Annotated in this window: 52 protein-coding genes, 1 other RNA gene and 1 pseudogene (2 of these 54 running past the window's edge); 29 read left to right on the forward strand and 25 right to left on the reverse strand. The window is 73.2% G+C overall.

The features are described 5' to 3' along the window. From AF335_RS01455 to AF335_RS01465, 3 genes are all read left to right on the forward strand, one after another. Positions 1–1404 carry the 3' portion of a multicopper oxidase family protein gene (locus tag AF335_RS01455; RefSeq protein ID WP_102916414.1) on the forward strand. Its footprint begins 192 nt before the window's first position, so the window shows 1404 of its 1596 coding nt (coding positions 193–1596); the start codon falls outside the window, past its left edge; it ends in the stop codon at positions 1402–1404. A 169-nt stretch (positions 1405–1573) separates the two neighbouring features. Continuing rightward, positions 1574–3325: an NAD+ synthase gene (locus tag AF335_RS01460; RefSeq protein WP_184743220.1), complete on the forward strand. Its 1752-nt coding sequence runs from the start codon at positions 1574–1576 to the stop codon at positions 3323–3325. 90 nt (positions 3326–3415) lie between these two features. Beyond that, complete coding sequence (locus tag AF335_RS01465) at positions 3416–4120, forward strand: DsbA family oxidoreductase (protein WP_102916415.1); 705 nt, start codon at positions 3416–3418, stop codon at positions 4118–4120. Between the two features lie 13 nt (positions 4121–4133). On the opposite strand, the gene AF335_RS01470 is transcribed toward AF335_RS01465, so the two are convergent. From AF335_RS01470 to AF335_RS01490, 5 genes are all read right to left on the reverse strand, one after another. Next, on the reverse strand, positions 4134–4352 hold the full coding sequence (locus AF335_RS01470; RefSeq protein ID WP_102916416.1) for a DUF2277 domain-containing protein: 219 nt from the start codon (positions 4350–4352) through the stop codon (positions 4134–4136). Positions 4353–4554: 202 nt separating this feature from the next. Next, a complete protein-coding gene (locus tag AF335_RS01475) occupies positions 4555–5760 on the reverse strand; it encodes an MFS transporter (protein WP_102916417.1) in 1206 nt (401 codons plus the stop codon). Between the two features lie 186 nt (positions 5761–5946). Next, the gene (locus AF335_RS01480) at positions 5947–6888 is read right to left on the reverse strand and encodes an endonuclease/exonuclease/phosphatase family protein (protein ID WP_376697845.1); all 942 of its coding nucleotides are present in this window, start codon (positions 6886–6888) and stop codon (positions 5947–5949) included. Positions 6889–7204: 316 nt separating this feature from the next. Further along, positions 7205–7849 carry a TetR/AcrR family transcriptional regulator gene (locus AF335_RS01485; protein ID WP_102916982.1) on the reverse strand — a complete coding sequence of 215 codons (645 nt, stop codon included), beginning with the start codon at positions 7847–7849 and terminating at the stop codon, positions 7205–7207. A gap of 29 nt (positions 7850–7878) precedes the next feature. Continuing rightward, positions 7879–9546, reverse strand: coding sequence for an MFS transporter (locus tag AF335_RS01490; protein ID WP_102916419.1), 1668 nt, complete (start codon positions 9544–9546; stop codon positions 7879–7881). Positions 9547–9708: 162 nt separating this feature from the next. Here AF335_RS01490 and panB point away from each other — a divergent pair, with 162 nt between their 5' ends. From panB to AF335_RS01505, 3 genes are all read left to right on the forward strand, one after another. Next, positions 9709–10587, forward strand: a complete 879-nt coding sequence (gene panB / locus AF335_RS01495) for a 3-methyl-2-oxobutanoate hydroxymethyltransferase (RefSeq protein ID WP_102916420.1) — start codon at positions 9709–9711, stop codon at positions 10585–10587. Positions 10588–10694: 107 nt separating this feature from the next. Then, on the forward strand, positions 10695–11729 hold the full coding sequence (locus tag AF335_RS01500) for an ATP-binding cassette domain-containing protein (RefSeq protein ID WP_102916421.1): 1035 nt from the start codon (positions 10695–10697) through the stop codon (positions 11727–11729). Beyond that, positions 11726–12550, forward strand: a complete 825-nt coding sequence (locus AF335_RS01505; protein WP_102916422.1) for an ABC transporter permease — start codon at positions 11726–11728, stop codon at positions 12548–12550. The genes AF335_RS01500 and AF335_RS01505 overlap by 4 nt, the downstream gene beginning before the upstream one ends. A gap of 17 nt (positions 12551–12567) precedes the next feature. On the opposite strand, the gene AF335_RS36525 is transcribed toward AF335_RS01505, so the two are convergent. Then, entirely contained in the window at positions 12568–15096 is a 2529-nt protein-coding gene (locus AF335_RS36525) for an ATP-binding protein (protein WP_425329103.1), read from the reverse strand. Positions 15097–15740: 644 nt separating this feature from the next. Continuing rightward, positions 15741–16565 (reverse strand): annotated as a pseudogene (locus AF335_RS36530) (AfsR/SARP family transcriptional regulator); the annotation flags it as partial. A gap of 117 nt (positions 16566–16682) precedes the next feature. On the opposite strand from AF335_RS36530, the gene AF335_RS01520 reads away from it, so the two are divergent. Further along, on the forward strand, positions 16683–17489 hold the full coding sequence (locus tag AF335_RS01520; protein ID WP_102916425.1) for a site-2 protease family protein: 807 nt from the start codon (positions 16683–16685) through the stop codon (positions 17487–17489). A 104-nt stretch (positions 17490–17593) separates the two neighbouring features. Here the strand turns inward: AF335_RS01520 and AF335_RS01525 are convergent, their stop codons facing one another. Both AF335_RS01525 and npdG read right to left on the reverse strand, forming a co-directional pair. Next, positions 17594–17773: a hypothetical protein gene (locus AF335_RS01525; RefSeq protein ID WP_102916426.1), complete on the reverse strand. Its 180-nt coding sequence runs from the start codon at positions 17771–17773 to the stop codon at positions 17594–17596. 140 nt (positions 17774–17913) lie between these two features. Beyond that, positions 17914–18618, reverse strand: coding sequence for an NADPH-dependent F420 reductase (npdG, locus tag AF335_RS01530; protein WP_102916427.1), 705 nt, complete (start codon positions 18616–18618; stop codon positions 17914–17916). Between the two features lie 135 nt (positions 18619–18753). On the opposite strand from npdG, the gene AF335_RS01535 reads away from it, so the two are divergent. Both AF335_RS01535 and AF335_RS01540 read left to right on the forward strand, forming a co-directional pair. Next, positions 18754–19407: a hypothetical protein gene (locus tag AF335_RS01535; RefSeq protein WP_102916428.1), complete on the forward strand. Its 654-nt coding sequence runs from the start codon at positions 18754–18756 to the stop codon at positions 19405–19407. A gap of 204 nt (positions 19408–19611) precedes the next feature. Next, positions 19612–20910 (forward strand): MFS transporter, encoded by a 1299-nt coding sequence (locus tag AF335_RS01540; protein WP_102916983.1) that lies wholly within the window; start codon positions 19612–19614, stop codon positions 20908–20910. Positions 20911–21111: 201 nt separating this feature from the next. Here AF335_RS01540 and AF335_RS01545 read toward each other — a convergent pair whose 3' ends face one another. Then, entirely contained in the window at positions 21112–21348 is a 237-nt protein-coding gene (locus tag AF335_RS01545; RefSeq protein WP_102916429.1) for a hypothetical protein, read from the reverse strand. A gap of 104 nt (positions 21349–21452) precedes the next feature. Here AF335_RS01545 and map point away from each other — a divergent pair, with 104 nt between their 5' ends. Together map and AF335_RS01555 are read left to right on the forward strand one after the other, a co-directional pair. Further along, the gene (gene map / locus AF335_RS01550; RefSeq protein ID WP_102916430.1) at positions 21453–22310 is read left to right on the forward strand and encodes a type I methionyl aminopeptidase; all 858 of its coding nucleotides are present in this window, start codon (positions 21453–21455) and stop codon (positions 22308–22310) included. Between the two features lie 175 nt (positions 22311–22485). Further along, entirely contained in the window at positions 22486–23154 is a 669-nt protein-coding gene (locus tag AF335_RS01555; protein WP_102916431.1) for a biliverdin-producing heme oxygenase, read from the forward strand. 102 nt (positions 23155–23256) lie between these two features. Here AF335_RS01555 and AF335_RS01560 read toward each other — a convergent pair whose 3' ends face one another. Both AF335_RS01560 and AF335_RS01565 read right to left on the reverse strand, forming a co-directional pair. After that, complete coding sequence (locus AF335_RS01560) at positions 23257–24126, reverse strand: HtaA domain-containing protein (RefSeq protein WP_102916432.1); 870 nt, start codon at positions 24124–24126, stop codon at positions 23257–23259. Positions 24127–24255: 129 nt separating this feature from the next. Beyond that, positions 24256–25650: an HtaA domain-containing protein gene (locus AF335_RS01565; protein WP_102916433.1), complete on the reverse strand. Its 1395-nt coding sequence runs from the start codon at positions 25648–25650 to the stop codon at positions 24256–24258. A 154-nt stretch (positions 25651–25804) separates the two neighbouring features. On the opposite strand from AF335_RS01565, the gene AF335_RS01570 reads away from it, so the two are divergent. From AF335_RS01570 to AF335_RS01600, 7 genes are all read left to right on the forward strand, one after another. Next, complete coding sequence (locus tag AF335_RS01570; RefSeq protein ID WP_102916434.1) at positions 25805–26836, forward strand: heme/hemin ABC transporter substrate-binding protein; 1032 nt, start codon at positions 25805–25807, stop codon at positions 26834–26836. After that, entirely contained in the window at positions 26833–27936 is a 1104-nt protein-coding gene (locus tag AF335_RS01575; protein ID WP_102916435.1) for a FecCD family ABC transporter permease, read from the forward strand. Before AF335_RS01570 ends, AF335_RS01575 begins: the two co-directional genes overlap by 4 nt. Beyond that, complete coding sequence (locus AF335_RS01580; RefSeq protein ID WP_102916436.1) at positions 27936–28784, forward strand: heme ABC transporter ATP-binding protein; 849 nt, start codon at positions 27936–27938, stop codon at positions 28782–28784. Before AF335_RS01575 ends, AF335_RS01580 begins: the two co-directional genes overlap by 1 nt. A gap of 149 nt (positions 28785–28933) precedes the next feature. After that, positions 28934–30064 carry an iron uptake system protein EfeO gene (gene efeO, locus AF335_RS01585; protein ID WP_102916437.1) on the forward strand — a complete coding sequence of 377 codons (1131 nt, stop codon included), beginning with the start codon at positions 28934–28936 and terminating at the stop codon, positions 30062–30064. A gap of 55 nt (positions 30065–30119) precedes the next feature. After that, positions 30120–31403 carry an iron uptake transporter deferrochelatase/peroxidase subunit gene (gene efeB / locus AF335_RS01590; RefSeq protein WP_102916438.1) on the forward strand — a complete coding sequence of 428 codons (1284 nt, stop codon included), beginning with the start codon at positions 30120–30122 and terminating at the stop codon, positions 31401–31403. Between the two features lie 31 nt (positions 31404–31434). After that, positions 31435–32391 (forward strand): iron uptake transporter permease EfeU, encoded by a 957-nt coding sequence (efeU, locus tag AF335_RS01595; RefSeq protein ID WP_102916439.1) that lies wholly within the window; start codon positions 31435–31437, stop codon positions 32389–32391. Next, entirely contained in the window at positions 32327–33316 is a 990-nt protein-coding gene (locus AF335_RS01600; RefSeq protein WP_483409769.1) for an SCO2278 family lipoprotein, read from the forward strand. Before efeU ends, AF335_RS01600 begins: the two co-directional genes overlap by 65 nt. A 281-nt stretch (positions 33317–33597) precedes the next feature. Here AF335_RS01600 and AF335_RS01605 read toward each other — a convergent pair whose 3' ends face one another. After that, a complete protein-coding gene (locus AF335_RS01605) occupies positions 33598–34332 on the reverse strand; it encodes a bifunctional DNA primase/polymerase (RefSeq protein WP_087928351.1) in 735 nt (244 codons plus the stop codon). Between the two features lie 144 nt (positions 34333–34476). Then, positions 34477–35085 (reverse strand): TetR/AcrR family transcriptional regulator, encoded by a 609-nt coding sequence (locus AF335_RS01610; RefSeq protein ID WP_102916441.1) that lies wholly within the window; start codon positions 35083–35085, stop codon positions 34477–34479. Positions 35086–35201: 116 nt separating this feature from the next. On the opposite strand from AF335_RS01610, the gene AF335_RS01615 reads away from it, so the two are divergent. Continuing rightward, on the forward strand, positions 35202–35384 hold the full coding sequence (locus AF335_RS01615; protein ID WP_102916442.1) for a DUF6243 family protein: 183 nt from the start codon (positions 35202–35204) through the stop codon (positions 35382–35384). A 114-nt stretch (positions 35385–35498) separates the two neighbouring features. After that, positions 35499–36353, forward strand: a complete 855-nt coding sequence (gene ddaH / locus AF335_RS01620; RefSeq protein ID WP_376697843.1) for a dimethylargininase — start codon at positions 35499–35501, stop codon at positions 36351–36353. A gap of 102 nt (positions 36354–36455) precedes the next feature. On the opposite strand, the gene AF335_RS01625 is transcribed toward ddaH, so the two are convergent. From AF335_RS01625 to AF335_RS01635, 3 genes are all read right to left on the reverse strand, one after another. Then, entirely contained in the window at positions 36456–37463 is a 1008-nt protein-coding gene (locus tag AF335_RS01625; protein ID WP_102916444.1) for a small ribosomal subunit Rsm22 family protein, read from the reverse strand. Positions 37464–37626: 163 nt separating this feature from the next. Then, positions 37627–38949: a multidrug effflux MFS transporter gene (locus AF335_RS01630; protein WP_425329104.1), complete on the reverse strand. Its 1323-nt coding sequence runs from the start codon at positions 38947–38949 to the stop codon at positions 37627–37629. A gap of 191 nt (positions 38950–39140) precedes the next feature. Beyond that, positions 39141–40628 carry an alkaline phosphatase D family protein gene (locus AF335_RS01635; protein WP_228773322.1) on the reverse strand — a complete coding sequence of 496 codons (1488 nt, stop codon included), beginning with the start codon at positions 40626–40628 and terminating at the stop codon, positions 39141–39143. Between the two features lie 622 nt (positions 40629–41250). On the opposite strand from AF335_RS01635, the gene AF335_RS01640 reads away from it, so the two are divergent. Together AF335_RS01640 and AF335_RS01645 are read left to right on the forward strand one after the other, a co-directional pair. Next, positions 41251–41703, forward strand: coding sequence for an Ig-like domain-containing protein (locus AF335_RS01640; protein ID WP_102916446.1), 453 nt, complete (start codon positions 41251–41253; stop codon positions 41701–41703). A 158-nt stretch (positions 41704–41861) separates the two neighbouring features. After that, positions 41862–42227, forward strand: a complete 366-nt coding sequence (locus tag AF335_RS01645; protein WP_102916447.1) for a hypothetical protein — start codon at positions 41862–41864, stop codon at positions 42225–42227. 111 nt (positions 42228–42338) lie between these two features. Here the strand turns inward: AF335_RS01645 and AF335_RS01650 are convergent, their stop codons facing one another. Both AF335_RS01650 and AF335_RS01655 read right to left on the reverse strand, forming a co-directional pair. Next, positions 42339–43154, reverse strand: a complete 816-nt coding sequence (locus AF335_RS01650) for an STM4013/SEN3800 family hydrolase (RefSeq protein WP_102916448.1) — start codon at positions 43152–43154, stop codon at positions 42339–42341. A gap of 39 nt (positions 43155–43193) precedes the next feature. Continuing rightward, entirely contained in the window at positions 43194–43943 is a 750-nt protein-coding gene (locus AF335_RS01655; RefSeq protein ID WP_102916449.1) for a nucleotidyltransferase family protein, read from the reverse strand. A gap of 363 nt (positions 43944–44306) precedes the next feature. Between AF335_RS01655 and AF335_RS01660 the strand changes: the two genes are divergently transcribed. After that, positions 44307–45041: a transcriptional regulator gene (locus AF335_RS01660; protein WP_102916450.1), complete on the forward strand. Its 735-nt coding sequence runs from the start codon at positions 44307–44309 to the stop codon at positions 45039–45041. Between the two features lie 168 nt (positions 45042–45209). Here AF335_RS01660 and rnpB read toward each other — a convergent pair. Beyond that, positions 45210–45609, reverse strand: an RNA gene (rnpB, locus tag AF335_RS01665) — RNase P RNA component class A. Between the two features lie 90 nt (positions 45610–45699). Here rnpB and AF335_RS01670 point away from each other — a divergent pair. Next, positions 45700–46494, forward strand: a complete 795-nt coding sequence (locus AF335_RS01670) for a MerR family transcriptional regulator (RefSeq protein ID WP_102916985.1) — start codon at positions 45700–45702, stop codon at positions 46492–46494. Next, positions 46491–47099: a hypothetical protein gene (locus AF335_RS01675; RefSeq protein ID WP_102916451.1), complete on the forward strand. Its 609-nt coding sequence runs from the start codon at positions 46491–46493 to the stop codon at positions 47097–47099. The genes AF335_RS01670 and AF335_RS01675 overlap by 4 nt, the downstream gene beginning before the upstream one ends. Before the next feature lie 19 nt (positions 47100–47118). Here AF335_RS01675 and AF335_RS01680 read toward each other — a convergent pair whose 3' ends face one another. Next, the gene (locus tag AF335_RS01680; RefSeq protein WP_102916452.1) at positions 47119–48591 is read right to left on the reverse strand and encodes an RNB domain-containing ribonuclease; all 1473 of its coding nucleotides are present in this window, start codon (positions 48589–48591) and stop codon (positions 47119–47121) included. A 156-nt stretch (positions 48592–48747) separates the two neighbouring features. Here AF335_RS01680 and yaaA point away from each other — a divergent pair, with 156 nt between their 5' ends. From yaaA to AF335_RS35315, 3 genes are all read left to right on the forward strand, one after another. Then, on the forward strand, positions 48748–49545 hold the full coding sequence (yaaA, locus tag AF335_RS01685; protein WP_102916453.1) for a peroxide stress protein YaaA: 798 nt from the start codon (positions 48748–48750) through the stop codon (positions 49543–49545). Positions 49546–49824: 279 nt separating this feature from the next. Beyond that, positions 49825–50442, forward strand: coding sequence for a bifunctional 4-hydroxy-2-oxoglutarate aldolase/2-dehydro-3-deoxy-phosphogluconate aldolase (gene eda / locus AF335_RS01690; RefSeq protein ID WP_102916454.1), 618 nt, complete (start codon positions 49825–49827; stop codon positions 50440–50442). A 246-nt stretch (positions 50443–50688) separates the two neighbouring features. Beyond that, positions 50689–51129: a hypothetical protein gene (locus AF335_RS35315; RefSeq protein ID WP_228773323.1), complete on the forward strand. Its 441-nt coding sequence runs from the start codon at positions 50689–50691 to the stop codon at positions 51127–51129. A gap of 44 nt (positions 51130–51173) precedes the next feature. Here AF335_RS35315 and AF335_RS01700 read toward each other — a convergent pair whose 3' ends face one another. The 4 genes from AF335_RS01700 to AF335_RS01715 form a co-directional block, all read right to left on the reverse strand. Continuing rightward, complete coding sequence (locus AF335_RS01700) at positions 51174–52403, reverse strand: bifunctional RNase H/acid phosphatase (RefSeq protein WP_102916455.1); 1230 nt, start codon at positions 52401–52403, stop codon at positions 51174–51176. A gap of 5 nt (positions 52404–52408) precedes the next feature. Beyond that, a complete protein-coding gene (locus AF335_RS01705; protein WP_184743718.1) occupies positions 52409–53152 on the reverse strand; it encodes a zinc ribbon domain-containing protein in 744 nt (247 codons plus the stop codon). Beyond that, a complete protein-coding gene (locus tag AF335_RS01710; RefSeq protein ID WP_102916456.1) occupies positions 53149–54003 on the reverse strand; it encodes a Nif3-like dinuclear metal center hexameric protein in 855 nt (284 codons plus the stop codon). Before AF335_RS01710 ends, AF335_RS01705 begins: the two co-directional genes overlap by 4 nt. An 88-nt stretch (positions 54004–54091) precedes the next feature. Further along, the gene (locus AF335_RS01715) at positions 54092–55132 is read right to left on the reverse strand and encodes an ABC transporter substrate-binding protein (protein ID WP_102916457.1); all 1041 of its coding nucleotides are present in this window, start codon (positions 55130–55132) and stop codon (positions 54092–54094) included. A gap of 281 nt (positions 55133–55413) precedes the next feature. On the opposite strand from AF335_RS01715, the gene AF335_RS36535 reads away from it, so the two are divergent. Next, positions 55414–55486, forward strand: partial view of a hypothetical protein gene (locus AF335_RS36535; RefSeq protein ID WP_425329105.1) — the beginning only. Its footprint extends 1844 nt past the window's final position; only the first 73 of its 1917 coding nucleotides appear in the window; it begins with the start codon at positions 55414–55416; its stop codon lies off the right edge, out of view.

The raw sequence follows: 55486 nt of genomic DNA on the forward strand, positions 1-55486 counted from the left end.
CGGAACGTCCGGCTGACGGCCACCCGCACCCGCGTCGACCTGGGCGGCGGCCGCTCCGTCGACACCTGGGCCTACGGCGACCGGCTGCCCGGCCAGGAGGTCCGGGTCACCGCGGGCGACACCCTGGCGCTCACCCTCGCCAACCACCTGCCCGAGCCCACCTCCCTGCACTGGCACGGGCTGGCACTGCGCAACGACATGGACGGCGTGCCCGGCCTCACCCAGCAGGCGGTCAGGCCGGGGGCCTCGTTCGACTACCGCTTCACACTCGCGCACCCGGGCACGTACTGGTTCCACCCGCACTCGGGGGTCCAGCAGGACCGGGGGCTGTACGCGCCGCTGATCGTGGAGGACCCGAGGGAGCCGCTGAAGTACGACAAGGAGTGGGTCGTCGTCCTGGACGACTGGGTGGACGGCGTGGACGGCAGCACGCCGGACGCGGTGCTCGCGGAGCTGGGCCGGGGCATGGGCGGGATGGACCACGGGGGCATGGACCACGGGGGCGGCGGGGGCATGGACCACGGCGGCGGCCACGACATGGGCATGTCGAAGCCCTCGCCCTCGGGCCCGTCCGGCCCGTCCCGCATGCTCATGGGGGCGACGAGCCCCCTCCTCGGCGGTGACGCGGGCGACGTCGCGTACCCCCACTACCTGGTCAACGGGCGGACGGCGGCCGATCCCGAGACGTTCCGGGCGAAGCCCGGCGACCGGATCCGGATCCGCTTCGTCAACGCCGGCGGCGACACGGCCTTCCGCGTGGCGCTCGGCGACCACCGTATGACGGTCACTCACACGGACGGCTTCCCCGTCGCGCACGCGGAGACCGACGCGCTGCTGCTGGGCATGGGCGAGCGCTACGACGTACTGGTCGAGGCGAAGGACGGCGTCTTCCCGCTGACCGCGCTGGCCGAGGGCAAGAAGGAGTCGGCGCTGGCGCTGCTGCGCACCGCCGACGGCACGGCGCCCGACGCGTCCGTACGCCCCCGGGAGCTGGACGGCCGGCTCCTGACCGCGGACCGGCTGAAGGCGGACGCGAGCATACGCCTGAAGGACCGCAGCCCGGACCGCACGCTGACCTTCGCGCTCACGGGCTCGATGGCGAAGTACGACTGGGCGATCAACGGCCGGAAGTACACGCCGGCGCAGCGCTACCCGGTGGCGGCGGGGGAACGGGTACGGATGGCGTTCGTGAACCGCACGACGATGTGGCACCCGATGCACCTGCACGGGCACACGTTCGCGCTGCCGGGGGGCGGGGCGCGGAAGGACACGGCGGTGGTACTGCCGGGGAAGCGGCTGGAGGTGGACTTCGACGCGGACAACCCCGGGCTGTGGATGCTCCACTGCCACAACGTGTACCACGCGGAGTCGGGAATGATGACGGTGCTGGGGTACCGGAAGTAGAGCCGTCCGGCGTTTGAGGACCGGGGTCCGGGGCGGAGCCCCGTTCGGGAAGGGGCGGGTAGGGGAAAGGCCCCGCGCAGCGGTACCCGCACCCCACCCGCACCACACCCCGCCCCGGATCCCGCGCCGCACCCCCCATAACGTCAGTCAGACGATTAAACTGGCGCCCGTGGCACAACTTCGTCTCGCCCTGAACCAGATCGACTCCTGCGTCGGCGATCTCGCCGGGAACGCCGAGGCGATCGTCCACTGGACCCGGCACTCGGCCGAGCGCGGCGCCCACCTGGTCGCCTTCCCCGAGATGGCCCTGACCGGCTATCCCGTCGAGGACCTCGCGCTGCGCCCGTCGTTCGTCGAGGCCGGCCGCGCCGCGCTGGGCGAGCTCGCCCGGCGGCTCGCGGCCGAGGGGTTCGGCGAGCTGCCCGTGCTCGTCGGCTACCTCGACCGCAGCGAGGGCGGCGCCCGCCCCGGCCGGCCGGCCGGGGCGCCGCGCAACGCCGCGGCCGTGCTGCACCGGGGCGCGGTGGCGCTGAGCTTCGCCAAGCACCACCTGCCGAACTACGGCGTGTTCGACGAGTTCCGGTACTTCGTGCCCGGCGACACGCTGCCCGTGCTGCGGGTGCACGGCGTCGACGTCGCGCTCGCCATCTGCGAGGACCTGTGGCAGGAGGGCGGCCGGGTGCCCGCCGCCCGCACCGCCGGGGCCGGGTTGCTGCTGTCGGTCAACGCCTCGCCGTACGAGCGCGAGAAGGACGACACCCGGCTGGAGCTGGTCCGCCGGCGCGCCCGGGAGGCGGGCTGCACGACCGCGTACCTCGCGATGACCGGCGGCCAGGACGAGCTGGTCTTCGACGGCGACACGATCGTCGTCGACCGGGACGGCGAGGTCCTGGCGCGCGCCGCGCAGTTCGAGGAGACGTGCGTGGTGATCGACCTCGACCTGCCGGACGCGCCCGCCGAGGCGCCGTCCGGGGTCGTCGACGACGGTCTGCGCGTCGACCACGTGACCCTCTCGGCCGATCCGCTCCCGGCGTACGGACCGGAGCCGCACCCGGGCCCGGCGGCCCACCTCAGCGACGACGAGGAGGTCTACAGGGCCCTGGTCACGGGCCTGCGGGCGTACGTCGTCAAGAACGGCTTCCGCAGCGTGCTGATCGGGCTGTCCGGGGGCATCGACTCCGCGCTCGTCGCCGCGCTCGCGTGCGACGCGGTCGGCGCGGAGAACGTGTACGGCGTGGCCATGCCGTCGCGCTACTCCTCGGACCACTCCCTCGGGGACGCCGAGGAGCTCGCCCGGCGCACCGGCCTGCACTTCCGCACCGTCCCCATCGCGCCGATGTTCGACGCGTACATGGGCGCGCTGGGCCTGACCGGCCTCGCCGAGGAGAACCTCCAGTCGCGGCTGCGCGGCACGATGCTGATGGCGATCTCCAACCAGGAGGGCCACATCGTGCTCGCGCCGGGCAACAAGTCCGAGCTGGCGTGCGGCTATTCGACGCTCTACGGCGACTCGGTGGGCGCGTACGGCCCGATCAAGGACGTCTACAAGACGCTGGTCTTCCGCCTCGCGAGATGGCGCAACGCGGACGCGGCCCGGCACGGCGGGACCCCGCCGATCCCGGAGAACTCGATCTCCAAGCCCCCGAGCGCGGAGCTCCGCCCGGGCCAGGTGGACACGGACTCGCTGCCGGACTACGAGGTCCTGGACGCGCTCCTGGAGCTGTACGTCGACCGCGACCGCGGCCACGCGGAGATCGTGGCGGCGGGCTTCGACCCGGAGCTGGTCACGCACGTCCTGCGGCTGGTGGACACGGCGGAGTACAAGCGCCGCCAGTACCCGCCGGGCACGAAGATCTCCGCGAAGGGCTTCGGCAAGGACCGCCGGCTGCCGATCACGAACCGCTGGCGCGAGAAGGGCTGAGCGCGCCGGGCCCCGCGGCCGGGAATGTCCCCGGGGCCGCCGTCGTTGGCACTGCTTGACAGTTCAAGCAATATGAGGAGTGACGGCGCAGTGAAGGTCGAGATCTACAGCGATATCGCCTGCCCGTGGTGCCACGTCGGCAAGAGCCGCTTCGAGCGGGCCCTGGCCGCGTTCCCGGGTGCCGACGGTGTCGAGGTGGTCTACCGGCCGTTCCAGCTCGACCCCGGGGCGCCGGAGAAGCCGCTGCCGCACCGTGCGGTGCTGGCGGAGAAGTACGGGCCCCAGTCCGTCGCCATGGACGACCGGATCACCGCGATCGGCGAGGCCGAGGGGCTCGCCTTCGACTTCGACACGGTCGTCGAGAACAACTCGCTGCTCGCCCACCGCCTGCTGCGCTTCGTCCTCGACACCTACGGCCCGGCGGCCCAGGCGCGGCTCAAGGGACGGCTGCTGGAGGCCCACTTCGGTGAGGGGCTCGACATCGGCGACGCCGCGCGGCTCGCCGACGCGGCCGTGGCCGTCGGCCTGGACCGTGCGCCGGTCGCCGCCTTCCTCGACGGCGACGAGCTGCGCGACGAGGTCCTCGCCGAGATCGAGGAGGGCCGGCGGCGCGGGGTGACCGCGGTGCCGACCTTCGTCTTCGAGGGACAGTGGGCGGTCCAGGGCGGCCAGGACCCGGAGACGTTCCTGCGCGTCCTGGAGCAGGTCGCCGAGGCGACCGGCGCGCCCGCCCCGGAGGCCGGCGAGTCCTGCGCGGACGGCGCCTGCGAGGTCCCGGCCACCGGCCGGGGCTGACCCGCGCCGGGCCTCACGCCTTCGCGGCGCCCCGCACCTCCAGGCCCGCGAGGAGCTCCCGCGTGGCCCGCGCGACCGCGTCGACGGCCTCCTCGAACACGGCCTGGTTGTGCGCGGCCGGGTGGTGGAAGCCGGACACCTTCCGTACGTACTGCAAGGCGGCCGCCGTGATGTCCGCGTCCTCGACGTCGGGCGTCATGGGCGGCCGCAGCGTCTTGATGCTGCGGCACATGCCTCCAGTGTGCCGCGGCCCACGCCGGTCCGAAGCGTGCCCGGCGGGTCTCCTCCGCTGCCGTCCCGGGTGGGCCGGGACGGGCCGGGCCGGGCCGGGACGGGACGGGACGGCCGTACGAGCCGTACGAGCCGTACGAGCCGTACGAGCCACGGTCCGGGGCGAGAGGCCGGGAAGGACCGGCCGGGCGCCCCCCTGGGCGTCAGCCCACGCTCTGCCGCTCCTGCGCGGCCTCGCCCCTCGCGACCACCGTCGACGGGGCGCCCGGCGCCCGGTCCAGCAGGCCCGCCGCCACGGCGACGGCCAGGCCCGTCACCGCCAGCGCGGCGCCGACCAGCGTCGGGGACGTCCAGCCCCAGCCCGCCGAGATCGCCACGCCGCCCAGCCACGCGCCGCCCGCGTTCGCCAGGTTGAAGGCCGAGTGGTTGGAGGCGGCGGCCAGCGTCGGGGCCTGGCGGGCCTTGTTCATCACCAGCATCTGGAGCGGGGTGCTGGTCATCGAGCCCGCCGCGCCGAGCAGGACCACCGTGACGAGCGCCGCCCACTTCACATGGACCGTGAGGTCGAAGAGGACCAGGACCGCCGCGAGGCCCGCCAGCGAGCCGTAGAGCGTGGGGCGCAGCGCCCGGTCGGTCAGCGGCCCGGCGACGAGGATGCCGAGGGTCATGCCGATGCCGAAGAGGGCGAGCACCAGGGTGACGGAGGTCTCGGAGAAGCCCGTGACCTCCGTGGCCATGGAGGCCAGGTAGCTGTAGACGGCGAAGACGCCCGCGAAGCCGAAGACGGCCGCGAGCAGGCCGAGCAGGACCTGGCGGCTGCCGAGGGCGCGCAGTTCACGGCCGAGGCCGCCGCCCTCCTCGCGCGGGAGCTGCGGGATCAGCGCGGCGAGCGCGGCCATGGCCACGAGGCCGATGACGGTCACCACGAGGAAGGTCGCGCGCCAGCCGAGGTGCTGGCCGAGGAGCGTGGCCGTGGGGACGCCGACGATGTTGGCGACGGTGAGGCCGAGGAACATCATCGCGACCGCGCGGGCCTGCCGGCCCTCGGCCACCAGCCGGGTGGCGACCACCGAGCCGACGCCGAAGAACGCGCCGTGCGGCAGCCCGGCCAGCACCCGGCCCGCGATGAGCGTGCCGAAGGACGGGGCCAGGGCGGAGGCGAGGTTCCCGATCACGAAGACGCCCATGAGCAGGATGAGCATGCGCTTGCGCGGGATGCGGGAGCCCAGCGCGGTGAGCAGCGGGGCGCCGGCGACGACCCCGAGGGCGTAGGCGGAGACCAGATAGCCGGCGGTGGGGACGGAGGTGCCCAGGTCGTCGGCGACATTGGGCAGCAGGCCCATCATCACGAACTCGGTCGTTCCGATGCCGAAGGCGGAGACGGCGAGCGCGAGCAGCGCCAGGGGCATGGGAGGACCTTCCGGAAGGATGCGGGGGAGCCTTCCAGGCTACGGGGTGGGGGGCGGGGCCCGTCCGGGGGCGGGGGGGGGCCGCTACGCGGGGCCTTGTCCCCTACCCGCCCCTTCCCGAACCGGGGCTCCGCCCCGGACCCCGGTCCTCAAACGCCGGACGGGCTGAATTTTCAGCCCACCCCGTCAGATCTTGACCCGCGCCGCCACCGGCAAGTGGTCGCTCCCCGTGTCCGGCAGGGTCCACGCCGAGACCGGCTCCATGCCGCGCACCATGATCTGGTCGATCCGGGCCATCGGGAAGCTCGCCGGCCAGCTGAAGCCGAAGCCGTCGCCGGCCGCGCCCTGGGCGGAGCGCAGCTGCGAAGTGATCGGGGCGAGCGAGCGGTCGTTCATGGTGCCGTTGAGGTCTCCGAGGAGGATGACCTTCTTCTCCGGCTCCTGGGCGATGGCCCGGCCGAGGGCCTCGGCGCTGCTGTCGCGCTGCCCGGCCGTGAAGCCCGCGTTGAACTTCACCCGGACCGAGGGCAGGTGCGCGACGTAGACGGCGACCGGGCCCTGCGGGGTCTTGACGGTGGCGCGGAGCGCGCGGGTCCAGCCCATGCGGATGTCGACGGGCTGGGCCAGCTGGAGCGGGTACTTGCTCCATATGCCGACCGTGCCCTGCACGGAGTGGTGCTTGTACGTGCTCGCGAGCGCCCGCTCGTACGTCGGCACGGCGGAGGGCTTGAGCTCCTCCAGGGCCACCACGTCGGCGCCGGAGGCCGCGACGTCCTTGGCCGTGCGCTCGGGGTCCGGGTTCTCGGCGTTCACGTTGTGGCTGGCCACGGTGAAGTTGCCGCCCTTGCCGGACTTGTCCCCGAGCAGGCCGCCGAAGAGGTTGGTCCAGACGACGATCGGCAGCAGCAGCGCGACCAGCGCGGTGGCGGAGCGGCGCAGCACGGCGAGGACCAGCAGGACCGGGATGCCGAGGCCGAGCCAGGGCAGGAAGGTTTCCGTGAGGCTGCCGAGGTTGCCGACCTTGTTGGGCAGGTGGGTGTGGAGCAGCATCAGCAGCCCGAGCAGCGCCGCCAGCGCGGCGAGGACCACGCCCCGCCGCCAGACGTCGCGGTCCCGCCACTGGTCCATGAGGCGCCGGGCCCGGGAGCCGGCCCGCTCCGGACCCGTCCCGTCTCGGCCCGTCTCCTGCATGTACGCCTGCGCCATCGCTGTCCTCACTGCCTCGTCCGCTGCGGCCCCGCGCACCGACGATAGGTGATCATCGGTGGCCGGGGCGTTCCGGCCGCCCCGGGTGGGGCGTCGGTCTGGAGGACGACCGTCCGGGCGGCCGGGGTTCCGGAGGACACGGCCGGGGGGCGGGCTGTGACACAACGGGCATATTAGGGAGCGACGGCCCGGCGGCGGCGCCCGGAAGGCGGTCTCCGGGCGCCGCGCGCGGCGCGGGTCAGCCCGCCGGGCGGGGGCGTACGCCTTCCAGGACCGCGTCGACGATCTGCTCGGCGAGGCCCTCGGAGAGCTCCTTCCACTCGTGGAGCATGGCGCGCGAGAGCATCGGGGCGACGAAGAGGTCGGCGAGGAGCTCGACGTCCAGGTCGGCGCGGATCTCGCCGTCGGCCATGCCGCGCCGCAGCACCGCGTAGACGGCCTCGCGGCGGGCCGTGACGACCGTCTCGTGGTACTCCTTCCAGAGTTTGGGGTGGGACTGGACCTGGGTGACGACGGTGCGCAGCACGGCCGAGGAGCGCTTGGCCAGGCCGCGTCTGCGGAGGAACTCCAGCATGGTGACGAGGTCGTCGCGGGCGGAGCGGCCGGCGGGCTCGGGGCCCGTGTCGTCGAGGGAGCGCAGCACGTCGAGCATCAGCTCCTCCTTGCCGGCCCAGCGCCGGTAGAGGGTGGCCTTGCCGACGCCCGCCTCGCGGGCGAGGCGCTCCATCGACAGGTCGCTGATGGTGACGCCCTCCTCCAGGAGGCGGAGGACGGTCTCGATCACGGTGGTGTCCACGGCGGCGTTGCGCGGGCGGCCGCGGCCGGCGGCCGGGCCCCGCCCGGCGGCTTCCGCGGCCGCTTCCGGGGTCGCCTCGGGGCACATGCCGGCCGCCGCGGGCCGGGCCTGGCCGGTCACGTGCCCGCCTCCGCCTGTTCCCGCTCGGCTTCCGGGCGGGGTGCCGCGCCCGTGGGCGCGCTGCCGCGGCCGGGCAGGAAGAGGGCCACGACGGCGGCGCCGAGCAGCGCGACGCCCGTGGCGCCTATGACGGTGACGTGCATGGCGTGGATGAAGGCGTCGTTGGCCGGGGCGACGAGGGCCTTGCCGGCCGGGCCGAGCTTCTCGGCGAGGCCCAGGGTCGCCTCGATGGACTCGCCGGCGGCGTGCCGCGCGGAGCCGGACAGGCCGGGGACGGCGGCCAGTTCGTCGCCGATGCCGTTCCGGTAGGTGGTGGAGAGCACCGAGCCGAGGACGGCGACCCCGAGCGCGCCGCCGACCTGGCGGAAGGTGTTGTTCACGGCGGAGCCGGAACCGGCCTTCTCCCGTGGCAGCGACTGCATGATCGAGACGGTGGCGGGCGGCATGATGTGGGCCATCGCGGTGCCCTGGACGAAGAAGAGCACCTCCAGGACCCAGATCGGGGTGTCCGCGTCGAGGAGCAGGAAGCCCGCGGTGCTGGCGGCGACCAGGACCATGCCGACGGCGCAGACGGCGCGGGCGCCGAACCGGTCCACCACGAGGCGGGCCCTCGGCGCGAAGATCATCTGGGCGGCGGCGAGCGGCAGGAGCAGCAGTCCGCTCTGCAGCGGGGTGTAGCCGCGCACGCTCTGGGTGTAGAAGACGATGAAGAACGTGGTGCCCATCAGCGCGAAGAAGACCAGCGCGATGGAGGAGACGGCCGCCGAGAAGGCGGGGTTCCGGAAGTACCGCACATCGATGGCGGGGTGGGTGCTGCGCCGCTCGTGGAGCACGAAGAGCACCAGGATCAGCAGGCCGCCGCCGGCGGTGCCGAAGACCTCGGGGTCGGTGAAGTCGGCGAGCTGGCCGCCCTTGATGATGCCGTAGACGAGCAGGACGAGACCGGCCACGGAGAGCAGCACGCCGAGGGGGTCGAGGCGGCCGGGGTCGGGGTCCTTGGAGTCGGGGACGAGCAGCACCATCGCGATCAGGCCGATGAGCACGATGGGGACGTTGACCAGGAAGACCGAGCCCCACCAGAAGTGGTCGAGCAGGATGCCGCCGGTGATCGGCCCGATGGCGATGGCGAGGCCGACGGCGCCGGCCCAGATGCCGATGGCCTTGGGCTGCTCCTCGCGCTCGAAGACGTTCATGATGATGGCGAGGGTGGCGGGCATCACGAAGGCGCCGCCGAAGCCCATCACGGCCCGGAAGGCGATCAGTTCGCCGGACGAGCCGGCGACGGCGGACAGCACGGAGCCGATGCCGAACACCACCATGCCGAAGAGCAGCACCTTCTTCCGGCCGAGCCGGTCGCCGAGCAGGCCCGCGGTGAAGAGGATCCCGGCGAAGACGAGCGTGTAGGAGTTGATCGCCCACTCCAGCTCGCTCTGGGTGGCGCCGAGGCCGGTGGGGGCGGGCGAGGCGATCGTCTTCATCGCCACGTTGAGGATCGAGTTGTCCAGGACCACGATCAGCAGGCTGAACAGCAGCACGGCGAGGATGGCCCAGCGTCTGCGGTGGACCGACTCGGGAACCCGGCGGTCGGCCGGGACGACTATCTCCGAGGGGTCCGGGGGACCCGCGGTCGGACCCGACCCGGGCCCGGGGGGAACGGTTGACATGCTCACCAGAGTAGCCCTTTCCGATACGGAACCGTCTCGTATTTGAAAGTCTTTGCGAAAGACGGAAGACCGCCCTGGTCCGGCCGCGCACGGCGTGTCAGCATGGAAGGGATCCGGGGACGCCGTCAGGGCGCCTCGAGACGAAACACAGGAGCCACCGCCATGACGCATGCCTTGAACAAGCCCGACAGCAGCCCCGCCGCGAGCGACGCGAGCAAGGCGCTGTACGGGGGCACGAGTTCCCGGCGCATCACCGTCCGCGACATCTCCGCCGCCAAGGCGCGCGGCGAGAAGTGGCCCATGCTCACCGCCTACGACGCGATGACCGCCTCCGTATTCGACCAGGCCGGCATCCCCGTACTCCTCGTGGGCGACTCCATGGGCAACTGTCACCTCGGCTACGAGTCCACCGTGCCCGTCACCATGGACGAGATCGCCGTCCTGTCCGCCGCGGTCGTCCGCGGCACCAAGCGCGCCCTGATCGTCGCCGACCTGCCCTTCGGCTCGTACCAGGAGGGCGCCGTCCAGGCGCTGCGCAACGCCACCCGGCTGATCAAGGAGACCGGCGCCGGCGCGGTCAAGCTGGAGGGCGGCGAGCGCTCCGCCGACCAGATCCGGCTGCTGGTGGAGGCCGGCATCCCGGTCATGGCCCATATCGGCCTCACCCCGCAGTCGGTCAACGCCTTCGGCGGCTACCCCGTGCAGGGCCGCGGCGAGGAGGCCGCGCAGCAGCTGCTGCGCGACGCCAAGGCCGTGCAGGACGCGGGCGCCTTCGCCGTCGTCCTGGAGGTCGTGCCGGCCGAGCTGGCCGCCGAGGTGACCCGCACCCTGCACATCCCGACCGTGGGCATCGGCGCGGGCGCCGGGTGCGACGCCCAGGTGCTGGTGTGGACCGACATGGCCGGCATGACGCCGGGCCGCCTGCCGCGCTTCGTCAAGCAGTACGCGCAGGTGCGCGAGGTCCTCGGCGACGCCGCCAAGGCGTTCGCCGAGGAGGTCGTGGGCGGCGCCTACCCGGCGGAGGAGCACTCCTTCCACTAAGGGCCCACCGGCCCCGACAGCCGGCCGGCGTCCCCGCACCGGGGCCGTCGGCCGGCTGTCGGCATTCTGTAGGCGCGTTGTCAGTGGCCCCTGGCACTGTGGTGGTCATGACGCGAAACGACACCTCACGGGGGGCGGGCAGCGGCGGTAACGCCGTCGAAGTCCGTGGCCTCGTCAAGCACTTCGGTGACACCAAGGCGCTCGACGGCGTGGACCTCGACGTGCGCGAGGGCACCGTCCTCGGTGTGCTCGGGCCCAACGGCGCCGGCAAGACCACCCTGGTCCGCTGTCTGTCCACGCTGCTCCGGCCGGACGCGGGCACCGCTCGCGTCGCGGGGTACGACGTGGTGGCCCAGCCCCGGCAGCTGCGCCGCGTGATCGGCCTGACCGGCCAGTACGCCTCGGTGGACGAGAAGCTGTCCGGCTTCGAGAACCTGTACATGATCGGCCGGCTGCTGGACCTCTCCCGCAAGGACGCCCGCCGCCGCGGCGAGGAGATGCTGGAGCGCTTCTCCCTCACCGAGGCCGCCAAGCGCCCCGCCGGGCAGTACTCCGGCGGCATGCGCCGCCGGCTGGACCTCGCCGCCTCCATGATCGGCCGCCCGGCCGTGCTCTATCTGGACGAGCCCACCACCGGCCTCGACCCCCGCACCCGCAACGAGGTGTGGGAGGAGGTCCAGCGGATGGTCGCCGAAGGCTCCACCGTCCTGCTCACCACGCAGTACATGGAGGAGGCCGAGCAGCTGGCCCAGGAGCTGACGGTCATCGACCGCGGCCGGGTCATCGCCGGCGGCCGGGTCGACGAGCTCAAGGCCAAGGTCGGCGGGCGCACCCTGCAGATCCGCCCGGCCGACCGGGGCGAGCTGGCCCGGATGGTCGGCGCGGTGGCCCAGGCCGGGCTGGACGGCATCGCCGGCGCCACGGCCGACGAGGCCGAGGGCGTCGTCAACATCCCCATCGTCAGCGACGAGCAGCTGACCGCCGTGGTCTCCCTGCTGGGCGCGCGCGGCTTCGCCATCTCCGATATCTCCACCCACCTGCCGAGCCTCGACGAGGTCTTCCTCGCCGTCACCGGCCAGAAGGCGTCCGCCCCGCGCGAGGACGCCGCCGACACCGACGCACTCCAGGAGGTCGCCGCATGAGCACGGCCACGATCGGCGCGCCCGCGGCGGCGCCCGCCCGCGAGGGCCGCATCGGCCTGCGGGCCAACCTGCGGCACATAGGCGCCCTCGCGCGCCGCAACATGCTCCAGATCAAGCAGGACCCGGAGTCGATGTTCGACGCCGTGATCATGCCGATCATCTTCATCCTGCTCTTCACCTACGTCTTCGGTGGCTCGATGGCCGGCAAGGGCCATGAGCAGGAGTACCTCAACTACCTGGTGCCCGGCCTGATGGCCATGCAGGGCATGAACATCGCCATGGCCGTCGGCACCGGCGTCAACGACGACTTCAAGAAGGGGGTGATGGACCGCTTCCGCACCATGCCGATATCCCGGTCCTCCGTCCTCATCGCGAAGATCGTGGTCGAGGTCGGCCGGATGCTCATCGCCACGACCATCCTGCTCGTCATGGGCTTCGCCCTCGGCCTGTCCATCACCACCACCCCGCTGCACCTGCTGGCCGCGGTCGCCCTGTCCATGGTCTTCGGCGCCTCGCTGATGTGGGTCTTCATCCTGCTCGGCCTGTCCCTGAAGACCCCGCAGGCCGTCCAGGGCATGGCGATGATCATCCTGATGCCGCTCCAGTTCGGCAGTTCGATCTTCGCGCCGACGGCCAAGATGCCCGGCTGGCTGGAGGGCTTCACGAAGTACAACCCGCTGTCCAACCTCGCCGACGCCTCCCGCCACCTGATGCGCGGCGGACCGGTCGCCCACTCCGTGTGGATGACACTGGCCTGGGCCGTGGCGATCACGGTGGTGACGGCACCGCTCGCGGTCTCGAAGTTCCGCAGCAAGACCTGAGCCGGCCCGTGTCCGCGTCATACGAGGGCGGTGGCCTCCTCCAGGGTGAGGCCGCCGCCCTCGGCGTACGCGCGCTCGTACGCACCGTCGCCGAGCACCTCCCGCGCCGCGGCCGCCGTGCGGTCGGACACCTCGCGCTCCACCGAGTGCGGCGGGAGGTCGGCCGGGCGCAGGGCCTCGGCGGCGCCGAGCAGCCGGGCGGCGCGCAGCGCGTGCCCCTCCCGGTCCGCCGGCTCCGCGTGCTCCCCGCCGGCCGGGGCGGCGTGGGCGAAGGCGGAGAACAGCAGGTGCGTCATCGGCAGCTGGGGCACCGCCAGCGTCGACAGCGGGTCGCCGGTCAGCGACAGTGCCTCGCGCAGCCTCGGCAGGGCGTCCGCCGGGCGGCCGTCCAGGGTGTCCAGCCAGGCCATCTGACCGCACATCAGGCTCTGGAACATCACCACCGAGCGGATGCCGAAGTCCGCCACCAGCTCCTCGAAGATCTCCCGGGCCTCGGCCGTGCGCCCGGTGCGCGCGATCCGCACGCCGAGCTGGAGCCGGCCGAAGATCGCGGCATCCGTATTGCCCTGCTCCGCTTCCCCGATGGCGTCGCGGAGCATCTGCTCGCCCTCCTCCTCGCCGACCGCCCCCGCCTCGACCAGCGCCCCGGCGAGCCGGGCGCGCAGCGCCGGCAGCTGCCCGGTCGAACCGATCTCACGGACCTGCTCCACGGCCTCCCGGTAGTCCTCGGCCGCCAGATCGAACTGCCCGCGCCGCTCGTGGACTTCGCCCAGGCCCGTCAGGCCCTCCGCCACGCCCCAGGAGTCCCCGAGCCGCCGGAAGATGCGTACGCTCTCCTCCGAGTCCTCGGTGGCCTGGTCCAGCCCGCCGGGGTGGTCGTTGAATATCTTGGAGCGCAGCTGGAGCACATGGCCCAGCTCCCACTCGTAACCCAGCTCGCGGCAGCGCGTGACCATCGTGTCCAGGGTCCCGTACAGCGTCTCGAAATCGCCGGTCATGAGGATGGCGAAGAAGACGATGAAGCCCGGCACACGGCAGATCTGCGGCTGCCCGTCCGCGTAGGCCGCGGCCATGCCGCGCAGTCTGCGCTGTGTCTCCGGCGACTGGACCACGGCCATGTCCGCCATGCTGACCAGCTGCGTCAGATGGACCCCGCGCCGCGCCTCCGCCAGCACCTCGGGCGGCATCGGCGGCGGCCGCTCGGTGCACGTCACATACAGCGGGGTGGCCGGGACGACCGGCTCGGCGAACGGGTCGGGGCCCATCGCGGCCACCGCCTCCGCCCAGTGCGCGGCGTCCGCGCGGTGGTCCCTGAGCTGCCAGAACCAGCCCATGGACAGCACCAGGCACAGCGCCTCCTGCTCGTCCTCCGCCGCGACCGCGCGGCGCAGGGCCGTACGCAAGTTGTCGTGCTCCAGCTCCAGCCGCTCCAGCCAGACGCCCTGCGCCGGTCCGCGCAGCAGCGGGTCCCCGGTGCGGGCCAGCTCGCGGAAGGCCACCAGGTGGCGGTGCTCGGCGCCCGCCCGCTCGCCGGCCTCGTCCAGCCGCTCGGCGGCGTACTCCCCGACGGTCTCCAGCAGCCGGTAGCGCATCTCGCCGCAGGCCGCGGGCTCGGCGACCACCAGCGACTTGTCGACGAGCGAGCCGAGCAGGGCGGCCACGTCCCGGGCCCCGACGGCGTCGGCCGCGGGCGCGGCGGCCGGGTCCGGGCCGTCGCCGCAGACCTCCTCGGCGATCGCCAGGTCGCAGCCGCCGGAGAAGACGGACAGGCGGCGCAGCACGGCCCTCTCGGGGCGGTCCAGCAGGTCCCACGACCAGTCGACGACGGCGCGCAGCGTCTGCTGGCGCGGCAGGACGGTGCGGCTGCCGGAGGTCAGCAGCCGGAAGCGGTCGTCGAGGCGGTCGGCGAGGCCGCGCGGGGTGAGCATCCGCAGGCGGGCGGCGGCGAGTTCGATGGCCAGCGGCAGGCCGTCCAGGCGGCGGCAGATCTCGGCGCACGCCTCCGGGTCGTCCTCGACGCGGAAGCCGGTGCGGGCCGCGGCGCCCCGGTCGGCGAGCAGCCGCAGGGCGACCGTGTCGGGCAGCGGTTCCACGGGCCGCACCGCCTCGCCCGGCACGCCCAGCGGCTCACGGCTGGTGGCGAGCACGGTGACGCCCGGGCAGTGCGCGAGGAGCGTCTCGGCGAGGCGGGCCGCGGCGTCGACGACGTGCTCGCAGTTGTCGAGGACGAGCAGCATGCGGCGCTGCGCGCAGTGTTCGGCGAGCCGGGCCAGCGAGTCCGTCGCGGAGGCGTCGCCGGCGGCCCGCAGCCCGTCGGCGGTGGTCCGCACCACGGTCTCGCGGCCGCCGAGCGCGGTCAGCACCGCCTCGGGCACGGTGCCCGGATCGTCGACGGGCGCGAGCTCGGCGAACCACACGCCGTCGCTCCACACGCCGTGCGCGGCGGCGGCCTCGGCGGCCTCCAGCGAGAGCCGCGTCTTCCCGGCGCCCCCGGGCCCGAGCAACGTCACCAGCCGGTGCGCGCGCAACTCGCCGCCGATGGACACGATGTCGTCCTCCCGCCCGACGAAGGAGGTGAGCCGGGCCCGGAGGTTTCCGGGGGACGGGGCGGGGGCGCCTCCGGCGGGGGGCAGGGGTACGCCGTGCGGCGCGGCACCGCCTCCGGCGAGGGCGCGGTGCCACCGGGCGGGGACGGCCGGCCGTCCGGGGCGACGGCACCGTGCGCGGCGAGGCCGCCCGACGGGTACGGCGGCGCGGTGCCGCCGGCGGGCGGGTACGACCCGGCGTAGGGCACAGCGGCACCACCCGGTGCGACCACCCCGTGAGGCCCCGAGGCGCCGTGCCCGGCCGCACCACCGGGCGGATGAGGCGCACCGGGCACCGACGCGGCGTCATCGGCGGGCGGGTACGACCCCGCGTAAGGCACAGCGGCACCACCCGGCGCGACCGCCCGGTGGGACGCACCCTGCCCGGCCGGACCGCCCGGCGGATACGTCACACCGGGCACCGACGCGGCACCATCGGCAGACGGATACGACCCCGCGTAAGGCACCACGGCACCACCCGGCGCGACCACCCGGTGGGACGCACCCTGCCCGGCCGGACCGCCCGGCGGATACGTCACACCGGGCACCGACGCGGCACCATCGGCGGGCGGATACGACCCCGCGTAAGACACCCCCTCACCACCCGGCGCAACCACCCCGTGAGGCCCCGAGGCGCCGTGCCCGGGCGGACGAGGCGCACCCTGCGGCGGTGCGCCGAGCGCACCGCCGCCCGGTACCGGCCCGGCCGGATCCGGGTTCAGGAGTTCCGCGTGGAGGGCGCGGAGTTCCGGGCCCGGGTCCGTGCCGAGGCGGGCCGAGAGGTCGTCCGCGACGGCCGCGTACGCGGCGAGCGCCTCCGCCGGGCGGCCCGCGGCGCGCAGGGCGCGCAGCCGCACGGCGTGCAGGGGCTCGTCCAGCGGATGCTCCTCGCACAGCGCGGCCAGCTCCGGAAGGATCTGCTCCGCCCGGCCGAGGGCGACCGCGGCGGCCAGCCGCGTACGGCGGGCGTCCAGGCGGCGCGCCTCGTGGCGGGCGGCGAGGGCCGCCCGGTCCGGGAGGTCGGCGAGGACGGGCCCGCGCCACAGGGCGAGGCCGGTGTCGAGCAGGTCCGCGGCCTTCGCGGGGTCGCCGTCGGCGAGGGCCCGCGCGCCCTCCTCGGCGAGCCGCTGGAAGCGGTGCAGGTCGACGTCCTCGGGCGTGGCACGGAGCCGGTAGCCGCCGGCCGACGAGGCGACGGCGTCGTGCCCGAGGGCCCGCCGGAGCCGGCCCACGAGGGCCTGCAGCGCGCCCGCCGCGTCGGCGGGCGGTCCGTCGCCCCAGACGTCGTCGATCAGCGCCTCGGCGGTCCGGGCCCGGCCCGGGTGCAGGGCGAGCGCCGCGAGGAGGGCGCGCAGCCGCGCGCCGCCGAGGGCGGCGGGGTGACCGTCGTCGGAATGGGCCTGGGTGGTGCCGAGGATGCCGTAGCGCACCGCCCTATTCTCACCCCGGCCCCGCCCCGGCCACCGCACGCATTGCGCCGGGACGGGCCGGAGGAAGTACCGTCGCCGGGTACATCCGCACACCACACCCCACAGGAGCACACTCGTATGTCGACAGCGACCCGCGGCGAACGGCGCGTCAGCCCCGTCTTCCTCGCCCTCGTCGCCATCATGGCGGTCTCCATATGGGCGGTGTGGACGGACTTCTCGGCGAGCCCCGGCTTCGCCGTGTTCCTGTTCATCGTGTCGGGCTGGGTCGTCTCGCTCTGCCTCCACGAGTACGCGCACGCCCGCACCGCCCTGCACGGTGGCGACCTCTCGGTCGGAGCCCGCGGCTATCTGACCCTCGACCCGCTGAAGTACACCCACGCCCTGCTGAGCATCGTGCTCCCGGTGATCTTCGTGATCATGGGCGGGATCGGCCTGCCGGGCGGCGCCGTCTTCATCGAGCGGCACCGGATCCGCGGCCGCTGGCGGCACAGCCTCATCTCGGCGGCGGGCCCGCTGACGAACGTCCTGTTCGCGCTCGTGGTCACGGCGCCGTTCTGGCTGGGTCTGATGGACGGGGTGCCGGACCACTTCCGGTACGCGCTCGCGTTCATGGCGCAGCTCCAGCTGACCGCGGCGATCCTCAACTCCCTGCCGGTGCCGGGCCTGGACGGCTACGGCGTCGTCGAGCCGTGGCTGCCGTACAAGGTGCGCAGGCAGGTCGAGCCGTTCGCGCCGTTCGGGATACTGGCCGTCTTCGGGTTCCTGTGGATCCCCGAGGTCAACATCGCGTTCTTCGACATGATCGACGCGGTGCTGCACGGACTCCGGGTGACGGAGTGGGACACCTACTGGGGGCAGCAGCTGTTCCGCTTCTGGGAGGGGACGCCGGAGATCCCGTCGCTGACGGGCATCGTGCTGAACTGACGCGCGCCGGGCCGGAAGCCGCTGCCGGCCCGGCCCCGCTTCCCCCGGTCACCGCCGGGGCCCCGGGCGGGCCGGATGATCCGGCCCGCCCGTCGTCGTTCCGGCTACTCCGCCGCCGCCCGGTCGTTCTTCGCCTTGCGGACGTAGTACCAGGCGATGTTGGACGAGACGCCGAGCAGCAGCACCCAGACGATGCCGAGCCAGCTGCCCTGCGCGAAGGAGACGACGGCCGCCACGGCCGCCAGGACGCAGACGGTGAGGGCGTAGAGGGCGAGGCGGGGCATGGGAGGGGGCTCCTGTCCGGGGGCGCATGCGTACGATCCCGCCCATTGTCCCCCACCGCCCCCGGGCTCCCCCTGAGGCCCCTCGGGACCCCTCACGGCCTCTCGAAGCCCTTTGGGGCCCGCCCCGGCCGGGCCGTCCGTCAGATGTCGGTGACGCGCAGCCCCGCGTGGGCCTTGTACCTGCGGTTGACCGAGATCAGGTTCGCGACCAGCGACTCCACCTGGTGGGCGTTGCGCAGCCGGCCCGCGAAGACGCCGCGCATGCCGGGGATGCGGCCGGCCAGGGCCTGCACGAGGTCCGTGTCGGCGCGGGACTCCCCCAGGACCATCACATCGGTGTCGATCTCGGCGATCTCCGGGTCGGAGAGCAGCACGGCGGACAGGTGGTGGAAGGCCGCGGTGACCCGCGAGTCCGGCAGCAGGGCGGCGGCCTGCTCGGCGGCGCTGCCCTCCGCCGGCTTCAGGGCGTAGGCGCCCTTCTTGTCGAAGCCGAGCGGGTTGACGCAGTCGATGACGAGCTTGCCCGCGAGCTCCTCGCGCAGGCTCTCCAGGGTCTTGGCGTGGCCGTCCCACGGCACGGCGACGATCACGATGTCGCTGCGCCGGGCGCACTCGGCGTTGTCGGCGCCCTCGACGCCGAGGCCCAGCTCCTCGGCCGCGGTCCGCGCCCGGTCGGCGGCCCGGGAGCCGATGATGACCTGCTGGCCCGCCTTGGCCAGCCGGTAGGCCAGGCCGCGGCCCTGGTCGCCGGTGCCACCGAGCACGCCCACCACGAGTCCGGACACATCCGGAAGATCCCAAGGGTCCTTCGCCGGGGCCTTCTTCACGTCGTCAGAAGTAGTCATGACAGCGATACTGTCACGCCCCGTCGACCGGTACCGAGGGGCTCGTCCCCACGCTGCGCCGCGCACGGGCCCGTACGGGTGAGGGGCCGCGGAATCCGTCCGGCCGGTGCGGCGCCCGGGGCAGGATGGCGGTCCATGGACGCCGTACGTGTCGCGCTGCTGCGCGAAGTGCTCGCCGGGACCGAGTGGTTACGGTCCACCCGCCGTTTCGCGGGGACGATGCGGAGCTCCGTCGCGCGCCACCACGGCGGACTGCTGCTGGTCGGCACCGAGGAGTACGAACCCTGGCACCTGGCCGCCCACCTGGACGACGAGGCGGCCTGGTCGGGTCTGCCCGAGCTCTCCCCCACCCTCGTGCGCCACCGGGTCCCGGCGGGCGTGCCCGCGCACCTCTCGGTCGGGCTGGGCAGGCTGGAGGCGGTGCGGCGCGGTGAGACGCTGCTGGTGGTGGCGGCCGGGCGGCCCGGGGAGGGGCTGCTGGAGCGGGTCCACGACGCCCGGCGCGGCGGGGCCACCGTCCTCGCCCTGGACGGCGCCTCCGACGAGCGCGCGGGCGCCGAGCTGCGCGCGCTGGCCCATGACGCGCTGGCCGCGCCGGCGGCCGCCGCGATCTGCGGCCCGTCCCACGGTTCGACGGCGACGGAGCTCGACCTCGACACCGTGCAGCACCTGGTCAGCGCGGCCGCCGGGGAGAACGGCCTGCCCTCGCCGCGGGGCCGGCGGCGCTTCCGGGACCGGCTGGCCCGGCTGGCGGACCAGCTGACGGCGCCTCCGCCGCCGCGCTGGTAGGGCGGGACCCCGCGCCGGAAAGCCCTGGGGAAGCCTGGGGAAGCCCTCGGGCACACCGGAAAGCCCTCGGGAAGCCCTGGGCGAGCCCAAGTCCTGGGGAAAATCGTTTGCTCACGATCTTGCCTATGCGGAGCATGGTCCTCCGTGACTGAGCACGATCCCCCCGGCCCCGCCCCCGCCTCCGAGGCCCCCGAAACCCCCGAGATCCCCCGGCCCACCGGGCGCCTCCGCGCCCTGCTGCCCGACCTCTCCCCGTGGCACTCCTCACGGGACTTCCGCCGGATGTGGCTGGCGGGGCTCGTGACCGTGTTCGGCACCTTCCTCACCTTCGTCGCCGTACCGCTCCAGCTCAAGGAACTGACCGGTTCGGCGCTCGCGGTCGGCGCGATCGGCGCGGTCGAGCTCGTCCCCCTGATCGTCTTCGGGCTGTACGGCGGCGCGCTCGCCGACGCCGTCGACCGCCGCAAGCTGATCCTGTGGACCGAGGTGGGCCTCGGCGTCCTGTCCGCGCTCCTGCTGCTCAACACGCTGCTGCCGGAGCCGCTGGTCTGGCCGCTGTACGTGGTGGCCGCGCTGACCAGCGCCCTGGCCGGGCTCCAGCGCCCGGCGATGCAGGCGATCGTGCCCCGGGTGGTCGCGCACGATCAGCTGCCCGCGGCCATCGCCCTGAACTCGGTGCGCTGGCAGGTCGGCGCGGTCGCCGGCCCTTCGCTGGCGGGCCTGCTCATCGCCTTCGCGGGCCTGGAGTGGGCGTACGCCCTGGACGTCGCCTCGTATGTGCTCTCGGGCGCGCTGCTGCTGGGGCTCGCGCCCTCCCCCGCGCCGCGTGAGGCGGAGAAGCCGTCGCTGCGCGGCATCCTGGAGGGCGGCCGGTACGCGTGGAGCCGCAAGGAGCTGCTCGGCACGTACGCGATCGACATGGTGGCGATGCTGTTCGCGTTCCCCACCGCGATCTTCCCGTTCCTCGCGGACGACCTGGACGCGCCCTGGGCGCTGGGCCTGATGTACGCGGCGGGCGCGGTCGGCTCCCTGGTGGTGAGCCTGACCAGCGGCTGGGCCTCCCGGGTGCACCGGCACGGCCGGATGGTCGTGTGCGCGGCGGCCGGCTGGGGCGCGGCCATGGCGGTGGCGGGGTGGATGCACAACGTCTGGCTGGTGCTGCTGTTCCTGGCCGTGGCGGGCGGCTGCGACATGGTCAGCGGACTCTTCCGGTCCGCCATCTGGGACCAGACGATCCCGGACGAGCTGCGCGGGCGGCTCGCGGGCATCGAGATGCTCTCGTACTCGGTGGGCCCGCAGCTCGGCCAGGTCCGCGCGGGCGGCATGGCCTCGCTGACGAACGTCCGCGCGTCGGTGTGGGCGGGCGGCGTGGCCTGCCTGGCCTCGGTGGGGCTGCTGGCCGCGGCGCTGCCGAAGCTGATGTCGTACGACGCGCGCACGGACGAGCACGCGGTCCGTATGCGGGGCCGCAAGGCGGCGGAGGCGGTGGCGGAGGCGGCGTGACCGCGGGCGCCGGGGGCCCCAGGCCGGACGGCCCGTCCGGACACGGGGAACCCGGGGCGGCCAACCCGTCCGGACCCGGGGAACCCGGGGCGGCCAACCCGTCCGAACACGGAAAACCCAGGGGCGGCCGACCCGTCCGGACCCGGGGCGGAGCCGCGCGGGACGGGCAGCGGGCGGTGGAGGGCACCGCCCGCACGGGCCCTACCCCTCGCGCCCCCGCTCGCCCTCGCCGTCGCCGTCGTTCCAGCGCGGATCCTCGCGCCATTCCGTCTCCCGCTCGCGGGCCGTCTCCATCGCGTGGGCGGCCTCCTCGCGGGTGTCGTACGGGCCGAGGCGGTCCGCGGCGCGGCACTCGGGACCCTCCTCGACCGTGCCGTGCTTGAGGCAGTAGTACCACTCGCCCGGCTTGCCGGTCCCCCGCCGTTTGAACAGCGCCATGCTGGTCTCCTCGCGTCCTGCGCACCCGCCCGCGCGGGTGGCCGCCGTCGGCCCACTTCTTCTGCCCACATGGTCCCCGATACGCCCTGGCTACACTCGCTGACATGTCTGGCCAGTCGCTTCTCAGCCCGGGGACCCTCTCCCCCACCCGCCCCGTCCCCGCCTCGATCACTCGTCCCGAGTACGTGGGCAAGGACGCTCCCACCCCTTACACCGGTCCCGAGATCCAGGACACCGAGACGATCGAGCGGATGCGGATCGCGGGCGGCATCGCCGCGCGGGCGATGGAGGAGGCGGCGAAGCTCATCGCGCCGGGCGTGACGACGGACGAGCTCGACCGCGTCGCGCACGCGTACATGTGCGACCACGGCGCCTACCCCTCGACGCTGGGCTACCGCGGCTTCCCCAAGTCGCTGTGCGCGTCCGTGAACGAGGTGATCTGCCACGGCATCCCGGACTCGACCGTGCTGCGCGACGGCGACATCGTGAACCTCGACGTGACGGCGTACATCGGCGGGGTGCACGGCGACAACAACGCCACCTACCTGTGCGGCGACGTGGACGAGGAGTCCCGGCTGCTGGTGGAGCGCACGCGCGAGGCGCTGAACCGGGCGATCAAGGCGGTCAAGCCGGGCCGCCGGATCAATGTCATCGGCCGTGTCATCGAGTCCTACGCCAAGCGCTTCGGCTACGGGGTCGTCCGTGACTTCACCGGCCACGGCATCAACTCGTCCTTCCACTCCGGCCTGATCGTCCCGCACTACGACAGCCCGCACCACGACACCCTGATCCAGCCCGGCATGACGTTCACGATCGAGCCGATGCTGACGCTGGGGACGCACGAGTACGACATGTGGGAGGACGGCTGGACGGTCGTCACCAAGGACCGGAAGCGGACGGCCCAGTTCGAACACACGCTGGTGGTGACGGACAGCGGGGCGGAGATCCTCACGCTTCCGTGATCCTGCCGTAAGCCCTGCCGGGTGGCGTCCGGGGCGGTAAGGTTTTTACCGACAGCACGTCGGGAACCAATTGACTTAGGTAAGCCTAACTAGAGAGAATCGCGGTGGCGGCGCGGCGACGACACGTTCGCGTCCCTCCCCGTACCCTCCCGCCCTCGGTCTCCGGAGGTCCGTCTTGGACGCGCCCGCTACCACGCCGTTCTCCATCCTGATCCGCACCGCCTCGCACGAGCAGCACACCCAGGCGGAGAACTCGTCGTTCATGAGCGACATGCTCGGTGGCCGGCTCGGCGTCGACGCCTACCGCCGGTACACCGAGCAGCTGTGGTTCGTCTACCGCGCCCTGGAGGGCGGCCCCTCCGCCGCGGCCCTCGCGGCGGACCCCGTGGCGGGGCCCTTCATACGGCCCGAGCTGGCCCGCACCGCCGAGCTGGAGCGCGACCTGGCCCACCTGGGCGGCCCCGGCTGGCAGGCCGGTGTGCGCCCGCTGCCCGCCACGGAGGCGTACGCGGCCCGCGTCGGCGAGTGCGCCCGCGACTGGCCCGCCGGCTATGTCGCCCACCACTACACGCGCTATCTGGGCGACCTCTCCGGCGGCCAGATCATCCGCGGCACCGCCGAGAAGACCTGGGGCTTCGCCCGCAAGGGCGACGGCGTCCGCTTCTACGTCTTCGAGGCGATCGGCAACCCGGCCGCGTTCAAGCGGGAGTACCGCGAGCTGCTCGACGCGCTGCCGGTGGACGACCTGGAGAAGCAGCGGGTGATCGACGAGTGCAAGCGCGCGTTCGCGCTGAACACGGCGGTCTTCCGGGAACTGGGCCGGGAGTTCCCGCTGAGCGCGTAGGGGGCTCAGCGGGCCGATGACGCTGCCGGACGGGCTGATTTCAGCCCGTCCGGCGTTTGAGGACATTCGGGAAGGGGCGGGTAGGGGAAAAGCCCCCCGCCCTCACCCCCGCACAGCCCGCCACCGCCGCGCCGCATACACCGCCCCACCCCCCACGAGCACCAGCCCACCCGCGGCCCCGAGCAGCGCCCCGTCGGCCCCGGTTTCGGCGAGCGCCGGAGCCTCGGCGTCATCGGTCACCCCGCCACTCCCACCCGTGGCGCCGCCACCGGCCGACGGCTCACCGCCCGCCGTCACCGACAGCGTCACCGGGTCGAGCGCGTCCCCCTCCTTGTAGTTCCGGAACACCTTCGCGCCGGCCGCCGTCAGCTTCGCCGGGATCTTCGCGTAGGTGACGGCGCCGCCCGCGCCGCCGCCGGGCTTGACCGCCGACAGGTCGAGGGCGGCGAGGGCCACGTCGTCCTGGGTCTTCCCGCCGGCCGTGACGTCGGCGGTGACGCGGCCCGTCTTCCCACCGGACCCGGCGTCCGTCGTGACCTTGAAGTCCGCGAGCTTGAGGTCGAGCCCCCAGCCCTTGCCGGCCTTCTCGTGGCCGAGGAAGCGGACACCGCCCTTGAAGGTGGTGGTGACCGCGTGCGTCGCGCTGTCGTACGAGCCCTTGGCGCCGGAGAAGGTGAACGGGCCGTTCTCGGACGCCTGCTCGGCGCCGTCCGTGACCTCGATCTTCCCCCGGGCGATCGGGCCGGTCACATACTTCCGGAACCGGTCCTCCACGCCCCAGTCGAGCGTGCCGTCGGTGATGTCGAACTTCGGGGCGGCCTTCGGGGCCGCCTCGGTCCGCGCGGCCGCGTCCGCCGCGTGGGCCGGCACCGCGAAGGCGGTGGCGCCGAGGGCCGTGGCGGCGGCGAGGGCGGCGAGGGCGCCTCTCCGGGCGGTGCGGGCGCGGCGCGGGGTGCGTGAGGTGACGGTCATGTCGGGGGTGTCTCCTTGGTCGTGGGAAACGGGGGGTGGGGATCCGGGGGGATCAGGGGGAAAGAGAGGTCCGCGCCGGCCGCTGCGCGGTGAGGAGGGGGGCCGCGGCCGGCGCGGAGTTCGGGGCGGTCAGCCGTCGGTGCCGGGCGCGGTGGCACCCGCCCGCGCCTTACGGCGCTTGCGGACCACGGCGTACGCGGTGGCGGCGAGGGCCACGGCGGCGGCACCGGCGAGGGTGACCGGGAGGGCGGGGAAGGAGGAAGAGGACGGCGACGCCCCGGTGCGCGCCGGGGCGGCGGACGACGGCGAGGGCTTCGGGCCGCTGCCGAGGTCCGGCAGGGCCGGCGGCTTCGCCCGGGGGTCGAGCGGGACGGCGAGGGAGACGGGGTCCATCTCCGCGCCTTCCTGGTACATCCGGCCGAACGCCCCGGCCCCTTGCGCGGTCAGCCGGGCGGGGGCCTCGGTGACGGTGGCGAGGCCGTCCTTCTCCTTCAGCCCGGAGGCGTCGAAGGTGACCAGCGGAACGTTTCTCCCGCCGGGTGCGCCGACGTTGGCGACATCCGCCGACAGCGTGCCCCTGCCGTCCTTCACCTCCGTCCGCACGCCCGTGAGCGTGAGGTCGAGGTGCTTTCCGGTGAAGCGCAGCGTGCCGTCGAAGGCGGCGGCGAGGGCCTTGGCGTCCGCGTCGTACGTGCCCTTGCCGCGCGGGAAGCGGAAGAGCGCGCCACCGTCCTGGGCGCCGTCGGTGAGCTGCCAGGAGCCCTGTGCGACCGGGCCGGTGACGTATTCGCGGAAGGTGCGGCGGACGCCCCAGTCGACGGCGGCCCCGGTGAACTCGCCCGTGCGCCCGGGCTCGCCGGAAGGGGAACCGCCGGGCGCGGACGAGGGCTTCGCGGCGGCGGCCACGACGTCGGCCGAGAGCCGGACGGGGTCGAGCGCGGTGCCGGCGGCGTAGAAGCCGGCGAACGCCTTCGCGCCCTGCTCGGTGAGGGTGGCGGGGAGGTCGGCGAGGGTGACGGAGCCGCCGCCGTGGAGGTCGGCTCCGGAGAGGTCGAGCGAGGCGAAGGGCACGTGTGCGGCGTCGGTGACCTCGCCGCTGTCCCCGGCCCTGCCGGTCACGTCGGCGTAGAGGGTGCCCTTGCCGCCGGAGACCCGGACCTCGGGGTTGCCGAGGGTGAGGTCCAGTTCGTGGGTGCCGTCGGGCTTGCGGTGCCCGGTGAAGTGCACGGAGCCCGAGAAGGCGGCGTCGAAGGAGCCGCCGCCGGGGTCGTACGAGCCCTTGGCGGAGTGGAAGCGGAACCTGCTGTCGCCGACCGTGGCGGCGCCGGCCCGGAGTTCCCAGGCGCCCTTGGCGACCGGGCCGGTGACATAGCTCTGGAAGGAGGACTTGATGCCCCAGTCCAGCCGCCCGCCGGAGATCTCGGCGGGCTCCGCCGCCCGGGCCCCGGCGGGCGGCACCAGGGCCGTCAGCAGCGTCGCCAGCAGGGCCACGGCGGGGACGCGGGCGGATCTGGACGACGGCATCGGGGCCCCTTCCGGGCAGCGCGGCGGACATCGCGAGGCACCCGTCGGGCACATGGCGATTTAGGTAAGGCTAACCTAAGCTACATCCCATCAGGTCGGAAACCCCCGGCCGGAGCGAAAGGCAGGAACCGTGCTTCAACGGCAGTACGCGGGTATGCCGAGACCTACCCACCGGCGCACCCGAACACACGCCGCCCTGCTGCTGCTTCCGGCCGTTCTGCTCGGCCTCCTGACCCTCACCGGCTGCGGTTCCGCGGGCGGCGGGAGCACGGCCGGGGGCGGGGAGCGGAAGACGGCGGCGGCCGACCGCGTCGAGCCGCTCGCGGGCCCCTTGGAGCAGCGGCTCCCCGCCACGGTGCGCTCGGCCGACGGGCACGAGGTCACCGTGCGGAGCACCGACCGGATCGTGCCGCTCACCGGCTCGCTCTCCGAGCTCGTCTTCACCCTGGGCCTCGGCGACCACGTCGTCGCCCGGGATGTCACCGCCACCTTCGAACAGGCGGCGAAGCTGCCCGTGGTGACCCGCGCGCACGATGTCTCGGCGGAGAACGTGCTCTCCCTCCGGCCCACGCTCGTCCTCGCGGAGTCCACCACCGGGCCGGCCGAGGCCGTCGACCAGATCCGGGCCGCGGGCGTCCCCCTCGTCGTCCTCGACCCGGCGAAGCGGCTGGAGGACGTCGGCACCCGCATCGACCGGGTCGCGGCCGCCCTCGGCGCCCGCACCGCCGGCGACCGGCTGCGCGAGCGCACCCGGGGCCGGATCGACGCCGCCCGCAAGGGCGTTCCCGGCGGTACGCGGCCCAAGGTCGCCTTCCTCTACCTGCGCGGCTCGGCGTCCGTCTACCTCCTCGGCGGCACGGGCTCCGGCGCGGACTCGCTGATCGAAGCGGCCGGCGGCGTGGACGCGGGCGCGGCCTCGGGGCTGAAGCGGGACTTCACCCCGCTCACCAGCGAGGCGCTCGCCAAGGCCGCACCCGACGTCATCCTTGTGATGAGCAAGGGCCTCGACTCGGTCGGCGGCGTGGACGGCCTGCTGAAGATCCCCGGCGTCGGCCAGACCCCGGCGGGCCTGGACCGCCGGATCGCCTCCGTCGACGACGGCGTCCTGCTGAACTTCGGGCCCCGCACGGACACCGTGCTCGCCTCGCTCGTCGAGCAGATCCACGCGAAGGGGAAGCGCGGATGAGCCTCCTCAAGCACCCGGGCACGGCCACCGCGCCCCCCGGCGCCGCCACCGCCGAGGGCGGCGCGCACCCCCGCCGGCGCCGCACCGCCCTTCTCACCGCCGGCCTCACCGCCGCCCTGCTGTGCACGGCCCTGCTGTCCGCCGGCGTCGGCGCGTACGACATCCCGCTCGGCGACGTCCTCGGCTCGGTCCTGCACCACCTGGGGCTCGGCGGCGCGGAGCTGGACCGGGTCGGCGAGAGCGTGCTGTGGGACGTACGGCTGCCCCGGGTGGCGCTGGCCCTGCTGGTCGGGGCGTCGCTGGGGTGCGCGGGCGCCCTGATGCAGGGCGTGTTCGGCAATCCGCTGGCCGAGCCGGGCGTCATCGGCATCTCGATGGGCTCGGCGGTCGGCGCGGTCGCCTCGATCGCGCTGGGCATGAGCTTCCTCGGCAACTGGACGATCACCGTCTGCGCGTTCGTCGCCGGCCTGGTGACGGTCCTGCTGGTGTACGCGCTGTCGCGGTCGGGCGGCCGGGCCGAGGTGGTCACGCTCATCCTCACCGGCATCGCGATGAACGCCTTCGCCGGCGCGCTCGTCGGCCTGGGCGTCTTCCTCGCCGACAACGCCCAGGTCACCCAGATCACCTTCTGGCAGCTCGGTTCGCTCGCCCAGGCGACCTGGCCGAAAGTGCTCGCCGTCCTGCCGTGCGCGCTCCTGGGCCTGGCCGCCGCCCCGCTGTACGGGCGGAAGCTCGACCTCCTCGCGCTGGGCGAGCGCCCCGCGCGACACCTGGGCGTGGACGTCGAACGGCTGCGCCTGACACTGGTGCTGGTCGTCGCGCTGCTCACGGCCGCGGCGGTGGCGGTGTCCGGCGTCATCACCTTCGTCGGGCTGCTGGTGCCGCACGTCCTGCGCATGGCGGCGGGCCCCGGGCACCGCTTCCTCGTCCCGGGCAGCGCGCTGGGCGGCGCCCTGGTGCTGGTCGCGGCCGACCTCGCGGCCCGTACGGCCGCCCAGCCGGCGGAGCTGCCGCTGGGCGTGCTGACGGCGCTCCTGGGCAGCCCGTTCTTCTTCGTCCTGCTGCGCAGGACCCGGCGCAGGCAAGGAGGCTGGGCCTGATGTCCCCGCGTTTCCGGACGCCCTTCGAGGCGCTCTTCCCCGCCCGCGCCCGGCGGTTGCCCGCCCCGCCCGTCCTCGGGGCCGTCGCGGCCGAGGCCCGCGCGCTGCGGGTGCGGCTGGCCGGCCGCACCGTGCTGTCCGAGGTCGACCTGGCCGTGGCGGCGGGCGAGGTGCTGGCGCTCGTCGGCCCCAACGGCTCCGGGAAGTCGACGCTGCTGGCCGCCCTCGCGGGCGATCTGCCCGCCGAGTCGGGCGAGGTGCGGGTCGACGGCCGGCCGGCCGGTGCCTGGACGGCGGCCGAACTCGCGCTGCGGCGCGCGGTGCTGCCGCAGTCGGCGGAGCTGTCGTTCCCGTTCGCCGTCGAGGAGGTCGTCCGGATGGGGCGGGCGCCGTGGGCGGGTACCGCCGTGGCGGAGGACGACGACCGGGCCGTACGGGCCGCGATGGCCGCCGCCGAGGTGGCCGGTTTCGCGGGCCGGTCCTTCGCCGCGCTGTCCGGCGGCGAGCGGGCGCGGGTGGCCCTGGCCCGGGTGCTGGCGCAGCGCGCCGCCCTGCTGCTGCTCGACGAGCCGACCGCGGCGCTGGACCTGCGCCACCAGGAGCTGGTGCTGCGGGTCTGCCGCGAACGGGCGGCGGCCGGCGACGCGGTGGTCGTCGTCCTGCACGACCTGGGGCTGGCCGGCGCCTACGCGGACCGGGTCGCCGTGCTCCACGAGGGCCGGATCGCGGCGGAGGGCCCGCCCGGCCGGGTCTTCGATCCGGAACTGCTGAGTCGTGTCTATTCACAGCCCGTCGAGGTAATCGATCATCCGCGAACCGGTGAACCTCTGGTGATACCGAGACGGTAGGGACAAAATTTTGCCTTGTGAGAGCAGAATCACTCAGCATTCCGGGAACGAGGTAGGCAAGCCTCAGATAAGTTAGGGCGGCCTTATTCGGCTAGGTCATTTTCGGCCAAGATCATTTCTGCCCTCTCCGAGCATGCCTGGAGCCCCTCATGCGCGTCCTCCGCTCCTCCGCCGTCGCCGTCGCCGCGGCGGCCACGGCCCTGACAGCCGTGTCCGGTTGCGCCGAGAAGTCCGACACCAAGGGCTCGGACACGGTCCGGGTCAAGGCGACGGACGACAAGTGCGAGGTCTCCACGGACTCCTTCCCGGCCGGTCACGTCAAGATCGCCGTGGAGAACAAGGGCTCCAAGGTCACCGAGGTCTACGTCTACGCCCCCGGCGACCGGATCGTCACCGAGCGGGAGAACATAGGCCCCGGCACCAAGGCGGAGATCACCGCGACGATCAAGGCCGGTTCGTACGAGATCGCCTGCAAGCCCGGAATGAAGGGCGACGGAATTCGCCAGAAGATCACCGTCAAGGGTGAGGGCGCGGCGGCGAAGAACAACCCGGAGCTCGACAAGGCGGTCGCCGAATACCGCAAGTACGTCCAGGCGCAGGCCGACGGGACGATTCCCGTGGCCGAGAAGTTCGCCGAGGCCGTCAAGAAGGGCGACCTGGACGAGGCGAAGAAGCTCTACGCCCCCTCCCGCCTCGGCTGGGAGCGCACCGAGCCGGTCGCGGAGTCCTTCGGCGACATCGACCCGAAGGTCGACGTCCGCGAGGACGGCCTGGAGAAGGACCAGAAGTGGACCGGCTGGCACAAGCTGGAGAAGTCGCTCTGGGACGAGAAGAAGATCGACGAGGACGACAAGAAGCTGGCCGACCAGCTGATGACGGACCTCAAGGACTGGCAGAAGCGCGTCGGCACCGCCGAGATCACCCCGACCAGCATGGCCAACGGCGCCAAGGAGCTGCTCGACGAGGTGGCCACCGGCAAGGTCACCGGTGAGGAGGAGCGCTACAGCCACACCGACCTCGTCGACTTCCAGGGCAACGTCGAGGGCGCTCAGAAGTCCTACGAGCTGCTGAAGCCGGTCGCCTCGAAGAACGACGCGGCGCTCACCAAGGAGCTGGACAAGCAGTTCGCCGAGCTGGGCAAGCTGCTCGGCGAGTACCGCGACGGCGACGGCTTCAAGGCGTACGACTCCGTCGGCAAGGACGACCGGAAGAAGCTCTCGGACGCGGTCAACGCCCTGGCGGAGCCGCTGTCCAAGCTCGCCGGCGCCGTGGCGAAGTAGGCGGCCTCCGATGACCGACAAGACCACTGACATAACCGCCGACACGACCTCTGACATGACCGCCGACGCGGCTGCCGGCGAGACCGCGGGGAAGCCCGCGCCCGCGGGCCCCTCGCGCCGTTCGCTGATCGGCTGGGGCGGCGCCGGGCTCGCGCTCGGCGCGGCCGCCGCCGGTGGCACCGCCGCCGCGCTGCGCACCGGAGGCGACGCCTCGCCGGCCGCGCTGACCGGTGACGCGGTGCCGTTCCACGGCGCCCACCAGGCCGGCATCGCCACGGCCGTCCAGGACCGGCTGCACTTCGCGGCCTTCGACGTGACCACCACCGACCGTGACGCGCTGATCAAGGTGCTCCGGGAGTGGACGGCCGCGGCCGCCCGGATGACCGCGGGCCACGAGGTCGGCGAGGGCGCGACCGGCGGCCTGGACGAACTCCCGCCGGACGACACCGGCGAGGCGCTCGGCCTCAAGCCGTCCCGTCTGACGCTGACCTTCGGCGTCGGCCCCGGCCTGTTCGAGAAGGACGGCAAGGACCGCTTCGGGCTCCGCGACCGGCGCCCCAAGGCCCTGGTCGACCTGCCCGCCTTCCCCGGTGACAACCTCGACGCCGCCCGCAGCGGCGGCGACCTGTGCGTCCAGGCGTGCGCGGACGACCCGCAGGTCGCGGTGCACGCGATCCGCAACCTCGCCCGGATAGGCATGGGCAAGGTCGCGATCCGCTGGTCGCAGCTGGGCTTCGGCAAGACGTCCTCGACGACCCCGGACGCGCAGACCCCGCGCAACATGATGGGCTTCAAGGACGGCACCCGGAACGTCTCGGGCACCGACACCGCCGCCCTCGACAAGCACGTGTGGGTGGGCGAGAAGGACGGCCCGGCGTGGATGACCGGCGGCTCGTACGTCGTCGCGCGCCGCATCCGGATGCACATCGAGACCTGGGACCGCACCTCGCTCAAGGAGCAGGAGGACATCTTCGGCCGGGACAAGGCCGAGGGCGCCCCCGTGGGCAAGACGCGCGAGCGCGACGAGCCCAACCTCAAGGCGCTGCTGCCGGACTCCCATGTGCGCCTCGCCCACCCCGACAGCAACAACGGGGCGACGATCCTGCGCCGCGGCTACTCCTTCACGGACGGCACGGACGGCCTCGGCCGGCTGGACGCGGGCCTGTTCTTCCTCGCCTACCAGCGGGACGTCCGGGACGCGTTCATCCCGCTGCAGTCGAAGCTTGCGCGCAACGACGCGCTCAACGAGTACATCCAGCACGTGGGCTCGGCGGTCTTCGCCGTCCCGCCGGGTGTCCGGGACAAGGACGACTGGTGGGGCAAGGCGCTGTTCGCCTGACCGACGGTCTCTCTACGGAAGGGAAAGCCGCGTGTTCGGCAACTATCTGATCGGCCTGCGCGAGGGTCTGGAGGCGAGCCTGGTCGTCTGCATCCTGGTCGCCTACCTGGTGAAGACCGGGCGCCGGGACGCGCTGGTGCCCGTCTGGCTGGGCATCGGCACGGCCGTGCTGCTCAGCATGGCCTTCGGCGCGCTGCTCCAGTTCGGCTCGCGGAGCATGACGTTCGAGGCGCAGGAGCTGCTCGGCGGCTCCCTGTCGATCGTCGCGGTCTGCCTGGTGACCTGGATGGTCTTCTGGATGCGGCGGACCGCGCGGCATCTGAAGCGGGAGCTGCACGGCAGGCTGGACGCGGCGCTGGCGATGGGCACCACCGCGCTGGTCGTCACCGCGTTCCTGGCCGTGGGCCGCGAGGGCCTGGAGACCGCGCTGTTCATCTGGACCGCCGTGGACGCCACCGACGACGGCGTACGGCCGCTGGTCGGCGCGGTGCTCGGGCTGCTCACCGCCGTGGTCCTGGGCTGGCTCTTCTACCGGGGCGCGCTGCGCATCAACCTCGCCAAGTTCTTCACCTGGACCGGCGGGATGCTGATCGTGGTGGCGGCGGGCGTGCTGGCCTACGGCTTCCACGACCTCCAGGAGGCGGAGTTCCTGCCGGGCCTGCACGACCGGGCCTTCGACATCAGCGCGCAGATCCCGGCCGACAGCTGGTACGGCACCCTGCTGAAGGGCGTCTTCAACTTCCAGCCGGACCCGACCTGGGTCCAGGTCGCTGCCTGGGCGCTGTATCTGGTACCCACCCTGCTGCTGTTCTTCTCCCCCGGTAAGGTGACGGCGAACCGAGCCGCCACCGAGGAGTCGAAGCCCCATGAGACGCCGGCCGCCACGTCGCACGCTGATCACCACGGCGGCGCTGACGGCACTGCTGACGTCGGGGTGCGTGACGGTGCACGGCGAGCGGGAGATCCTGCCGGCGGTGGACAGGGCTGAGGCCCCCGGGATCCTCAAGCGGTTCACGGACGGCTACAACGAGGCGTACCGCAAGCTCGACCCGGAGGCCGTCGACCGGGTCGAGAGCGGCCCCCTCGCCGAGATCGGCCACGCCGACATGAGGACGCAGGGCGCCCTCACCCCGGGCGGCAACCCCCGCTATCCGTCCCTGGTCCTGGACGACGCCCGCTTCACCGTCCCCAAGCAGGCCGGCTGGCCGAAGTTCTTCGTCGCCGACACCCGCAGCAACCGCGACCGCAACCGCTGGCTCGTGGTGTTCCTGAGCGACGGCCCGAAGGACCCGTGGCGGGCCGCCTATCTGTCGATCGTCAGCCCCGACCGGGTGCCGAAGTTCGCGACCGACGAGGACGGGTACGCCGAGGCGGTGCCGGTCACCGCGGGCCGGGACACCGGGCTGGCCCGGGACCCCGCGGCGGTCAGCCGCGCGTACACCGACTTCCTGCGGACCGGCGAGGGCGGCGCCTTCGCGCCGGGGCCGCGGACCAGCGGGGTGCGGGAGGAGCGGGACAAGCTCCGGCGGACCCCGACCTTCTGGACGGAGTTCATCGACGTCCCCGAGCGGGCCCCGGACTTCCCCGCGCCGGCGCTGCGCACGGAGGACGGCGGCGCGCTGGTCTTCTTCACCGCGCACCACCGTGAGCGGCGGACGATGGCCAAGGGCCTGCGGCCCGCGGTCACCGACCCCCGGACGAGGACGCTGGTGACCGGCGAGCTGAAGACGTCGGTGACCTACACCCGGGTCTCGGAGTCGGCGGTACGAGTACCGCCGGCGGCGGGCGGGAAGGCGGCGGCCGGGTCGGAGGGGAAAGCGGGCGGGAAGACGGCCGGGAAGCCCGCCGGGGATGACGGGAAGATCGTCTTCCTGAACCGCATCGAGAGCGTGACCGCCGTCAAGGGCGAATAGCGTCCGTACGGGTGAGGGCGCGCGGCGGCACCGCCCGTACGAGGGGCCCGGGCAGGACGCGGGCGTCCCCGTACGGAGGTGTCCGGCGGTCAGACCGATGGGCTGAGCCGGCTCGGCGAAGTCCGGTGCGGTTCGGCAGCGGCGCTCCGAAGGGGCGCGGGGAACCGCGCGACCAGCCACGACGCACCCGCGGATGACTCGCCGGAGTTCCAGCGGAGCGCTCAGGCGGCGGGCCCTGGTGCGGGCCGGGGTCCCTTACGAAGGTGTCCGGCGTGCGGCGGTCAGCGGCCGATGGGCCAGGCGGCCGACTCGTGGTGGTCCGGGCGCTCCCCCGCGTACTGCGCGCAGGCGTCGGTGAGGGTCTCCAGCAGCGTCAGCGGGTCGGGCAGCGGCCGCTCGGCCCCCTGGCCCTGGAGCCAGGCCACGCCCTCGCCGTCCGGCACCCGCGAGGGCGGCAGCAGCACATAGCTGCCCCGGCAGTGCCAGCGCAGGCCCGGGTGCTCGTCCATGGTCTCGGGGTGGCAGTCCAGCTCGCACGGCCACCACTCGTCCTCGTCGTCCGGGGTGCCGCGGGTGGCGGTGAAGAACAGCATGCGGTCGGGGGCGACGGTGGCCACCGGGCCCACGTCGACGCCGGCCGCCGTCAGCCGGGCCAGGGCCTGCCGGCCGGCCTCCAGCGGGACGTCGAGGACGTCGTGGGCGATTCCGGTGGCGGTGACGAAATTGGCCTCGGGCTGGGCGCGCAGCCACTTGGTGACCTTCTCGGCGTCCGTGGTCGCGAGGGTCTGCCAGGCGAAGGAGACCGGATGGCGGCCCGGGGTCGGACAGCCGATGCGCTCACAGGAACAGCCGTACCCGGACGGGTGGGCGGCCGGGGCCAGCGGGAAGCCCGCCGCCGCCGCGGCCAGGAGCAGTTCTTCGCGGGCGGCCTCCGATGCCGCGTCCGCGCCCGTATCGCCGCCCGCTCCGCTCCTGGGACGGCGCAGCCACTGGGAGAACCTGCTCTTGCGTTCCATCTATCCCCTCACTTCGACCGCGGTCTCCGGTCAATGCTGCCACCATCCTGCGCCTGGTGTGACCGTCGGACGTATCCGGAGGGTGTGAGACGGACCGCTCGCGCGCGTCCCGGAGGGGGGTCCGGCGCACCTGCCGGGCCGGCCTCAGCGGGGGGTCAGGCCGCGGAGCGCCAGCTCGGCGACGGTGTCGGCGTAGTCGTGGGTGAGCGGCAGGGTGCGGGTGTGCCAGCGGTGGAAGAGCGGGCCGACCAGCAGTTCGAGGGCGATCCGCAGATCGATGCCCTCGGCGATCTGCCCGGCCTCCTGGGCCGACCGCAGCCGGCGCACATACGCCTGGAGCTGGGGTTCCAGGATCCGCTCGACGAGCTGCCGGCCGAGCTCGGGGTCGTTCTGCGTCTCGGCGGACAGGGCCCGGGTGGGCGCGTCCAGCTTGGGGTTGTTGAGCTCGTCCACGGTGCCCCGCAGGACGGTCCTGAGGTCGGCCTCGATGTCACCGGTGTCCGGCAGCTCGACCGTGAGGGGGTCCAGGCCCTCGGGCACGACCGCCTCCAGGAGGACGGCGGCCTTGGAGGGCCACCAGCGGTAGATCGTCTGCTTGCCCACGCCGGCGCGGGCGGCGATGGCCTCGATGGTGAGCTTTGTGAAGCCGACCTCGCCGACGATCTCCAGCGCCGCGTCGAGGATCGCGCGACGGGAGCGCTCGTTGCGGCGGGTGGCGTCGGGGGCCTTGGCGGCGGGCGTCTTGTTGACCATAACGGCATCCTAGCGAGAAGAAGGCGAGACGTATCGTCTTGACAAGACGAAACGTCTCGTCCAACCTTAGGGGCAGAGCGAGACACCGCGTCTCGCCTGACGGAGAGGGGCACCCCATGACCAGGGGCAGTGCGGGAAACATGCTCGGAGTCGGCGGCACCCGGAGCAACCTCTCCCGGAGCGCGCTCCGGGGCGGCGGCCGCGGCGGGCGCGCGGGAGGCGGCACGGACGCGAACGCCCAGAAGCGTGAGCTGCTGCGGAAGTTGCGGGAAGGACGGGACGAAACGACCGGAGCGTGAGTGGGCCACGGGTAAACCACCCGTACGGTTCATGCGCCAAAGGCCGTGGAGCGAGGACGATTTGGGCACGTGCGACACCCCGCACGTGCCCAACATCACCGTGAGGAGCACTCCTTGCGTATCGCCCCACGTGCCGAAGCCGCATCGCGGCGCACGACCACCCCCCGGCGCGAAGCCCTTCCGCGGCGCTATCTGATGTGCCCGCCGGCCTATTTCAAGGTCACGTACTCGATCAACCCCTGGATGGACCCGGACAAGCCGGTCGACCTGCCGCTCGCCCTCGCCCAGTGGGAGGACCTGCGCGACCGCTACCGCGCCCTCGGCCACACCGTCGAGGAGCTGACCCCCAGGCCCGAGCTGCCCGACATGGTCTTCGCCGCCAACGGCGCCACCGTCGTCGACGGCCGGGTGCTCGGCGCCCGCTTCGCCCATCCCGAGCGCGCCGCCGAGGCCGCGGTGCACGCGGAGTGGTTCCGCGCCCACGGCTACGCCGACGTCCTGGAACCCGAGCACATCAACGAGGGCGAGGGCGACTTCGCCGTCACCACCTCCTGGCTGCTCGCCGGCCGCGGCTTCCGCAGCAGCCCGCTGTCGCACCCCGAGGCCCAGGAGTTCTTCGGCCGCCCGGTCATCGGCCTCGACCTGGTCGACCCGCGCTACTACCACCTGGACACGGCGCTGTCCGTGCTCGACGGCGACGAGGTCATGTACTACCCGGGCGCGTTCTCGGCGGGCAGCCGGGCCGTCCTCGCGCACCTCTTCCCGGACGCCCTCATCGCGACGGAGGAGGACGCGTCCGCGCTCGGGCTCAACGCGGTGAGCGACGGCCGCCATGTGCTGCTGCCGCAGGCGGCCGTGGGCCTCTTCGCCCCCTTGCGGGAGCGGGGTTACGAACCGATCGGGCTGGACCTCGGCGAGCTGCTCAAGGGCGGCGGCAGCGTGAAGTGCTGCACGCAGGAGCTGCGCTGACGGGGCCTCGGAAGCCGGGGAAGAGGGTCTGAGGAGGGACCGGCGGAGTCCGCGTCACCCGCCCGTGCGGAGCCCCCCCTCCGGGCCGCCGCCCCGGGACGCTCACTCCGCGGGCGGCCAGGTGTCGCCCCAGTCGGTGTCCCGGGCGGTCCGGTAGAGCGCGCCGTGCCGCTTGGTCACGGTCTCGCGGGTGAGCCCGTCCTCGGGGGTGCACAGCTCCAGCAGGACCTGGCCCTTGCGGATCTGGGGCTTGCGGACGACGCGGGCGGGCGCGGCCGGCACCGGCAGGTCGCGTACCGCCGCCACGTAGCTGAACTTCTCGTCCTCGTATGGAAGCGAGCCGCCCTTGACCTGACGGTGCAGCGAGGAGCGGCTCACCCGGGCCGAGAAGTGGCACCAGTCGGTGCCGGGCTCGATCGGGCAGGCCGCGCTGTGCGGACAGGGCGCGACGACCCGGAAACCGGCCCGGACCAGCCGGTCGCGGGCCTCGATGATCCGCAGATAGCCGTCCGGGGTGCCCGGCTCGATGACGACCACGGCGCGGGCCGCGCGGGCCGCCTCGTCGGTGACCGACCGGCGGGCCTCCTCGGTGAGCTCGCCCAGCACGTAGGAGACGGTGACGAGGTCGGTGCCGCCCGGCAGGGCGAGGCCGGCGCCGATGGCCCGGCGCCGCCACTCCGCGGTGCGCAGCGCCTCGGAGGCGGCGCCGCGGGCCAGCTCCGCGCCGAGGGCGAGGGCGGGCTCCGCCCAGTCCAGCACGGTGGTCCGGTGCCGTCCCTCGGGCCACGCGGCGGCGACCGCCCAGGTGGCCGCGCCCGTGCCGCCGCCGATGTCCACATGGGAGGCGGGCTCCCAGTCCGGCAGCCCGTCGCGGAACGCCTCCAGCGCGGACCGGACGGCCTCGAAGGTCGCGGGCATCCGGTAGGCGGCGTAGGCGAGGACGTCGGAGCGGTCGCGCAGCACCGGCGTGTCCGTGGGGGTGCGCCCCCGGTAGTTGGCGATCAGCCGCTCGACGGCCTGCGCGGCCTGCCGGGGCGGCAGTCCGTCGAGGAGCTCGGCGAGGACGGCGCGGGGGTTCTCGCCGGTGGGGCGGGCATGGGGGGCGTGCATTCGCACGAGTCTATGCGGCTCCGGCGCGGGCGGCGGCTGCGCGCGTCCGGAGCGGGGGCCCGAGGGAGCCCCGCGCACCGGGCGGCCGGCGTGGCGGTGGCGGCCGGCCCGGTCCCCCACCGCCGGACGGCCGCGCGCGGCGGCCGCCGGCACCGTCACCCGCTCAGTCCGCCGCCCGCTGCCACGGCCGGCAGAGGCCCACGAAGCACGCGACCGCCGCCAGGGCGCACACCAGCTGCACCACGGCCATCGGTACGGCCGTGCGCTCGCCCGCGATGCCGACCAGCGGCGACGCCACCGCGCCCAGCAGGAACGTGGACGTGCCGAGCAGCGCGGACGCGGAGCCGGCGGCGTCGCGGGAGCGCATCAGGGCCTGAGCGTTGGTGTTGGGCATCGCGAGGCCCATCGCGGACATCAGGACGAACAGCCCGGCGGCGATCGGGGCCAGCCCGGCCTTCCCGAAGACGCCCGAGGCCATCAGCAGCAGGGCGGCGGAGGCCAGGGTGATCACCGTGAGGCCCACGGCCAGGGCCTTGTCCAGGCTGACGCGGCCGATCAGCAGCTTGCCGTTGATCTGGCCGACGAGGACGAGGCCGACGGAGTTGACGCCGAAGAGCAGGCTGAAGGTCTGCGGGGAGGCGCCGTAGATGTCCTGGACGACGAAGGGCGAGGCGGAGATGTAGGCGAAGAGCGCGGCGAAGGCGAAGCCGCCGGAGAGCATGTAGCCGGTGAAGACGCGGTCGGAGAGGAGCGAGCCCATCGTGCGCAGGGCCTCGCCGAGGCCGCCCGCGTGCCGTCGCCCGGGCGGCAGGGTCTCGTCGAGACGGCGCCAGACGACGAGGGTGAGCAGCAGCCCGATGACGGTGAGGACGACGAAGACGCCGCGCCAGTCGGTGACGCGCATCACCTGGCCGCCGATGAGGGGGGCGACGACGGGGGCGACGCCGGAGACGAGCATGAGGGTGGAGAAGAAGCGGGCCATGGCGACGCCGTCGTAGAGGTCGCGGACGACGGCGCGGGCGATGACGATGCCGGCGGCGCCCGCCAGACCCTGGACGAGCCGGAAGCCGATCAGGAGCTCGGCGGTGGGGGCGAGGGCGCAGACCGCGGTGGCGACGACGTAGATCACCATGCCGGTGAGCAGCGGGCGGCGGCGCCCCCACTTGTCGCTCATGGGGCCGACGACGAGCTGGCCGAGGGCCATGCCCAGGAGGCAGGCGGTGAGGGTGAGCTGAACCGTCGCGGCCGGGCTGCGCAGGGCGTCGGTGACCTCCGGCAGGGCCGGGAGGTACATGTCCATGGACAGCGGCGGCAGGGCGGTGAGCCCGCCGAGGACGAGCGTGACGAGGAGGCTCGTGCGCCGGGCGGCGGAGGTGGCGGGCCGCGGGGCGTCGGCCGGGCGGGTGCCGGCCGGGCGAGCGGGCCGTCGCCGGGCGCGCCGGGGCCGGGCGGCCCGCCGCCGCCGTGCCGGAGCCGGCCGGCGCACCGCCGGAGGGCTCCGAGCCGGGTATTCGATGGTGTGCGGCGGATTCCTTCTGATCTTGCTGGGGCTCGGCCGTGCCGGGGCCGATGCCGGGGTCCGTCATGGGTCGCTCTCCACGGTGGTTGTCGGATCAACCATGGTGTCATGACCGTCAACGACCCCCGGGCCTTACGCGTACGGCTCCGTGGCCCGGGTCACGCGGGCTTGACCCCGGGGTCGCCCGCCTCCGAGACGAACGAGGCGGCGGTACTGACGGAAGCGCCGGGCGCGGTGCCGTCGGGGAGGACGCGGAAGTCCGCGCGGACCCGTTCCTCGCCGAAGGAGACGACCACATAGCCGCGGCGGCCGTCGTAGTACTTCATGTGCGGGTTGGCGGCCATCATGGTGGACCAGTCGTCGGGCCGCTCCTCGCCGTCGAAGCCGCTGGAGACGGAGGTGCCGAGGAACTCCACGCCGAGGGTGCGGGACTTCGGGTCGTCGAAGTCCTTCTTTATGTCGAAGGCGTAGTGGACGTGGTCGTCGCCCGTGAGCACGACGAGGTTCTGGAGCCCCGCCTGCTCGACGCCCGCCAGGACGCGCCGCCGGGAGGCGGGATAGCCGTCCCAGGCGTCCATGGAGAGCTTGGAGCGGGCCTCGGTGGTCTCCTTGCGCCGGGCGAAGCAGACCTGCTGGGGAATGACGTTCCACAGCGCGGACGAGGACCGGAAGCCGTCGAGGAGCCAGCGCTCCTGCTCGGCACCGGTGAGCGTGCGGGCCGGGTCCTCGGACTCGGGGCCCGGGTACTTCCAGCCGTCGCCGTACGCCTGGTCGGAGCGGTACTGCCGGGTGTCGAGGATGTCGAACTGGGCGAGCCGCCCGTACTGGAACCGGCGGTGCAGCCGCATGGCGGGCCCGTCGGGGCGCTGCGCCCGGCGCAGCGGCATGTTCTCCCAGTAGGCGCGGTAGGCGGCGGCGCGGCGGGCCCGGAAGACCTCGACGGGGAGGTTGTCCTGCGAGATGTCGCCCGCGTAGTTGTTCTCGACCTCGTGGTCGTCCCAGGTGACGTACCAGGGGTGGGCGGCGTGCGCGGCCTGGAGGTCGGGGTCGGTCCTGCCGAGGGCGTACCGCTGCCGGTAGTCGTCGAGGCTGACGAGCCAGTGGTCGTAGTAGGCGGGCAGCGGGCTGGTGAGCCTGCGGGCGCCGGCCCGGGCGTCGATGGCGTTCTCGTAGATGTAGTCGCCGACGAAGAAGACGGCGTCGAGGTCCTCGCCGGCGAGGTGGCGCAGTGCGGTGTAGTAGCCCTCGTCGTACTGCTGGCACGAGAGCAGCCCGAAGCGCGCCTCCGCCGGCAGGGCGGTGGGCTCGGGCGCGGTCCGGGTGCGGCCGACGGGGCTGGTCCAGTCGCCGGCGTGGAAGCGGTACCAGTAGACGCGGTCGGGGTCGAGGCCGCACAGGTCGAGGTGGACGGTGTGGTTGTCCTCCGCGGGCGCGGTGACGGTGCCGTTCTGCTCGACCCGCCGGAAGGTCTCGTCGGCGGACAGCTCCCACTGCACGGGTACGCCGGCGCCTTGCGCGGGCAGGCCGTTGCCCACCTCGTGGGGGCGGGGGGCGAGTCTGGTCCACAGCACGACGGAGTCCGGCAGCGGATCGCCGGAGGCCACGCCGAGAGTGAAGGGGTTCTCGGTGAGCGTCGGGGGCGTCATCCCCTCAATGTGCGCGCGCGAGGGGCTGCTGTGAAGGGGTGGGACGGAGGCGGTTCGGGCGAACGGGTCCGGCGCCGGGCGGGTCCGTCCGGCGCGACGGACGCACCGCATGCGCCCGTACACCCGTCAACCAATTGGCCCGGGGTGCCCGGGGGCTCCCCGGAATTCCACCGGATCCTTTCGGCCGATCCACGATCCGGAGAAACGATTACCGGCCGGGTTCCGGCCAAGGCGGAAGGGGTCAGCGATACGGCCGTTCCGGAGGGCCTCGGCGCAACACCCATTCGGCCGCGGGGATATCCCGCACCCCGGGCAGGGCCGGGCCGCGTCTCGTTTTCACGTCCGTAAGGCTCGTGGCCGGATACTCCTCATGCCTTCACGGGGGAAATCCGCGTACCTTTGGGTGCGGCAGCGAAGAGCGGCGAATACGGGTCTTCGTATTATCGCAAGAGCCCTGGTTTCCCGGGGAATTCTCCTGCGATCCCTGGATTCCAGGATTCCGGAATCCCGGCGTTCCCCGCCGGACGACTCGGACCTGCCGCACTCCCGATCGGCGCGTTTGGTATCCCGGAGTTTCCCGCACCGCCCCGGGCTCGTTCCGCACCCTACGAGGAGGACTCGGATGACGACGCCCGCTCAGCAGCAACAGCAATGGCAGCAATACCAGCAGTTCTTGCAATGGCAGCAGATGCAACAGATGCAGCAACAGCAGCAGCCCTGGCAGCAGAGCCAGGAGACCACGGTCGTGCACAAGGAGAATGTGCACCTCACGACCAGCACCGTGCGCGCCGGCATCATCGGCATGGCCCAGGCCCAGCTGCGGGCCCGCCTCACCGACCTCGACGGCGAGGGGATCGCGGGGGAGACGATCAGCTTCGTCGTCACCAGCACGCGCGAGGAGTTCGGCAGCTCCACCACGGACGACCAGGGCGTGGCACAGCTCGACACCGGCGCGAACATCGCGGACCCCCAGATCTGGATCTCGGCGGGGACGAGCGGCTACACGGCCATCTACAACGGCAGCAAGAGGTACAAGTCGCAGGAGGCCAGGGGGAAGTTCCAGATCGCTCTCTGACCGGGGCCGCTCGCGTGTTCCGCAGGGCCCGGCGGAACGGCACGAAATCCGGTGATCGCCCAGGGAAGCGGCACGGGCGTCAAGGCGCGGCACCAAGAGCCCACGCCTTGACGCCACTTCCCGGCCGAAAACGCGGCAACGACCGGAGGGATTACCTGATGCCTGCCCGGGAGAAGGTCCCGCACCTGCCCAGCGTCATCGTGGTGCACAAGCAGAACACCCACCTTTCCACGACGCATTCCCTCCCCTTGGAGGGAAAGAGCGCGTTCAAGGCACGGCTCCTGGACCTGGCGGGAAAGGGAATCGAGGGAGCGACGATCACATTCCGCACGGCGGTCACGAACGAGGAGTTCGGCACGGCCTTCACCGACTTCACGGGGGAAGCGGCGCTCGACACGTCGACCGTCGTCCTGCCGCCGGACCGATGGATGCTGGTGGGAGCGGGCGGCTTCGTCGCGGAATTCCCGGGCGACGCGACCCGCAAGCCCCAGCGGGCGGCGGGCCGGGTCCGCATCAGGCTCTGAGAGGCCCACCCGGCGGGGGGCGGGCGTCCGAACGGCCGCAGCCTCGTACGCCTCCGGCCCACGCCACGGAACCCCCGCTCGTTCGAGGGCGGGGGTTTGTGCTTTTTCTGGTCAGGCTCCGGCTTCCCGGGCCGCGATGGTTGTTTCGGCGTAAGGGACCGTCCACACGGACGGGTGGGCGATGCCGTGACCGGTGTAGCCGTCTTCCCCGAACGCTTCGCCGTGGTCGGCGCAGAACAGGCCGAGCCAGGGCCCGTGGTCCGGCAGCGCCTGGAAGAGACGGCCCAGGTGCCTGTCCGCGTAGCTCAGGGCTGCGCACTGGCTTTCCCACGAGTCCTCTTCCTCCCCAGGGAGGTAGACGTGAGTCGGGGTATGCGTGGCCGAGACGTTGAGGAAGAGGAACAGGCGCTTGTCGGCGGGCTGCTTCTCCAACACCTCCAAAGCGATGTCCACCTGGTGCCGGGTCGATTCGGGGTCGTCAGTACCGGTCTCCGGGCTCCAGTGGCTTTCCTGGAACAGGCCGGGCAGGACGCGGCCCAGCTTGGTCTGGCCGGAGAAGAACCCCACCCCGCCGATGCACACGGTTCGGTACCCGAGACCGGACAGTCCGGTGACGATGTCCGGGGCGTCGAAGACGTACGTGCGTTTGCGGATCGTGGTTCCCCGCATGGAGTGGCAGGCGAAGAGCCTGCCGGGGCGAGCGGGACCGGAGGGGACGGGCAGGAAGCCGGAGAAGAACGAGACGTGCGCGGGAAGCGTGAAGCTCCCTTGAGTCCGGCGTTCCTCCCACAGCCCATCGGGCAGTACCCGTTCCAGATTGGGACTGCCCCCGCCGTGCAGGACGGCCCGTGCCACGTCGTAGCGCAACGAATCAAAGGTGATGAGCAGGACGTGGTGACTGGGGATCACCTCGTTGCCGTCTATCACGGTTCCCCCTTCCGCTAGCGGCCCCGGCAAGCCGGGTGCCTAGGTGTCGATGTCGGTCGTGCGGAACTCGCTGGCCAAGGTGGTCCCGGCGCTGCGGACTTCCTTGGATGCCTCCATGACGTCCTTGACTGTGTCGATCCCCCGCCAGTAGCCCGAGTGCCGGTAGCCCATCAGCCGGCCGTCCCGAGCAAGCCGCGGGAAGGTGCTGTCCTCGTGGTCCCCCTTGTCCGGGAGGAGCGCGATCACGTCCGGGTTGAAGACGTAGATCCCCGCGTTGATCCAGTACGGCAACTCGGGAGACTGCACGAAGCCCTTGATGTGGTCCTGGTCGTCCAGGTCGGCCACTCCCCAGTTGGAGCGGTACGGCGACAGGGCGACGGTCACGGCAGCGTCATGCCGTTCGTGGTACCCGGCCAGATCCGCCAGGGAGAAAGTGCTGATGACGTCACCGTTCAGGACGAAGAACGGAGCATCCAGATCCGGCAGCCGCTGCGCCGCGTACTTGAGACCGCCACCACGGCCGAGCGGTTCGTCTTCGATCGCGTAAACGGCCGTGACGCCGAACCTTGAACCGTTGCCGACGTAGTCACTGATCATCTCCGCCTTGTAGCCGCCGGAGATGACGACGGTCTTCACGCCATGCTCGGCGAGCCACAGCAGCTGGTAGCCGATGATCGGTGCACCAGCCACGGGGACCATGGCTTTGGGGGCGTCGTCGGTGTAGGGCCGCATCCGGGTGGCCTGTCCGCCCGCCAGGATCAGCGCTTGCGTGACGCTGGAGGTGTCCATGTGCGCTCCTTTGCTCGGGGAACCGCTCTGGTCCGTGGCGGCATCCTGACAGCGCGTGATGGGGTGGCGTGGCACCTTCACCCGGATGGGGGTTGCGGCCCGCTCACTGCGCTCCCCGCAGGGCTGCGGGAGTCCGCCCGTCGAACCACGGCACGTGTGCTCATCAGCTCGTCCCTTCGGCCGCTACCCCCGTCAATGCCATAGGTGTACCGGCGCGCCTCAAGTCCACGCGGCGACCGTCAAGGTGTCATTCCGGCGTCATTCATCGGTCAAAACCCGTGACCAACTGTCGCCCGGCGCCCTACTGTCGAAGGCGTGGCCGAACCCAACACGATCCTTCGCGCCGTCAGAATCAGCCTGCGTATGTCCCAGGACGATCTGGCTCTCGCCATACGTGAAGACGGGAAGGAACGCGGTGAGCCGAACGACTGCGCCAAGCGCAACGTGCAGCGATGGGAGGCCGGGAAGGTCGGCATGCCCAGGCCGGTCTACGTCCGGTCCTTGGAGCGGGTCACAGGGCTGCCGATCGAGGCCCTAGGGTTCGCCATACCGGTCCCGAACGCTCGGGCGACGGACACGGACGCGACCAACGGGCACGGACGACCGGCGCAAGGAGAGGCGGCAAAGGTGGGAGCCATCACAGCCCCGGGAGGTGCTGTTCCTATGACCAAGCACAGCGATCACGGCACCCTGTCGGGGATCTGGCTGTCCCGGTACGAATTCCACTCGTCGGGCCGAGGGTCCGACTTCAGCGGCGAGCACTACGTGGTGATCATCCAGCACGGCAACAAACTCACCGCGCGGTCCCTGCCGGAAGGCTCCGCCAACCCTGACTCACCGCTCACCCTCGACCTGACAGTCGAAGGGAACGTCGTCACGGGGACGTGGCGAGAGGAGACGGCTCAGGACGGCTACTACGCGGGAGCGGTCTACCACGGAGCGATTCAGCTCTTGGTAGAACCCACCGGCCGGAAGATGACCGGGAAGTGGGTCGGCTTCGGCAAGGACTTCGACGTGAACACCGGCCCATGGGAGCTGGTCTTCAAGGACGCGTCCACTTCGAAGACCACGATGGCCGAGTACAACCGCCGCCCGTGAAGGTGTTCGGCGCACGCTCCGTCACCGCCACATCATCGCCACACGACGCCAGGAAGAGGGCCGGAACGGGCCCGATCACCCAGGAATGACAAGGGTGGACGACCCCACGGCAAAAACCCCCTGACCTGCCGTTTCGGCGGATCTGGGGGCCATGCGTCAGATGACCGACGGACGAGTCGACCTGTACGCCGGGTTCTGTCTCCCGAGGGCCTCGCGGCCCTCGGGGAGGCGGCCATCCATCTAGACCTGCCGTTGCCGGCAGGTTCGTGCGGTCTACCCGCGGACTCGGGCCGGCTGCCCTCGAACGTCCGCGCAGGCCGTCTTGCGACGGCCCTCTTGACCTTGCTCCGGGTGGGGTTTACCTAGCCGCCTGAGTCACCTCAGGCGCTGGTGGTCTCTTACACCACCGTTTCACCCTTACCGAAAGCCTCGCGGCCTCCGGCGGTCTGTTTTCTGTGGCACTGTCCCGCGGGTCACCCCGGGTGGGCGTTACCCACCACCCTGCCGTACGGAGCCCGGACGTTCCTCGGGAGATCCGAAGATCCCACGCGGCCACCCGGTCGGCTCGTCCGCCGTTCCGACCATGCTACCTGCCGGGCCGGGGGCACTTGACCTTGCCGCAGCGTAAGGGTTTCTCATGGTGCCCGAGGAGGTCGCCATGAAGATCGGAGAACTCGCCGCGCTGGCCGGCGTCAGCACCCGGACCGTGCGCCACTACCACCACCTGGGGCTGCTGCCGGAGCCCCGGCGGCTGGCCAACGGCTACCGCGTCTACGGGCTGCGCGACGCCGTCGCCCTGGCCCGGGTGCGCAGGCTCACCGGGCTGGGGCTCGGCCTGGACGAGGTGCGGGACGTCCTCGCCGACGGCTCCGGGGGCGAGCTGCGCGAGACGCTGGCCGGGCTCGACGCCGACCTGGCCCGGCAGGAGGCGGCGATCCGTGCCCGCCGGGTCCGCCTGGCCACCCTGCTGCGCCGGGCCGAGGACGGCACCCTGCCCGCCGAGGGCCCGGTCTCCGAGGAGCTCACCGTCCTCTTCGCCGACCTGGCCCGGGCCGCCGACGCCCTCCCCGGCCCCGAGCCGGTCATGGCCGCCAAGGACCGCGAGGTGCTGACCCTCCTGGAGACGGTCGCCGGGCCCCGCGAACGCGAAGCGCTGCTTCCGCTGCTGCGGTCGGCGGTGGGCACGCCGGACGGAGTGCGGCAGGCGTACGAGGCGTACGCGCTGCTCGACGCCCTCGACGCCCGCACCGGCACCGACGACCCCCGGGTGGACGCCGCCGCACGGGCCCTCGTCGCGCTCCTCCCGCCCGGGGCGGTGGACGGGTTCCCCGGTCACCGCCCCGGAGCCGGCGACGCCTTCCTCGCCGCTTTCTTCGCCGACTTCACCCCCGCGCAGGCCGAGGCGCTCCGCCGCACCGTCCACCTGCTGACCGGAGAGGACACCCCGGAATGAAACGAACGCTCCCGTGGCTCAAGGCCCTCGCCGTGCACGAGGCGCGCGTGTGGCGCGGGCTCGGGTTGTGGGTCTCGGGGCGGCGGGACGGGGTCGGCGGCGGGGCCCGGGGGTTCGGTTACGCCCGGGCGCAGGCGTCGACCGTGTACGCGCTGCTGTTCGTGTGCGTCGTCGAGACCACGGGGATGTCCTTCTTCACCGCGGGCCACCCCGGCCTCCACGAGGTGGTCCTCGTCCTCGACCTGTACACCCTGCTGCTCGTCCTCGGCCTGCACGCCGGGTGCGTCGCCCGCCCGCACACCGTCGGCCCGGACGGCCTGCGGCTGCGCCACGGGGCACGGCTGGACGTACGGATCCCCGCCCACCTCATCGCCTCCGTCCGCCGCGAGCTCCGCTTCCCCACCGGGAGCGCCCCGGCCGACGGCGTCCTCGACGTGCCGATCGCCGGGCAGACCTCGTTCACCGTGGAGCTGACCGAGCCCCTCACCGTCCGCCGCCTCCTCTCCCGGCCCGTGGTCGTACGGACCCTGCACTGCCACGCCGACGACCCGGCGGAGGCCGTGGCCGCCGTCCGCGCCCTGCTGCCCGAGCCGGCCGACGCCTGAACCGGGTCCCGCACGGGGCTCACGCCGGGGCGAACCACACCCGTTCCCTGCCCGGGTCCGCCTCGATCACCCGGACGCGCAGCCGGTGCCCCAGCGGCAGCGGGGGCCCGTCGGCGTCGCCCTCCACATGACCGACCACCGCGGGCTCGTACAGATGGACCGTGCCCGCCGTCGGCCGCTTCTCCTGGACGTCCACGACGTACGCGTCGAAGATCTCGCCGATCCGGTCGCGCAGCAGCGCCGCCTCGACCAGGTCCACGCAGTCCCGTTCCACCTGGGCCGCGCGCCGGCCGCCGGCCTCCATCTCCCCCGGGAGCGCGTCGAGCGCCACCCGCACCCACTCGGGGGCCTCGGTGCCCGCGGCCGCCGCCAGGCACAGCTCGCCGGTGTAACGGTCGACGAGCCGGCGCAGCGGGGCGGTGCAGTGGGCGTACGGCGCCGCCAGCGCGGCGTGGGTGAGGGCGGCCGGGTCGGCGGGCAGCGGGAGCTCGGTGGGGCGCTCCCGGTCGAACGCGGTGTAGCCGGCGCCGCGCAACAGCGTCGTGCACTCCTGGAGGAACGCGGCGTGCTGGGTGTGCGTCGGGTCGAGCGCGCGGATCACGACGGCGTACGGCATGCTGTCCGGCCAGTTCACGCCGAGCGCGCGGGCCACCCGGCGCAGCCTGGCCACGGCGCTCTCCGGGGCCGGGGGGAGCGTGCGCAGGATGCCGGTGCCGTAGCCCAGCATCAGCTCGGCCGCCGCGCTGCCGGTCATCAGGGAGATCTGGGCGTTCCAGCCGTCCACGGGCAGCGGTGCCCGGTACTCCAGCGCGTAGTGGTTGCCGCGCCGGACGACCTCCTGCTCGGGGACGTTGAGCGAGATCCCGCCACGTGTGCGCTCCAGTTCCTCCCGGCGCAGCCCTATCTCCCGCAGCAGCGACAGCGGCTCCTCCGCCGTCCCGGAGTCCACCGCCCGCTGGACGCCCGCGTAGTCGAGCCTGGCGCGGCTGCGGACGAGGGCGCGCCGGACGTCGGTCCGGACGACCCGGCCGTCCGTGTCGAGGTCGAGCTGCCAGAGCAGGGCCGGCCGGGTGTGGTCGGGCAGCAGGCTGGCGGCGCCCTCGCCGAGCGAGTCGGGGTGCAGGGGGACGCGGCCGTCGGGGTAGTACAGGGTCATCACCCGGCGGTGCGCCTCGGCGTCGAGGTGCCCGCCGGGCCGTACGAAGGCGGCGACGTCGGCGATCGCGTAGTACACCCGGAAGCCGCCCCGGTCGCGGCGGGCGAGGAACATCGCCTGGTCCAGGTCCATCGAGCCGGGCGGGTCGATGGTGAACAGCGGCAGGTCGGTGGCGTCGTGCACGGGCAGCCGGGGCCGCCGGGCGGCCTGCTCGGCCTCCGCGAGGACGGCCGCCGGGAACTCCCCGGGTACACCCGGCCGCGCGCGCAGCTCACGCAGGGCCGCCCGCAGCGGGGCGCCGTCCCGGTCGGTCACGTGCATCTGACGGCGGGGCATGACATCGAGCGTATTTCCGGTCGGGGCGGGCGGCACGGCGGGGACGGCGGCGGGCGGCGTTAGGCTCGGCGGGGGAACGAGCGCGGCCTCCGCCTCGGGGCGTCCGAGGTCCCGCGCCCTCCGCACACCCCCGTCACCCGCTGAAGGAGAACGACCGTGCTCGTGCTGTTGCCGCCGTCCGAAGGCAAGGCCACAGGTGGCACCGGGCCCGCGCTGGAGACCGGAGGGCTGTCGCTGCCGGCGCTCGCCGAGGCCCGCGAGGCCGTGCTGACGGAGCTGGTCGAGCTGTGCGCGGGCGACGAGGAGAAGGCCGCCGAGGTCCTCGGCCTCTCCCCCGGGCTGCGGGGCGAGGTCGCGAAGAACGCGGCGCTGCTGACGTCCGGCACCCGCCCCGCGGGCGAGATCTACACCGGTGTGCTCTACGACGCGCTCGGCCTCTCCTCCCTGGACCCGGCGGCGCGGCGGCGCGCGGAGGAGTCGCTGCTGGTCTTCTCCGGCCTGTGGGGCGCGGTCCGGATCGGGGACGCCATCCCCTCGTACCGCTGCTCGATGGGTGTCAAGCTGCCCGGCCTGGGCGCGCTCGGCGCCCACTGGCGCCGGGCGATGGCCGGGCCGCTGCCGGCGGCGGCGGCCGGCCGGCTGGTCCTCGACCTGCGCTCGGCCGCGTACGCCACGGCGTGGAAGCCGAAGGGCGAGGTGGCGGAGCGGACGGCGACGGTGCGGGTGCTCCAGTCGAGGATCGTCGGCGGCGTCGAGAAGCGGTCGGTGGTGAGCCACTTCAACAAGGCGACGAAGGGGCGGCTGGTGCGGGAGCTGCTGACGGCCGGTGTGTCGCCGTCGGGGCCGGAGGAGCTGGTGGGGGCGTTGCGGGAGCTGGGGTACGTGGTGGAGGCGTCGGCGCCGTCGGGTGCGGGGCGGGGTTGGGCGCTGGATGTGGTGGTGACGGAGTTGTAGCGGGGGTGGGTGCCGGGGGGTGCGCCTGCGGCGGGCTTTGTCCCCTACCCGCCCCTTCCCGAACCGGGGCTCCGCCCCGGGCCCCGGTCCTCAATCGCCGGACGGGCTGAATTTTCCGCCCGTTCCGGGCAACAATTCAGCCCGTCCGGCGTTTGAGGACATTCGGGAAGGGGCGGGTAGGGGAAAAGCCCCGCGCAGCGGCACCCCGCACCCCACCGCCCCGTTGCACAGACCGCAACGCCCATTGCAACAACCCCCACCCCACGCCAAGATGCCCCCATGCCCGGCATCCTCGCCCTCACCCCCGTCCTCCCCGTCGTCGTCCTCGACGACGTCGCCGACGCCGTCCCCCTCGCGCGGGCGCTCGTCGCCGGCGGGCTCCCGGCCGTCGAGGTGACGCTGCGGACGGAGGCCGCGCTCGGGGCTATCCGGGCCATCGCCGCCGAGGTGCCGGAGGCGACCGTGGGCGCGGGCACCGTCCTCGGCCCCGGGCACGTGGCCGAGGCGGCCGGCGCCGGGGCCCGGTTCCTGGTGAGCCCGGGGTGGACCGAGCCCCTGCTGGCCGCGGCGCGCGCGGCCGGGCTGCCGTTCCTGCCGGGGGTCTCGTCGGCCTCCGAGGTCATGGCTCTGCTGGAACGGGGCGTGCGCGAGATGAAGTTCTTCCCGGCCGAGGCGTCCGGCGGGCTCGCCTGGCTGAAGTCCCTGGGCGCCGCCCTGCCCGCGGCGCGCTTCTGCCCGACCGGCGGCATAGGACCCGGCTCCGCGCCGGACTACCTGGCCCTGCCGAACGTCGGCTGCGTCGGCGGCACGTGGATGCTGCCCGCGGACGCCCTCGCGAGCCGCGACTGGGCGCGGGTGACCCGGCTCGCCCGCGAGGCGGCCGCGCTGCGCGCCTGAGCCGGCCGGGCCGGCTCCCCCGCCCCCGCTCTCCCGTCAGCGACAGCGCTCCGCGCGGGGTCGTCCGTAAGGGTCAATCCCAGAACGCGCCAGGCCGCGCCACACCGCGCCAGGGAACGCCACCTCACCCGCCAGGACCAGCGCCTGTGCGGCCGGCCGCCGTTCGCGCCCGGCCGACGGCGTAGGAGGTTCCGGTACGAAGCCGGTACTACGGCCACACCCACTCGGCGTAGCCTGCTGCCCGCCATGAACGATTTCGTTGACGAAGCACGCTCGCGAGTCGCACACCTGCTCCGGATGGCCAACACCACGGACGACCGGATCAGAGCCCGGATCATCGAATACGCGGACACCACCCCGGAGCCGCCCGTCATGAGCCGCGCAGGGATCGTCACGACCGGCTGCCCGCGGTGTCACAGGACCGCTTGGCGGCAGCACGACGCGGAGGGCCCCGTGTGGGTCTGCGCGTCCTGCGGCCATGTGGAAGGAGTGATCGTGAAGTGCCCCCACTGCGAGATCCCCATGACCGCGCCACCGCTCGGCGCGCCCGACCGCTGGCACTGCCCCCAGTGCCCGAGGGTCGCGGCGACGGGCGAGAGCGCGTACGGCATCGAGGCGCGTGAGCGGCAGCGGCTCGCGGCGCTCGCCGCCCTGGACGAGGCGCTCGCGGCGGGCACCGAGGGGTGAGCGCGGCCGGGCCGCCGGCCGGTGCCGGCCGGCGGCCCGCCCCGCTACCGCAGGTGCGACGTGTCGTTCAGCAGCCGCAGCGACGCGTTGCCGTCGGCGTAATAGGCCACGGCCGACAGCGAGGCCGCCGAGAGCTCCATGCGGAACAGGGACTCCGGCGGGGCGCCCAGGGCCAGCCGTACCAGGGTCTTCACCGGCGTCACATGGGTGACCAGGAGGACCGTCTTCCCCGCGTACCGCGCGAGGAGTTTGTCGCGGGTGAGCGCGGTCCGGCGGGCGACCGTCGCGAAGCTCTCGCCGCCGCCGGTCGGGGCGGCCTTCGAGGAGCCCAGCCAGGCGTCCAGATCGCCGGGGTGGCGCTCCTTGACCTCGGCGAAGGTCAGGCCCTCCCAGGCGCCGAAGTCCGTCTCGCGCAGGCCCTCGTCGACCCGGACCTCCAGGCCCAGGCGCGCGGCCACCGCCCCGGCGGTCTCCTGGCAGCGCCGCAGCGGTGAGGAGACGATCGCCTGGATCGTGCCGCGCGCGGCCAGGGCCGCGGCGGCGGCCTCGGCCTGGCGACGGCCCGCGGGCGACAGCTCGGGGTCGCCCCCGCCGCTGCCGGAGAAGCGCTTCTGCGGCGTCAGGGCCGTCTCGCCGTGCCGGAGCAGGACGAAGGTGGTCGGCGCGCCGAGGTCGGCGGGCGCGGCCCAGCCGACGGGCGGGGCCTTCGGCTCCACGGCCTCCGCCGCCCCGGCGGCCGCTGCCGCGGCCTCCGCGCGCGCGGACGGCAGCGTGGCCGTGGCCGTTCCGGTGCCAGCGCCCGGCCGGCTGCCCGGACCGGCGGCGAGGGCGGCGCCCGACGCGCCGGGCTCCCACTGTCTGCCGAGCCGGCCGGCGTCCATGGCCTCGTTGGCCAGCCGGTCCGCGTGCTTGTTCCGCTCGCGCGGGATCCACTCGTAGGTCACCCGGCCCGGCGGGAAGACCGCCTTCGCCTCGGCCGCGAGCGGCTTCATGTCCGGGTGCTTGATCTTCCAGCGGCCGGACATCTGCTCGACGACGAGCTTGGAGTCCATGCGGACCTGGACCCGGGCCTCCGGGTCCAGGTCCCTGGCCGCTTTCAGACCGGCGATCAGACCCTTGTACTCGGCGACGTTGTTGGTGGCGGTGCCGATGTACTCGGCCGCCTCGGCGAGCGCCTCACCCGTCGCCGGGTCGAGGACGACCGCGCCGTAGCCGGCGGGCCCCGGGTTGCCCCGGGAGCCGCCGTCCGCCTCGACGACGAAGCGCTGCGCCATGGGTCCTACAGCCCCGACTCGGACGTACGGACCAGGATGCGGGTGCAGTTCTCGCACCGGACGACCTCTTCGGCGGCGGCGGCGCGCACCTCGTTGAGGCCGGTGATGTCCAGCTCCAGGCGGCAGCCCTCGCAGCGGCGGTGGCTGAGGCGGGCGGCGCCGACGCCGCCCTCCTTGATCCGGATCCGGTCGTACAGCTTGATCAGATCGGCCGGGACGGAGCCGGCGACGATCTCGCGCTCCTTGGTGACCGAGGCGGCCTCGGTGTCGATCTCGGCGAAGGCGGCGTCCCGGCGGGCGACGGCGTCGTCGGCCTTGGCCTGGACGGACTCGACGCGGGCGGTCAGCTCGGTGGCGCGCTCCTGCGCGGACTCGCGGCGCTCCATGACCTCCAGGACGACGTCCTCGAGGTCGCCCTGGCGCTTGGCGAGCGAGGCGATCTCGCGCTGGAGGTTCTCCAGGTCCTTGGCGGAGACGCCGACGCCGGTGTCCAGGCGCTGCTGGTCACGGGCGGCGCGCTGGCGGACCTGGTCGACGTCCTGCTCGGCCTTGGTCTGCTCGCGGGCGGTGTCGCTCTCCTCGGTCTGCGCGGCGACGAGGAGGTCGCGGTGCTGGGTGAGGTCGGCCTCCAGGGAGGCGATCTCGGCGTGCTCGGGCAGGCTCTTGCGCTTGTGGGCGAGCTGTCCGAGGCGGGTGTCCAGCGCCTGGAGGTCGAGGAGGCGGATCTGGTCGGCGGGCGCGGCGTTCAGTTGGGGGCTCCAGGTGAGGTGTCGTTGGACGAGGCCGCGTGGGCGGTCCAGGGGTCGGTGACCGTACGGGAGATGTGGGTGCGCAGACCCCAGCCGTGGCGGTCGGAGATCTCGTCGAGCTGGGCGGCCGCCTGCTCGATCCAGGGCCACTCGGTGGCCCAGTGCGCGGCGTCGACCAGCGCGAGCGGGCTCTGCTGCTGCGCCTCGGACGCGGGGTGGTGGCGCAGGTCGGCGGTGACGTAGGCGTCGACACCGGCGGCGCGCACCTCGGCGAAGAGGGAGTCGCCCGAGCCGCCGCAGACGGCGACGGTGCGGACGAGGCGCTCCGGGTCGCCGGCGACGCGGACGCCCTGCGCGGTGGCGGGCAGCCGCTCGGCGGCGCGGCGGGCGAATTCGCCGAGGGTGACCGGCGCGTCGAGCTCGCAGATCCGGCCGAGGCCGCGGCGGCCCGCGGGGTCGTCCGGGTCGGGGACGAGCGGGCCGGTGACCCGCAGGTCGAGCGCGCCGGCCAGGGCGTCCGAGACGCCGGGGTCGGCGCGGTCGGCGTTGGTGTGCGCGACGTGCAGGGCGATGTCGTGCTTGATGAGGGTGTGCACGACCCGGCCCTTGAAGGTGGAGGCCGCGACCGTGGTCGTACCGCGCAGGTAGAGCGGGTGGTGGGTGACCAGCAGGTCGGCGCCGAGCCGCACGGCCTCGTCGGCGACCTCCTGCACGGGGTCGACGGCGAACAGCACCCGGCCGACCGGGGCGTCGGGGTCGCCGCAGACCGTACCGACGGCGTCCCACTGCTCGGCCCGCTCGGGTGGCCAGAGGGCGTCGAGGGCGGCGATGACTTCAGACAGTACGGGCACGGGGAAAGGCTACCTGGCCCTCGTGCCCGTACGACCCTCACCGGAGGCGGGCGGTCGCCCGGGGCGCCGCCGCCCGCCTCCGGTCCGGCTACTTGACGAGGAAGCCGCGGAGATCGTCCAGGACGCTGTTCGCGGCGGTGACGCCGAGGCCGAGGTACCAGGTCTCGTCCGGGACGTCCTTGGCGTGGCCGTCCCCGACCGCCTTCAGGCTCTTCCACAGCGGGTTGTCCTGGGCGGCGTCGCGCTTGGTCTTGTCCGGGTCGCCGTAGACGCCGGTGAAGATCCAGTCGCCGTCGGCCTTGTCGATGTTCTCCGGGCTGATCTCGACCGCGAGCTTGTCGGCCTGCTGGATCTTCGGGCGGGGCAGGCCGGCGTCCTCGAGGACGGTGCCGATGAAGGACTGCCGCGCGTACAGGCGGGTGAACTGCGGCAGGTAGCGCACCATGCTGATGGTCGGCTTCTTGTCGCCGACGTCCGCGCCGAGCTTCTTCGCCTTGGCCTCGTAGTCCGCGAGCTGCTTCTTGGCGTCGTCGGTCTTGTCCAGGGCCGCGGCGTTGAGCAGGTAGTTCTGCTTCCAGGTGAAGCCGGGGCGGATGCTGAAGACGGTCGGCGCGATCTGCGCGAGGTCCTTGTAGTTCTTCTCCGCGCGCAGCTTGCTGCCGAGGATCAGGTCGGGCTTGAGCGCGTGGATCGCCTCAAGGTTGAGGTTGCTGATGGTGCCGACGCTCTTGGGCTCTCCGACGTTCTTCTTCAGATAGGCCGGGATCTCCTGGCTGCCTTCGCTGGGCGCCCAGCCGACCGGCTTGATGCCGAGGGAGACGACGTTGTCCAGCTCGCCGACGTCGAGGACGACGACGCGCTTGGGCGCCTGCTTGATCTCCGTCTTGCCGAGCGCGTGGGTGATCGTGCGCGGGAACTGGCCGGGCTTGGCGTCCGTGCCGAGCTTCGCGGTGTTCTCGGCGGCCTTGCCGAAGTCCTTGCCGCCCTGGGCGACGGACTTGGAGCCGTTGCCGCCGTCCTTGCCCGCCCCGCCGTCCTTGCCGTCGTCTGACGAACCGCACGCCGCGAGGGAGAGGGCGGCTGCCACGGACAGGGCGACGGCGGCGGTGCCGCGGCGGCGGAGGGACATCGAAAGCTCCTGGATCGGGGGGCGGCGGGCGGGGAGCGCGTCAAGGACGCCCCTTCGGCCACTTAGGTTCGCCTTACCTTACATTCGGTCACACCTCGCGCAGCACACCCACCTCGCATCGCTCAGGCGAATCGGACATTGGCCACCCTTATGCGTGAAGCGACCTCACTCGCATTGTTCGGCAGGTAGTGCGATAACTACGTTCAGTGCCGGAGGTGACGTTTCTCATGACGGTCTGTGCCCCCCAGAGCACTCCACAGAGCACCCCGCGGAGTGCGCCGATGGACATGAGACGCGCGGCATTCACGATCACAGCGGACGGTTCGTACGCCGCCCGGCTGGCTCTGGACGGTG

Origin of the sequence: Streptomyces eurocidicus, from assembly GCF_002891295.1 — a bacterium.
GTDB classification, from domain to species: domain Bacteria; phylum Actinomycetota; class Actinomycetes; order Streptomycetales; family Streptomycetaceae; genus Streptomyces; species Streptomyces eurocidicus.

What these genes read in the sequence shown, in the direction of transcription:
- AF335_RS01470 (WP_102916416.1), bottom strand. Translation starts at nt 4,352, where the DNA reads ATGTGCCGCAGCATCAAGACGCTGCGGCCGCCCATGACGCCCGACGTC.
- AF335_RS01475 (WP_102916417.1), bottom strand. Translation starts at nt 5,760, where the DNA reads ATGCCCCTGGCGCTGCTCGCGCTCGCCGTCTCCGCCTTCGGCATCGGA.
- AF335_RS01480 (WP_376697845.1), bottom strand. Translation starts at nt 6,888, where the DNA reads ATGGACCAGTGGCGGGACCGCGACGTCTGGCGGCGGGGCGTGGTCCTC.
- AF335_RS01485 (WP_102916982.1), bottom strand. Translation starts at nt 7,849, where the DNA reads ATGTGCCCCGAGGCGACCCCGGAAGCGGCCGCGGAAGCCGCCGGGCGG.
- AF335_RS01490 (WP_102916419.1), bottom strand. Translation starts at nt 9,546, where the DNA reads ATGTCAACCGTTCCCCCCGGGCCCGGGTCGGGTCCGACCGCGGGTCCC.
- panB (WP_102916420.1), top strand. Translation starts at nt 9,709, where the DNA reads ATGACGCATGCCTTGAACAAGCCCGACAGCAGCCCCGCCGCGAGCGAC.
- AF335_RS01500 (WP_102916421.1), top strand. Translation starts at nt 10,695, where the DNA reads ATGACGCGAAACGACACCTCACGGGGGGCGGGCAGCGGCGGTAACGCC.
- AF335_RS01505 (WP_102916422.1), top strand. Translation starts at nt 11,726, where the DNA reads ATGAGCACGGCCACGATCGGCGCGCCCGCGGCGGCGCCCGCCCGCGAG.
- AF335_RS01520 (WP_102916425.1), top strand. Translation starts at nt 16,683, where the DNA reads ATGTCGACAGCGACCCGCGGCGAACGGCGCGTCAGCCCCGTCTTCCTC.
- AF335_RS01525 (WP_102916426.1), bottom strand. Translation starts at nt 17,773, where the DNA reads ATGCCCCGCCTCGCCCTCTACGCCCTCACCGTCTGCGTCCTGGCGGCC.
- npdG (WP_102916427.1), bottom strand. Translation starts at nt 18,618, where the DNA reads ATGACTACTTCTGACGACGTGAAGAAGGCCCCGGCGAAGGACCCTTGG.
- AF335_RS01535 (WP_102916428.1), top strand. Translation starts at nt 18,754, where the DNA reads ATGGACGCCGTACGTGTCGCGCTGCTGCGCGAAGTGCTCGCCGGGACC.
- AF335_RS01545 (WP_102916429.1), bottom strand. Translation starts at nt 21,348, where the DNA reads ATGGCGCTGTTCAAACGGCGGGGGACCGGCAAGCCGGGCGAGTGGTAC.
- map (WP_102916430.1), top strand. Translation starts at nt 21,453, where the DNA reads ATGTCTGGCCAGTCGCTTCTCAGCCCGGGGACCCTCTCCCCCACCCGC.
- AF335_RS01560 (WP_102916432.1), bottom strand. Translation starts at nt 24,126, where the DNA reads ATGACCGTCACCTCACGCACCCCGCGCCGCGCCCGCACCGCCCGGAGA.
- AF335_RS01565 (WP_102916433.1), bottom strand. Translation starts at nt 25,650, where the DNA reads ATGCCGTCGTCCAGATCCGCCCGCGTCCCCGCCGTGGCCCTGCTGGCG.
- AF335_RS01570 (WP_102916434.1), top strand. Translation starts at nt 25,805, where the DNA reads ATGCCGAGACCTACCCACCGGCGCACCCGAACACACGCCGCCCTGCTG.
- AF335_RS01575 (WP_102916435.1), top strand. Translation starts at nt 26,833, where the DNA reads ATGAGCCTCCTCAAGCACCCGGGCACGGCCACCGCGCCCCCCGGCGCC.
- AF335_RS01580 (WP_102916436.1), top strand. Translation starts at nt 27,936, where the DNA reads ATGTCCCCGCGTTTCCGGACGCCCTTCGAGGCGCTCTTCCCCGCCCGC.
- efeO (WP_102916437.1), top strand. Translation starts at nt 28,934, where the DNA reads ATGCGCGTCCTCCGCTCCTCCGCCGTCGCCGTCGCCGCGGCGGCCACG.
- efeB (WP_102916438.1), top strand. Translation starts at nt 30,120, where the DNA reads ATGACCGCCGACGCGGCTGCCGGCGAGACCGCGGGGAAGCCCGCGCCC.
- AF335_RS01605 (WP_087928351.1), bottom strand. Translation starts at nt 34,332, where the DNA reads ATGGAACGCAAGAGCAGGTTCTCCCAGTGGCTGCGCCGTCCCAGGAGC.
- AF335_RS01610 (WP_102916441.1), bottom strand. Translation starts at nt 35,085, where the DNA reads ATGGTCAACAAGACGCCCGCCGCCAAGGCCCCCGACGCCACCCGCCGC.
- AF335_RS01615 (WP_102916442.1), top strand. Translation starts at nt 35,202, where the DNA reads ATGACCAGGGGCAGTGCGGGAAACATGCTCGGAGTCGGCGGCACCCGG.
- AF335_RS01625 (WP_102916444.1), bottom strand. Translation starts at nt 37,463, where the DNA reads ATGCACGCCCCCCATGCCCGCCCCACCGGCGAGAACCCCCGCGCCGTC.
- AF335_RS01635 (WP_228773322.1), bottom strand. Translation starts at nt 40,628, where the DNA reads ATGACGCCCCCGACGCTCACCGAGAACCCCTTCACTCTCGGCGTGGCC.
- AF335_RS01640 (WP_102916446.1), top strand. Translation starts at nt 41,251, where the DNA reads ATGACGACGCCCGCTCAGCAGCAACAGCAATGGCAGCAATACCAGCAG.
- AF335_RS01645 (WP_102916447.1), top strand. Translation starts at nt 41,862, where the DNA reads ATGCCTGCCCGGGAGAAGGTCCCGCACCTGCCCAGCGTCATCGTGGTG.
- AF335_RS01655 (WP_102916449.1), bottom strand. Translation starts at nt 43,943, where the DNA reads ATGGACACCTCCAGCGTCACGCAAGCGCTGATCCTGGCGGGCGGACAG.
- AF335_RS01660 (WP_102916450.1), top strand. Translation starts at nt 44,307, where the DNA reads ATGTCCCAGGACGATCTGGCTCTCGCCATACGTGAAGACGGGAAGGAA.
- AF335_RS01670 (WP_102916985.1), top strand. Translation starts at nt 45,700, where the DNA reads ATGAAGATCGGAGAACTCGCCGCGCTGGCCGGCGTCAGCACCCGGACC.
- AF335_RS01675 (WP_102916451.1), top strand. Translation starts at nt 46,491, where the DNA reads ATGAAACGAACGCTCCCGTGGCTCAAGGCCCTCGCCGTGCACGAGGCG.
- AF335_RS01680 (WP_102916452.1), bottom strand. Translation starts at nt 48,591, where the DNA reads ATGCCCCGCCGTCAGATGCACGTGACCGACCGGGACGGCGCCCCGCTG.
- eda (WP_102916454.1), top strand. Translation starts at nt 49,825, where the DNA reads ATGCCCGGCATCCTCGCCCTCACCCCCGTCCTCCCCGTCGTCGTCCTC.
- AF335_RS35315 (WP_228773323.1), top strand. Translation starts at nt 50,689, where the DNA reads ATGAACGATTTCGTTGACGAAGCACGCTCGCGAGTCGCACACCTGCTC.
- AF335_RS01700 (WP_102916455.1), bottom strand. Translation starts at nt 52,403, where the DNA reads ATGGCGCAGCGCTTCGTCGTCGAGGCGGACGGCGGCTCCCGGGGCAAC.
- AF335_RS01715 (WP_102916457.1), bottom strand. Translation starts at nt 55,132, where the DNA reads ATGTCCCTCCGCCGCCGCGGCACCGCCGCCGTCGCCCTGTCCGTGGCA.